Origin of the sequence: Streptomyces sp. MH60 (genome assembly GCF_002939385.1) — a bacterium.
Taxonomy (GTDB): domain Bacteria; phylum Actinomycetota; class Actinomycetes; order Streptomycetales; family Streptomycetaceae; genus Streptomyces.
In genome coordinates this window covers 1-49265 of sequence record NZ_MULI01000054.1, presented here as the reverse complement: position 1 = coordinate 49265, position 49265 = coordinate 1, and the positions used below count along the sequence as shown (strand labels likewise).

Annotated in this window: 48 protein-coding genes, 1 tRNA gene and 1 pseudogene; 21 read left to right on the top strand and 29 right to left on the bottom strand. The window is 70.8% G+C overall.

Annotated features, from left to right (window positions below; translation table 11 throughout):
• Positions 1–325, bottom strand: a pseudogene (locus BZZ08_RS27170) (SPFH domain-containing protein); the annotation flags it as partial.
• 56 nt (positions 326–381) lie between these two features.
• Entirely contained in the window at positions 382–1434 is a 1053-nt protein-coding gene (locus BZZ08_RS27165) for a peptidoglycan-binding protein (RefSeq protein WP_104634859.1), read from the bottom strand.
• A gap of 197 nt (positions 1435–1631) precedes the next feature.
• On the opposite strand from BZZ08_RS27165, the gene BZZ08_RS27160 reads away from it, so the two are divergent.
• The 3 genes from BZZ08_RS27160 (at position 1632) to BZZ08_RS27150 (ending at position 5898) form a co-directional block, all read left to right on the top strand.
• A tRNA-Lys gene (locus BZZ08_RS27160) sits at positions 1632–1705 on the top strand.
• Between the two features lie 291 nt (positions 1706–1996).
• Positions 1997–3964 carry a glycosyltransferase family 2 protein gene (locus BZZ08_RS27155; protein ID WP_104634858.1) on the top strand — a complete coding sequence of 656 codons (1968 nt, stop codon included), beginning with the start codon at positions 1997–1999 and terminating at the stop codon, positions 3962–3964.
• Positions 3961–5898 (top strand): kelch motif-containing protein, encoded by a 1938-nt coding sequence (locus tag BZZ08_RS27150; RefSeq protein WP_104634857.1) that lies wholly within the window; start codon positions 3961–3963, stop codon positions 5896–5898. The genes BZZ08_RS27155 and BZZ08_RS27150 overlap by 4 nt, the downstream gene beginning before the upstream one ends.
• A gap of 121 nt (positions 5899–6019) precedes the next feature.
• Here BZZ08_RS27150 and BZZ08_RS27145 read toward each other — a convergent pair whose 3' ends face one another.
• Positions 6020–7045, bottom strand: coding sequence for a glycoside hydrolase family 6 protein (locus BZZ08_RS27145; protein WP_104634856.1), 1026 nt, complete (start codon positions 7043–7045; stop codon positions 6020–6022).
• A gap of 112 nt (positions 7046–7157) precedes the next feature.
• Positions 7158–7745, bottom strand: coding sequence for a hypothetical protein (locus BZZ08_RS27140; RefSeq protein WP_104634855.1), 588 nt, complete (start codon positions 7743–7745; stop codon positions 7158–7160).
• Between the two features lie 114 nt (positions 7746–7859).
• Here BZZ08_RS27140 and BZZ08_RS27135 point away from each other — a divergent pair, with 114 nt between their 5' ends.
• Entirely contained in the window at positions 7860–8753 is an 894-nt protein-coding gene (locus BZZ08_RS27135) for a LysR family transcriptional regulator (RefSeq protein ID WP_104634854.1), read from the top strand.
• Here BZZ08_RS27135 and BZZ08_RS27130 read toward each other — a convergent pair.
• The 11 genes from BZZ08_RS27130 to BZZ08_RS27080 all read right to left on the bottom strand — a co-directional run bounded on the left by BZZ08_RS27130 (position 8743) and on the right by BZZ08_RS27080 (position 18898).
• A complete protein-coding gene (locus BZZ08_RS27130) occupies positions 8743–9444 on the bottom strand; it encodes a class F sortase (protein ID WP_104634853.1) in 702 nt (233 codons plus the stop codon). The genes BZZ08_RS27135 and BZZ08_RS27130 overlap by 11 nt on opposite strands.
• A gap of 2 nt (positions 9445–9446) precedes the next feature.
• Positions 9447–10010 (bottom strand): hypothetical protein, encoded by a 564-nt coding sequence (locus BZZ08_RS27125; RefSeq protein WP_104634852.1) that lies wholly within the window; start codon positions 10008–10010, stop codon positions 9447–9449.
• A 102-nt stretch (positions 10011–10112) separates the two neighbouring features.
• A complete protein-coding gene (locus BZZ08_RS27120; RefSeq protein ID WP_104634851.1) occupies positions 10113–10892 on the bottom strand; it encodes an HAD-IIA family hydrolase in 780 nt (259 codons plus the stop codon).
• A gap of 108 nt (positions 10893–11000) precedes the next feature.
• Positions 11001–12059 (bottom strand): 2-aminoethylphosphonate ABC transporter substrate-binding protein, encoded by a 1059-nt coding sequence (locus BZZ08_RS27115; RefSeq protein WP_104634850.1) that lies wholly within the window; start codon positions 12057–12059, stop codon positions 11001–11003.
• A gap of 70 nt (positions 12060–12129) precedes the next feature.
• A complete protein-coding gene (locus BZZ08_RS27110) occupies positions 12130–12927 on the bottom strand; it encodes an ABC transporter permease (RefSeq protein ID WP_198601717.1) in 798 nt (265 codons plus the stop codon).
• Positions 12914–13783: a 2-aminoethylphosphonate ABC transporter permease subunit gene (locus BZZ08_RS27105; protein ID WP_104634848.1), complete on the bottom strand. Its 870-nt coding sequence runs from the start codon at positions 13781–13783 to the stop codon at positions 12914–12916. Before BZZ08_RS27105 ends, BZZ08_RS27110 begins: the two co-directional genes overlap by 14 nt.
• A 31-nt stretch (positions 13784–13814) precedes the next feature.
• On the bottom strand, positions 13815–14876 hold the full coding sequence (locus BZZ08_RS27100) for an ABC transporter ATP-binding protein (protein WP_104634847.1): 1062 nt from the start codon (positions 14874–14876) through the stop codon (positions 13815–13817).
• Complete coding sequence (locus BZZ08_RS27095) at positions 14876–15577, bottom strand: phosphonatase-like hydrolase (RefSeq protein ID WP_104634864.1); 702 nt, start codon at positions 15575–15577, stop codon at positions 14876–14878. The genes BZZ08_RS27100 and BZZ08_RS27095 overlap by 1 nt, the downstream gene beginning before the upstream one ends.
• A gap of 8 nt (positions 15578–15585) precedes the next feature.
• On the bottom strand, positions 15586–16731 hold the full coding sequence (locus BZZ08_RS27090) for a TIGR03364 family FAD-dependent oxidoreductase (protein ID WP_198601716.1): 1146 nt from the start codon (positions 16729–16731) through the stop codon (positions 15586–15588).
• A gap of 110 nt (positions 16732–16841) precedes the next feature.
• Positions 16842–17597, bottom strand: coding sequence for a GntR family transcriptional regulator (locus tag BZZ08_RS27085; RefSeq protein ID WP_104634862.1), 756 nt, complete (start codon positions 17595–17597; stop codon positions 16842–16844).
• A 56-nt stretch (positions 17598–17653) separates the two neighbouring features.
• On the bottom strand, positions 17654–18898 hold the full coding sequence (locus BZZ08_RS27080) for an ROK family transcriptional regulator (RefSeq protein ID WP_104634846.1): 1245 nt from the start codon (positions 18896–18898) through the stop codon (positions 17654–17656).
• A 56-nt stretch (positions 18899–18954) separates the two neighbouring features.
• Here BZZ08_RS27080 and BZZ08_RS27075 point away from each other — a divergent pair, with 56 nt between their 5' ends.
• From BZZ08_RS27075 to BZZ08_RS27065, 3 genes are all read left to right on the top strand, one after another.
• Entirely contained in the window at positions 18955–20037 is a 1083-nt protein-coding gene (locus BZZ08_RS27075) for a Gfo/Idh/MocA family oxidoreductase (protein WP_104634845.1), read from the top strand.
• Positions 20034–20510, top strand: a complete 477-nt coding sequence (locus tag BZZ08_RS27070) for a heme-degrading domain-containing protein (RefSeq protein ID WP_104634844.1) — start codon at positions 20034–20036, stop codon at positions 20508–20510. The genes BZZ08_RS27075 and BZZ08_RS27070 overlap by 4 nt, the downstream gene beginning before the upstream one ends.
• Positions 20511–20615: 105 nt before the next feature.
• Positions 20616–21488 carry an LLM class F420-dependent oxidoreductase gene (locus BZZ08_RS27065; protein ID WP_104634843.1) on the top strand — a complete coding sequence of 291 codons (873 nt, stop codon included), beginning with the start codon at positions 20616–20618 and terminating at the stop codon, positions 21486–21488.
• A 133-nt stretch (positions 21489–21621) separates the two neighbouring features.
• On the opposite strand, the gene BZZ08_RS27060 is transcribed toward BZZ08_RS27065, so the two are convergent.
• The 4 genes from BZZ08_RS27060 to BZZ08_RS27040 form a co-directional block, all read right to left on the bottom strand.
• Positions 21622–22479: a fumarylacetoacetate hydrolase family protein gene (locus BZZ08_RS27060; RefSeq protein WP_104634842.1), complete on the bottom strand. Its 858-nt coding sequence runs from the start codon at positions 22477–22479 to the stop codon at positions 21622–21624.
• Positions 22480–22647: 168 nt separating this feature from the next.
• Positions 22648–23361 carry a YidC/Oxa1 family membrane protein insertase gene (locus BZZ08_RS27055; RefSeq protein ID WP_104634841.1) on the bottom strand — a complete coding sequence of 238 codons (714 nt, stop codon included), beginning with the start codon at positions 23359–23361 and terminating at the stop codon, positions 22648–22650.
• 119 nt (positions 23362–23480) lie between these two features.
• Positions 23481–23849: a DUF6412 domain-containing protein gene (locus BZZ08_RS27050; RefSeq protein ID WP_241965578.1), complete on the bottom strand. Its 369-nt coding sequence runs from the start codon at positions 23847–23849 to the stop codon at positions 23481–23483.
• Between the two features lie 36 nt (positions 23850–23885).
• Positions 23886–24434 carry a winged helix-turn-helix transcriptional regulator gene (locus BZZ08_RS27040; RefSeq protein ID WP_198601715.1) on the bottom strand — a complete coding sequence of 183 codons (549 nt, stop codon included), beginning with the start codon at positions 24432–24434 and terminating at the stop codon, positions 23886–23888.
• A gap of 144 nt (positions 24435–24578) precedes the next feature.
• Between BZZ08_RS27040 and BZZ08_RS27035 the strand changes: the two genes are divergently transcribed.
• From BZZ08_RS27035 to BZZ08_RS27020, 4 genes are all read left to right on the top strand, one after another.
• Positions 24579–25985, top strand: coding sequence for an MFS transporter (locus BZZ08_RS27035; RefSeq protein WP_104634839.1), 1407 nt, complete (start codon positions 24579–24581; stop codon positions 25983–25985).
• 110 nt (positions 25986–26095) lie between these two features.
• On the top strand, positions 26096–27130 hold the full coding sequence (locus BZZ08_RS27030; protein WP_104634838.1) for an SEC-C domain-containing protein: 1035 nt from the start codon (positions 26096–26098) through the stop codon (positions 27128–27130).
• A gap of 98 nt (positions 27131–27228) precedes the next feature.
• Positions 27229–27687 (top strand): SRPBCC family protein, encoded by a 459-nt coding sequence (locus BZZ08_RS27025; RefSeq protein WP_104634837.1) that lies wholly within the window; start codon positions 27229–27231, stop codon positions 27685–27687.
• Positions 27688–27841: 154 nt separating this feature from the next.
• A complete protein-coding gene (locus BZZ08_RS27020) occupies positions 27842–29191 on the top strand; it encodes a DNA cytosine methyltransferase (RefSeq protein WP_104634836.1) in 1350 nt (449 codons plus the stop codon).
• Here the strand turns inward: BZZ08_RS27020 and BZZ08_RS27015 are convergent.
• Genes BZZ08_RS27015 through BZZ08_RS27000 form a run of 4 tightly spaced genes read right to left on the bottom strand, consistent with a single transcriptional unit; the run spans position 29117 to position 33585 of the window.
• The gene (locus BZZ08_RS27015; RefSeq protein WP_104634835.1) at positions 29117–29584 is read right to left on the bottom strand and encodes a very short patch repair endonuclease; all 468 of its coding nucleotides are present in this window, start codon (positions 29582–29584) and stop codon (positions 29117–29119) included. The two genes, BZZ08_RS27020 and BZZ08_RS27015, sit on opposite strands and share 75 nt — an antisense overlap.
• Before the next feature lie 43 nt (positions 29585–29627).
• Positions 29628–31445: a DEAD/DEAH box helicase gene (locus BZZ08_RS27010; protein WP_104634834.1), complete on the bottom strand. Its 1818-nt coding sequence runs from the start codon at positions 31443–31445 to the stop codon at positions 29628–29630.
• Positions 31442–32860: a hypothetical protein gene (locus BZZ08_RS27005; protein WP_104634833.1), complete on the bottom strand. Its 1419-nt coding sequence runs from the start codon at positions 32858–32860 to the stop codon at positions 31442–31444. The genes BZZ08_RS27010 and BZZ08_RS27005 overlap by 4 nt, the downstream gene beginning before the upstream one ends.
• Before the next feature lie 20 nt (positions 32861–32880).
• On the bottom strand, positions 32881–33585 hold the full coding sequence (locus BZZ08_RS27000; RefSeq protein WP_104634832.1) for a hypothetical protein: 705 nt from the start codon (positions 33583–33585) through the stop codon (positions 32881–32883).
• A 311-nt stretch (positions 33586–33896) separates the two neighbouring features.
• On the opposite strand from BZZ08_RS27000, the gene BZZ08_RS26995 reads away from it, so the two are divergent.
• A complete protein-coding gene (locus tag BZZ08_RS26995) occupies positions 33897–34883 on the top strand; it encodes a hypothetical protein (protein ID WP_104634831.1) in 987 nt (328 codons plus the stop codon).
• A 135-nt stretch (positions 34884–35018) separates the two neighbouring features.
• Here the strand turns inward: BZZ08_RS26995 and BZZ08_RS26990 are convergent, their stop codons facing one another.
• Positions 35019–35651 carry an ATP-binding protein gene (locus tag BZZ08_RS26990; RefSeq protein ID WP_104634830.1) on the bottom strand — a complete coding sequence of 211 codons (633 nt, stop codon included), beginning with the start codon at positions 35649–35651 and terminating at the stop codon, positions 35019–35021.
• 218 nt (positions 35652–35869) lie between these two features.
• On the opposite strand from BZZ08_RS26990, the gene BZZ08_RS26985 reads away from it, so the two are divergent.
• On the top strand, positions 35870–36715 hold the full coding sequence (locus tag BZZ08_RS26985) for a helix-turn-helix domain-containing protein (RefSeq protein ID WP_104634829.1): 846 nt from the start codon (positions 35870–35872) through the stop codon (positions 36713–36715).
• On the top strand, positions 36716–36916 hold the full coding sequence (locus BZZ08_RS26980) for a DUF397 domain-containing protein (RefSeq protein ID WP_104634828.1): 201 nt from the start codon (positions 36716–36718) through the stop codon (positions 36914–36916).
• A gap of 197 nt (positions 36917–37113) precedes the next feature.
• Here BZZ08_RS26980 and BZZ08_RS26975 read toward each other — a convergent pair whose 3' ends face one another.
• Together BZZ08_RS26975 and BZZ08_RS26965 are read right to left on the bottom strand one after the other, a co-directional pair.
• Positions 37114–38394, bottom strand: coding sequence for a hypothetical protein (locus tag BZZ08_RS26975; protein WP_104634827.1), 1281 nt, complete (start codon positions 38392–38394; stop codon positions 37114–37116).
• 286 nt (positions 38395–38680) lie between these two features.
• Entirely contained in the window at positions 38681–39508 is an 828-nt protein-coding gene (locus BZZ08_RS26965; protein WP_104634826.1) for a helix-turn-helix transcriptional regulator, read from the bottom strand.
• Between the two features lie 163 nt (positions 39509–39671).
• Between BZZ08_RS26965 and BZZ08_RS26960 the strand changes: the two genes are divergently transcribed.
• A complete protein-coding gene (locus BZZ08_RS26960) occupies positions 39672–40079 on the top strand; it encodes a nuclear transport factor 2 family protein (protein WP_198601714.1) in 408 nt (135 codons plus the stop codon).
• Positions 40079–40978, top strand: a complete 900-nt coding sequence (locus BZZ08_RS26955; protein WP_104634824.1) for an NAD(P)H-binding protein — start codon at positions 40079–40081, stop codon at positions 40976–40978. Before BZZ08_RS26960 ends, BZZ08_RS26955 begins: the two co-directional genes overlap by 1 nt.
• Here BZZ08_RS26955 and BZZ08_RS26950 read toward each other — a convergent pair.
• On the bottom strand, positions 40968–41186 hold the full coding sequence (locus BZZ08_RS26950) for a hypothetical protein (protein WP_241965576.1): 219 nt from the start codon (positions 41184–41186) through the stop codon (positions 40968–40970). The genes BZZ08_RS26955 and BZZ08_RS26950 overlap by 11 nt on opposite strands.
• Before the next feature lie 96 nt (positions 41187–41282).
• On the opposite strand from BZZ08_RS26950, the gene BZZ08_RS26945 reads away from it, so the two are divergent.
• Complete coding sequence (locus BZZ08_RS26945; protein WP_446750273.1) at positions 41283–41870, top strand: GNAT family N-acetyltransferase; 588 nt, start codon at positions 41283–41285, stop codon at positions 41868–41870.
• A gap of 31 nt (positions 41871–41901) precedes the next feature.
• On the opposite strand, the gene BZZ08_RS26940 is transcribed toward BZZ08_RS26945, so the two are convergent.
• Positions 41902–42708, bottom strand: coding sequence for an enoyl-CoA hydratase/isomerase family protein (locus tag BZZ08_RS26940; protein ID WP_342211018.1), 807 nt, complete (start codon positions 42706–42708; stop codon positions 41902–41904).
• A gap of 136 nt (positions 42709–42844) precedes the next feature.
• On the opposite strand from BZZ08_RS26940, the gene BZZ08_RS26935 reads away from it, so the two are divergent.
• Complete coding sequence (locus tag BZZ08_RS26935; RefSeq protein ID WP_104634821.1) at positions 42845–43237, top strand: winged helix-turn-helix transcriptional regulator; 393 nt, start codon at positions 42845–42847, stop codon at positions 43235–43237.
• Between the two features lie 150 nt (positions 43238–43387).
• Positions 43388–45820 (top strand): hypothetical protein, encoded by a 2433-nt coding sequence (locus BZZ08_RS26930; protein WP_241965575.1) that lies wholly within the window; start codon positions 43388–43390, stop codon positions 45818–45820.
• Between the two features lie 74 nt (positions 45821–45894).
• Here the strand turns inward: BZZ08_RS26930 and BZZ08_RS26925 are convergent, their stop codons facing one another.
• Complete coding sequence (locus BZZ08_RS26925; RefSeq protein ID WP_104634819.1) at positions 45895–46788, bottom strand: SDR family oxidoreductase; 894 nt, start codon at positions 46786–46788, stop codon at positions 45895–45897.
• Positions 46789–46900: 112 nt separating this feature from the next.
• Here BZZ08_RS26925 and BZZ08_RS26920 point away from each other — a divergent pair, with 112 nt between their 5' ends.
• A complete protein-coding gene (locus BZZ08_RS26920; protein ID WP_198601713.1) occupies positions 46901–47593 on the top strand; it encodes a TetR/AcrR family transcriptional regulator in 693 nt (230 codons plus the stop codon).
• A 511-nt stretch (positions 47594–48104) separates the two neighbouring features.
• Positions 48105–49265, top strand: a 1161-nt coding sequence (locus BZZ08_RS26915; protein ID WP_104634860.1) for an ATP-binding protein, incomplete at its 3' end; no start/stop codon positions are given.

Genomic DNA, 49265 nt, shown 5'->3' with positions numbered 1-49265 from the left:
CCGGACGTTCCGTCAGCTCCGGGTCGATCCGGGGCGCCGGACGCGGTCGCGCGGCGACGGGGCGCCGGGTGCCCGGCCGTTCGCCCGACCGCTCCCCGAGCCCCTGGCGCCGCGCGACGACCGCGGGCCGCACCGGCACCGGCACCGGGTCGGGGTCGTCGCGGAACAGCAGGTGGACCGGGATCTCGGTGGTGGCCTCGTTGTGGATGAGCCGGGCGGGCCGCTGACCGGTCGCCGCCGCGGCGTCGGGCCCCTCCGGCACCGGGGCCGGAACGGTGCTCTGCGGCTCCGGGGACGATGTCGTGGATGTCGTGTTCGTACTCATGCGTGCTCCAGCCTCCGCGCCAGACGCGTCATGAACGGGTGATCACCCCGGTGCGGTCAGGAGAAGAGCCGCCGCCAGGTCTCCGGGCCCGGGAGGCCGTCCGCCGCTCCGCCGCGCCAGCCCTGGGCGCGCTGGAAGTCCCGGACACCCCGCCGGTCCGCCTCGCCCCAGCGCGGACCCGGCCCCTTCGTGTAGTGCGTGCCGAACCCCTTCTTCACCAGCTGCCTGCCGAGCCGGGTGACGTACGGGTTGTCCGCGCCCGGCCCGAACATCGCCCGGCCGGGGTATCCGGCCACCCCGTGGGAGGCGGGGCCCGCGGCCCCGGGCGGCGCCTCCTCGGCGCCCGCCGTGCCCGCCTTGCCCGCCGTGACCCCCTTGTAGCGGTACGGCAGGTACTTGGCGGAGTTGCTCCAGTAGGCGTAGGGCGTGTCGAGCTTGCGGGTGTGCGGCGGGGTCTGTTCGTAGGCCGTGTAGGCGGTGTGCGTGCCGTCCGTCCAGCCGCCGAAGATCACCACGTGGGAGCCCTCCTGGGGATCGGACGCGTTGTGGAAGAGCAGGATGTCGCCGGGCTGGAGCTCCTCCTTGGTGATGCGGTCGGCGACGGTGGCGAGGCTTCCGGTCCATTCGTTGGCGGGCAGCTTCCAGGCCATCGACACGAAGCCCGAGCAGTCCTGCCGGTAACCGTCGGACCAGTAGGCGGTCATGCTGTACGGGACCTTCGCGTCCACCCAGGTTCTGGCCCGGTCGATGATCTCGGTACGGGTGATGCCGGCCAGTTCCGCACCGGCCGGGGGCGCCGCGGGCCGGCCCGTCGCGCCGTGCAGCGGAGCCCGGGGTCCCTGCGGGGTACCGGGCTCGTCACCTGCGGGAACGCCCGGCCGATGGGGGGCATGGGCGGCCGCGGGGAGCGCCGCCGCCGACCCCGCGCCGAGGGCGGACACGGCGGTGGCGGAAGCGGCGGCGGCGGCCACGACCAGCGCGCGGTACGCCGCCGGATGGGCGAGCGCCCGGCCTGCCGGGGCGTGCGGCAGAACGCGCCGCCGGTGACGGCAGCCGGCGCAGTCGCAGTCGCTCGCGGGCTCGATCTCCTCGAATACGGGAGTCTCCATGCGATTCCCCTCACACTCCCGGTACGGATGTCCGCGGCGGTGCACTTCGGTACATGTCGGTCAGTTTCTCAACTGTCCACACCACTCGCATGTTGACGGTCCGAATGATGTACCCGGCCGCCGCGAGCGGTGGGCGGGGCCGCGGACGGTGGTCCGGAGCACCGGTCGGCATCCGGTAGAGTTGTGCAGGTCAGCAGGCGCCGCTAGCTCAGTTGGTTAGAGCAGCTGACTCTTAATCAGCGGGTCCGGGGTTCGAGTCCCTGGCGGCGCACCGACGGTCGAAGGCCCTCCGTATCACACGGGGGGCCTTCGGCGTGTCCGGCGCCGGGACGTCTTGCGATCATGGCGAACGCCGTAGAACCCTGGTCCGGTTGCGGGGCCGGGCGCCGAGGGGACGCCGAGGGCCCCCTGCAACCGGGGGTCGCCATTCCATGTCTATATAAGGTGTGCATGCCGTGGTGACAGTGACCCACCACTGACACGTCCGTGACGGTCGAGGGGGACCGGAGCAGGCGAAAAAAGCGACGAAACACGCATGACCCGCGTGTGGGGGGAATGACTCATGACGTCGACGCCGTCCGGCGCCGGGCCAGACCACGACCCGTCCCAGACCACCCAGCTCAGGGTGCCCGGGCACCGGAACTGGAACACCGGTTCGTTCCGCCGGATAAAGAAGACGCTGCCGAAGTACGACTACGAGCACTACAGCCGCCTCGCGGGCCCCCTCACCCAGCCCGACCCGGACAAGCCGTACCGGGTGCAGTACCGCTCGCTGATCTCGCAGGAGCCGCACCGCATCCGGGTCGCCCTGATGCTGGCCGCCGCGCCGCTGCTGTCGGTGGTGCTGCTGGTCTGGCTGCTCCAGCCGGAGCACTGGACGGAGCGCGACTACGTGGCCTTCGACTGGCTGCCCGCGCTCGACATCGTGATGCTCGTCGCGATCGGGCTGATCGAGCTGTTCCGCTGCCTGAACGTGCTGTCGAACGCGCACGCCACCCTGGTCGCCCGCGACCCGGTCCCGGTGGTGCCCGAGACCGGCACCAGGGTCGCCTTCCTCACCTCCTTCGTGCCCGGCAAGGAGCCGCTGGAGATGGTGACGAAGACCCTGGAGGCGGCCGTGAAGATCCGCCACCGCGGTCTGATGCACGTCTGGCTCCTCGACGAGGGCGACGACCCGGAGGTGAAGGAGGTGTGCGCGCGCCTGGGCGTGCACCACTTCTCCCGCAAGGGCGTCGCCAAGTGGAACCGGAAGAAGGGCCCGCACCGCGCCAAGACCAAGCACGGCAACTACAACGCCTGGCTGGAGGCGCACGGCGACGACTACGACTTCTTCGCCTCCGTCGACACCGACCACGTGCCGCTGCCCAACTACCTGGAGCGAATGCTCGGCTTCTTCCGCGACCCGGACGTCGGCTTCGTCATCGGCCCGCAGGTCTACGGCAACTACGACAACCCGATCACCAAGGCCGCCGAGTCGCAGCAGTTCCTCTTCCACGCGCTGATCCAGCGCGCCGGCAACCGCTACGGCGGGCCGATGTTCGTGGGCACCTCCAACGCGGTGCGCATCAGGGCGCTCAAGCAGATCGGCGGCCTGTACGACTCGATCACCGAGGACATGGCGACCGGCTTCGAGATGCACCGCCACAGGAACCCGGCCACCGGCCGCAAGTGGCGCTCGGTCTACACCCCGGACGTGCTCGCGGTCGGCGAGGGCCCGAACGCCTGGACGGACTTCTTCACCCAGCAGATGCGCTGGTCGCGGGGGACGTACGAGACGATCCTCAAGCAGTACTGGAAGGGCTGGTACTCGCTGCCGCCGAGCAAGCTCTTCAACTACACGATGATGATCATCTTCTATCCGATGTCGGCCTTGAACTGGATCCTGGCGGCGCTGAGCTGCTGCCTGTTCCTGGGCCTGGGCGCGTCCGGCGTCAACATCGACCCGGCGGTCTGGCTGATGCTCTACGGCAACGCCTCCGCGCTCCAGATCGGCCTCTACGTCTGGAACCGCCGCCACAACGTCTCGCCGCACGAGCCGGAGGGCTCCGGCGGTGTGGCCGGTATGATCATGTCCGCGCTGTCGGCGCCGCTGTACGCGAAGGCGCTCATCGACTCCGTGCTGCGCCGCAAGAGCAAGTTCGTGGTGACCCCGAAGGGCGACTCGGCCAGCCCGGACACCCTGTTCGGCACCTTCCGGTACCACTGGTACTTCATCGTGATCTTCGCCGGCTCGATCGCCGCCGGCGTCGCCCTCGGCCACTCGCACCCCGCGATGATCATCTGGGCGACCTTCGCGCTGCTGATCACCGCGTCGCCGATGTTCGCCTGGCGCCACGAGCTGAGGAAGGCGAAGAAGCGACCGCCGGTCGCGGCGGCGGAGCCCGCACCGCGGATCCCGCCGCAGCAGCCGCACGGACGACACGCGGCACACGCACCGCAGCAGAGGCCCAACTGGGCCGCCTCCGCCGACGGGGGCGACGACCAGACCATGCAGATCGCCCTTGGTGGACTTGGGGGACGTAAGGAATGAAAGACCGTGCCGGCCGCCGCCGCGCCCGTCGCTTCGCGATAGGTACGGCGGTGGTGGTAGCGCTGGCCGGGATGAACGGGCCGTGGCTCTACCGCTTCGGGACCGAGAAATACCACCAGTACAAGATCAACAAGCCGGAGTACAAGGCCGCCAACGGCAAGTGGGAGATCATCGAGTTTCCCGAGAAGTACCGGCAGAACACCATCCACGCGGCACTGCTGCGCACCGGCAAGGTGCTGATGGTCGCCGGGTCCGGCAACAACCAGGACAACTCCGACGACAAGCAGTACGACACCCGGATCTGGGACCCCGTCAAGGGCACCATCAAGAAGGTGCCGACGCCCACCGACCTGTTCTGCACCGGGCACACGCAGCTCGCCAACGGCAACCTGCTGATCGCGGGCGGCACCAGGCGGTACGAGAAGCTCAAGGGCGACGTCACCAAGGCCGGCGGCCTGATGGTCGTCCACAACGAGAACCCGGACAAGCCGATCACCCTCCCGGCGGGCACCCGGTTCACCGGCAGGGAGAACGGCAAGACCTTCGTCTCCAAGGACCCCGTGCTGGTGCCGCGCGCGAAGAAGGTCTTCGACCCGGCGACCGGCGCGTTCGTGCGCAACGACCCGGGCCTCGGCCGGATCTACGTCGAGGCGCAGCAGAGCGGCAGCAAGTACGAGACGGGCACGGAGGACAACTACCGCATCCAGGGCCTGTCGGGTGCCGACGCCCGCAACACGTACGGCATCGCGCAGAAGCTCGCCCTCGACAAGAAGGACTTCCAGGGCATCCGGGACGCCTTCGAGTTCGACCCGGTCGCCGAGAAGTACATCAAGGTCGACCCGATGCACGAGGCCCGCTGGTACCCGACGCTCACCACCCTGGGCGACGGCAAGGTCCTCAGCGTCTCCGGCCTCGACGACATAGGCCAGCTGGTCCCGGGCAAGAACGAGGTCTACGACCCGGAGACCAAGAAGTGGACCTACACCGACAAGGTCCGCCAGTTCCCGACCTACCCGGCGCTGTTCCTGATGCAGAACGGCAAGGTCTTCTACTCGGGCGCGAACGCCGGCTACGGCCCCGACGACGTGGGCCGCACCCCGGGCGTCTGGGACGTGGAGACCAACAAGTTCACCAAGGTCCCCGGCATGAGCGACGCGAACATGCTGGAGACGGCGAACACGGTGCTGCTGCCGCCGGCGCAGGACGAGAAGTACATGGTGATCGGCGGCGGCGGGGTCGGCGAGTCCAAGCTCTCCAGCGAGAAGACCCGGATCGCCGACCTCAAGGCGGACGACCCGAAGTTCGTGGACGGGCCGTCACTGGAGAAGGGCACGCGCTATCCGCAGGCCTCGATCCTGCCCGACGACAGCGTGCTGGTCTCCGGCGGCTCGGCGGACTACCGGGGCCGCGGCGACTCCAACATCCTCCAGGCGCGGCTGTACCACCCGGACACGAACTCGTTCGAACGGGTCGCCGATCCGCTGGTGGGCCGCAACTACCACTCCGGGTCGATCCTGCTGCCCGACGGGCGCCTGATGTTCTTCGGCTCGGACTCGCTCTACGCCGACAAGGCCAACACCAAGCCGGGCAAGTTCGAGCAGCGCGTGGAGATCTACACGCCGCCGTACCTGTACCGGGACTCGCGGCCGGACCTGTCCGGTGGCCCGCAGACCATCGCGCGCGGTGAGTCGGGGACGTTCACCTCGCGTGCGGCGTCGACGGTCAAGAAGGTGCGGTTGATCCGGCCGAGTGCGTCCACGCATGTCACGGATGTGGATCAGCGGTCGATCGCGTTGGACTTCAAGGCGGACGGGGACAAGCTGACGGTGACGGTGCCCACGGGTAAGAACCTGGTGCAGTCGGGGTGGTACATGATGTTCGTGACGGACGGGGAGGGGACGCCGAGCAAGGCGGAGTGGGTGCGGGTGCCGTAGCGCTCCCGCGGGTTGCCGTAGCGCTCCCGCAGGTGGTGACCAGGGGTGCGGGAGCGTCGTGGTTGATCGCGCGCACGCGGCGGTAGTCGCACATGTCACAGCCCCGCGCCCCTGAGCGCGTTTACCCTTGCGCCAGTTTCAAGGCGTACTCGGCGTACCACTCCCCCGCCTTCGGGCCGCCCTTGCATTCGCCGTCCGACTCTCCCGGGCGCTTGACCCAGAGGTAGGCGTCGACCAGGGGGTCGGCGGTCTTCGTCGTCGGGGTTTCGCCGAGGGCCCGGCCCGGGGGGTTGCACCAGCGTTCGTCGGGGGCGCCCTCGGCGTAGGGGCCGTTGCCGTTGCGGCTGGTGTCGATGACGAAGTGCTTGCCGCCCACCTTGGCGGAGAGCTGCTTGCCGTAGGCGATGGAGTCCTCGGTGGTGTAGAAGTTCGACACGTTGACCGAGAAGCCGTCGGCCTGGTCGATGCCGGCCCGCTTCAGGGGGTCGAAGATCTGGTCGGGGTGGCCCCAGCCGGCGTTGCCCGCGTCCAGGTACACCTTGGTGTTCTTCAGGGCGCCGAGCTTGGCGACCGCGCCCTTGAGGAGGTCGTAGCGCTCCTCGTGGAACTCCTGCGGGGTGCAGCCGTCGACGAGGTGGAGCACCGCGTCCGGTTCCAGGACGACGGTGGCGGCACGGTCGCCGATGCCCTTGGCCACGCCGTCGACGAAGGAGCGGTAGGCGTTGCCGTCGGCGGCGCCGCCGCCCGAGTACTGGCCGCAGTCGCGGTGCGGGATGTTGTAGAGGACGAGCAGCGCGGTGCGGCCGGCCTCGTCGGCGGCCTCGGTGAAGCCGCGGGCCTGCTCCTCGGGGCTCTCCGGGCTGATCCACTCGCCGGTCGGCTGCTGGGCGATCTTGCGGATCTGTTCGGCCTGGTCCTTCTTGCCGTCCTCGGCGAGGGACGCGACCTGCTGGGCCGCGGTGCCGTCGGGGTTGACCCAGAACGGGTCGGCCTCCTTGGGCTGTTGCGTGATCCCGGCGCCCGCGCCCTTGTCGTCCCCGTCGCCGGACGAGGAGCAGCCCGCGAGCAGCAGGGCCGCCGCTCCGAGTGCCGCCGCCGACGCAGCCCGCCTCCTGGACGTGATTCCGGCCGGCTTGCTGCCGTACATCCAACCCCCCTGGGTGCACTGTTCCGAGGCTCAATCCTGACATACGCGGCCTGGACCCATGCGGTTCCCGGGCGAGGGGAGCGGCCGGCTGTCCAGCCGCACACGCCCGGCGTCAGGAGATGAAATCGGTCAGGGTGCAGCCGTCCACGAGGCCCTTCTCCTTCGTGTAGCCGCTCGGGATCCGGGTCTCCGGGTCACAGACGAGGGCGAGGAGCCCCGACCCCCTGAGGTCGGCCCGCGTCGTGGGGCCACCCGTGACGACGAAGTCCTCCCCGACGAGGTACCCGGCGGGGCCCCGCTTCCGCGCCTGGGTCTGGAAGCTCTTCATGTCGTCGACGGACATGAGCGTGATCCCGTTCCGCTTCGCGTCCCAGCACACGGCACGCTCCCTGATGCCCCACAGCGTGCCGGTCGACTCCGCCTCCGGGTCATCCTCGTCGTCGTAGTCCTTGTCCTTCATGTGCAGATCGGTGCACGTGGTGCGTGCGCTGACGAACGCCTCGATGTCCGCCATGGTGGCGGCGCTCGGACGGCCTTCCGTCTCGGTGTCCATGAGCCGCCCCCCGCTGCCCGCGGACTGCCCGTAGCCCCCGCCGCCGGCCGCCGTGCCCTCGCCGCCGCCCTCGTCACCGCCGCAGCCGCTGACCGCCGTCAGCGCCAGGACCGCCGCACCGGCCGTGACCACGCTCCGCATCCGCATCTCTTCTCCCTGCCTCCCCGTATCCGGCCCAGGATGCAGGGCGGGAAGGGCGCGAACAATCGCTCGTTTCACATGGTCTGATAACCCAGGAGTTATCGCTGAGGGCGGGGGCAAGTGGTGGAACTGCGGGACATCGAGATCTTCTTGACGCTGGCCGAGGAGCTGCACTTCGGCCGGACGGCGGACCGGCTGCACGTGTCGCAGGCGCGCGTGAGCCAGTCGATCGCCAAGCAGGAGCGAAGGATCGGAGCGCGCCTCTTCGCCCGGAGCAGCCGCAAGGTCGAGCTGACCGCGATCGGCGCACAACTGCGGCGCGACCTCGGCGCGGGCTACCAGCAGATACTCGACGGCACCCGCGCGGCCACCGCCGCCGCCCGTGGCACGACGAGCACGCTGACCCTCGGGTTGCACGGTCCGCAGGCACACGACCAGGTACGCGTACTCGACCTGTTCCGCAGCCGGCACCCCGAGGTCGTCCTCCGCATCCAGGAGGTCGTCTTCACAGACCCCTTCGGCCCCCTCCGGAACGGCTCGGTGGACGTGGCGACCGCCTGGCTGCCGGTCCGCGAACCGGATCTCACCGTCGGCCCGATCGTCGTGACCGAACCCTTGCTGCTCATGGTCGCCACCGACCACCCCCTCGCCGGCCGCGACGCCGTCAGCATGGAGGACCTGGCCGACTGGCCCCTGCCGCACTCGGCCACACCCATCCCCGAGTACTGGCAGCAGACGCTCGTCCCCACCCACACCCCCGGCGGCCGGCCCGTCCGGCGCGGCCCGAAGGTCTCCTCGTTCCAGGAACTGGCCGCCGTGGTCGCGGCGGGCGAGGCGATCAGCCTCGTCCACGGCGATGCCGCACGCTATTACCAGTGGCACGGCCTCCGCTATCTCCGCCCCTACGACGCTCCGACGGCGAGCTGGGCCCTGATCTGGCCGACGGCCGGCGAGACGGGACCGGTCCGTGCCCTCGCGCAGGCGGCCCGGGACACGGGACCGCTCACGGGATGACGTCGCGGGCGGAGGCGGTTCCGGTCAGGTAGGCGGAGACGACGACGTTGGCCGTGTAGCTGTCGGTGGTGTGGTCGAAGGTGCCGCCGCAGGTGATGAGGCGGAGTTCGGCGCGTTCCGTCTCGCGCGGTCCGTAGGCCTGCTGGGCGTCGAAGCCGTCGCGGGTGAGGACCTGGACGTCGTCGACGGTGAACTCGGCGACCTCGTCGTCGGCGCGGGTCACCCGGATCGTCTCGCCGGGTTCCAGGGTGCTCAGCTCGTAGAAGACGGCGGGCCGGGTCTCGGTGTCGACGTGGCCGACCATCAGGGCGGTGCCGGCCGCTCCGGGGGTGACGCCGGTCGCGTACCAGCCGACGGTGCCGGGCTGGTCGAAGGGCGGGGGCTCGATGGCGCCCTCGGTGTCGAGGCCGCGGGCCACGACGGGGGCGTCGATGCCGAGTTCGGGGACGTCGAGCCGCTGCGGACGGGCGTCGCCGAGCGGTGCGCGGGCCGGGGGCAGGGGGACGTCGGGGGGACGCCCGGCCGCCGCCATGTCGCCGGTGGCCGGCCGGGATATGCCCTCGCGCACGTCGGTGGCCTCGCGGCCCCACAGCCACAGCCCGAGGAGCAGCACCGCCCAGGCGATGCCGGTCACCAGGCGGCCGCCGGGGGCGGCGGTCGGCGCGGTGTCCCGCGCGTGTTGTTCGGACATGGTCAGTCCGTCCCGCGGCTCCGGCTGCGGACGCTGCGCAGCGCCACGGCGACGGCGGCGATGCCCGCGAGCACCAGGCCGGTCACGGTGTGCGCCGTGCCGGGAGGCGCGGAGCGGGCCTGCTCCGCGCTGTCGGCGGCCAGCCGCGCGGTGCCGCCGCCGCCCGCGTCCACCGGGGCGACGGGCGAGGCGGGTGCGGACGGCCGGGTGTCCGGGCGCCGGTTCTCCTCGACGGTGAGGGTGCCCTTGCGGGCGCGGTCGCCGCACTTGACCTGTACGGCGTACGCACCGGCCCGCACGGTGGTGCGCACCCGGCTGGAGCCGACGAGGACGCCGTCGCCCGCGGCCAGGCTGAGCCGTACGTCCGTCTCGAACGCCGCGGACACGGCGACGGCCGTCTTCTCGGTGCAGTCGGGCACGCGGAGTGTGACGTCGGTGCCGGGGGCGGGCGAGGACGGTGTCACGGAGACACCCCCGCCGTCCGCCGCGTAGGCGTGGGCCGCCGGTGCGCACAGCACGGTGGCCAGCGCGGCTCCGGCACAGAGCGTGACTTTCAGTGAGCCCATCGTGTACCTCCAGTTACCTGGAGGCTGCCCCGCGGGACGCGTCACCGCATCCTGCGCGGGGGTGCGCTACTCCGATCGGGTCATGCGGGGAACATCCGCGTTTCAGACCCGTTCCACGAGGTCCGCGATGGAGTCGACCACCTGGGACGGGCGGTACGGGAAGTTCTCGACCTGCTCGGGCCGGGTGAGGCCGGTGAGGACGAGGAAGGTCTGCATCCCGGCCTCCATCCCGGCCAGCACGTCGGTGTCCATGCGGTCGCCGATCATCGCGCTGGTCTCGGAGTGGGCGCCGATCGCGTTGAGCCCGGTGCGCATCATCAGCGGGTTGGGCTTGCCGGCGAAGTACGGCTGCTTGCCGGTCGCCTTGGTGATCAGGGCGGCCACCGCGCCGGTCGCCGGGAGCGGCCCCTCGGCGGAGGGGCCGGTCTCGTCGGGGTTGGTGCAGATGAAGCGGGCGCCCGCGTTGATCAGGCGTACCGCCTTCGTCATGGCCTCGAAGGAGTAGGTGCGGGTCTCGCCGAGGACCACGTAGTCGGGGTCGTGGTCGGTGAGGATGTAGCCGATGTCGTGCAGGGCCGTGGTCAGGCCGGCCTCGCCGATGACGTACGCCGAGCCGCCGGGCCGCTGGTCGTCCAGGAACTTGGCGGTGGCCAGCGCCGAGGTCCAGATGGACTCGATCGGCACCTCCAGGCCCATGCGGCGCAGCCGGGCGTGCAGGTCGCGCGGGGTGTAGATCGAGTTGTTGGTGAGGACCAGGAAGGGCTTGCCGGATTCGCGGAGCCTCTTGATGAAGGCGTCGGCGCCGGGGATCGGCACGCCTTCGTGGATGAGGACCCCGTCCATGTCGGTGAGCCACGACTCGATGGGCTTGCGGTCTGCCATGTGCTCGGTCTCCTGCCTGGGCGGTCCTGCGTGCGCCCCAGCCTAAACAGTGCCGGATCTTGAGGGAACGCTCGTCTCAGTTCCCGGTCGGCTCGGCTCCCGGTCTCCTCAGCTGCCCGTCGCCTCCTTCCAGGCGTCGATGTAGGAGGTGAGGTTCTTCTCGATGTCGTTCCAGTCGGGGTCGAAGACCTCCACGCCGTCCATCAGGCCGGTGAGGGCGATGGCGTTGGCGTCCGTGGCCTTGACGTCCTGGCGGGCCGCGAAACCGCCGCCGATCTCGCTGACCTGCCGCTGCGCCTTCTGGCTCAGCAGGTAGTCGAGGAGCTTCCTGCCGTTCTCGGTGTGCGGGGCGTCGGTGACCAGGCCGGCCGCGTAGGGCAGGGCGAAGGTCGTGGGCTTTCCGCCCTCGCGGGCCGGGAACCAGATGCCGAGGTTCGGCATGGACTTGGACTGGGCGTAGTTCATCTGCACGTCCCCGTTGGCGACGAGCAGTTCGCCCTTGTCGACCTTGGGGGCGAGCTTGCCGGTGGAGGCGGACGGGCCGACGTTGTTGGCCTGGAGCTTCTTCAGGTACTCCATGGCGGGCTTCTCGCCGCCGAAGTCGTGCATGGCCTTGACGATGACGGCGGTGCCGTCGCCGGCGACGCCGGGGGTGGAGTACTGGAGCTTGTTCTCGTACCTGCCGTCGAGCAGGTCCTCCCAGGTGGTGGGGGCCTGCTTCAGCTCCTTGGTGTTGTGGACGAAGCCGAAGTAGTTGTTGACGACGGCGGTCCAGGTGCCGGTCGCGGACTTGTCGGCGCCGCTGACGTGGTCGGCGCCCTCGGGGGCGTACTTCTGGAGCAGGCCCTTGGTGTCGGCCTGCTGGATGAAGGGCGGGAGGGTGACGAGGACGTCGGCCTGCGGGTTGCGCTTCTCGCGGACGGTGCGCTGCACCATCTCGCCGGAGCCGCCCTCGACGTACTCGACCTTGATGCCGGTCTCCTTCTCGAAGTCGGCGAAGACCCGGTCGTACCAGCCGTCGCCGTTCTCGCCCTTGAGGCCGTCGGCGCTGTAGACGGTGACGACGTTCTCGTCGGAGGCGGCGGAGGTGCCGGAGCAGGCGGTGAGCGGGACGGCGAGGACGGCGAGAGCGGCGGCGGCGAGCGGCTTGCGGGCGTTCCTGGGCATGGCGAGGTGAACTCCTTGCGGGGTCGGGGCGGGGGTCGGGTTCGGCGGTACCGGTTCGGCGGGTGCCGGTTCAGCGGTACGAGGCTCTGGTGCGGATCCGGGAGACGGCGAGCAGCACCAGGAGGGTGGCCGTCATGAGGACCACGGCCACGGCGGAGCCGGTGAACAGGGCGCCGCGGTCGGTGGCCGCGTAGATCAGGACGGGCAGCGGGGTCCAGTCGGGCGGGTAGAGCATCATCGTGGCGCTCAGCTCGCCCATGGACAGGGCGAAGCAGAGGCCGGCGGCGGCGGTCAGGGACGGCAGCAGCAGCGGGAGCCGCACCCGCCACAGCACGTACGCCGGTGAGGCGCCGAGGGAGGCGGCGGCCTGTTCGTAGGCCGGGTCGAGGCGGGTGAGGGCGGCGGACACGGACTGGTGGGCGAAGGCGGTGACCAGCACGGTGTGGGCGATGATCACGATCCAGCGGGTGCCGTTGAGCAGCATCGGCGGCTGGGAGAAGGCGACCAGGGTGGCGAGGCCGACGACGACGGAGGGCACGGCGAGGGGCAGCACGAACAGGGCGTCGAGCGCCTTGCGGTAGCGCTGTCCCAGCGCCGCCGCGGCGAGGGCGGCCCAGGTGCCGGCCACGAGGGCGAGGAGGCTGGCGGCGGTGGCGGTGACCAGGCTGGTGGTGAGCGCCTGGAGGGCCTCGCCGCGGGTGGCGGCCTCGTAGTGGGCGGTGGTGAAGCCGGAGGGCAGGACGCTGGACCAGCGGGTGGCGAAGGAGGCGCCGAGGACCACCAGGAGCGGGAGGGCGAACAGGGGCAGGAAGAGGACGAGGAAGACCGTCCACACGGCCCACCTCGCTCCGCGGCTATGCACCAGCACGGCGGCTCACCACCCGGTAGAGGCCGTAGAGGCCCACGGAGATCAGGACGTTGACGACGGCGACCACGCAGGCGCCCGGGTAGTCGGACTCCAGGATCGCCTTGCCGTAGACGAGGGTCGGCAGGGTCGTGACGCCCTTGGCGCCGGTGAACAGGACGATGCCGAACTCGTTCAGGCACAGGACGAGAACCAGGCTGCCGCCGGCCGCGAGGGCGGGCAGCGCCTCGGGCAGGATGATCCGCCGGACGATGCGCGGCGCGCGGGCGCCCAGCGAACCGGCGGCCTCCAGCTGGGCGGTGTCGAGCTGCGAGAAGGCGGCGAGCAGCGGGCGCATCACGAAGGGCGTGAAGTACGTGATCTCCGCGAGCAGCACCCCCCAGGGCGTGGTGAGGAACCGGAACGGCCCCTCGGCCGCGCCCGTCACGTCGGTCCACGCGCCGTTGGCCATGCCGACCGTGCCGTAGACGAACAGCAGGGCGAGCGTGATCAGGAAGGACGGGAAGGACAGGAAGACGTCGATGAAGCGGGCCACCGCCTTCGACCCGGGGAAGGGCACGAAGGCGATGACCAGCGCCAGGACGAACCCGAGCACCAGGCAGCCGGCGGTGGCCGCCACCGCCAGCCACACGGTGGTCCACAGCGCCTCGCGGAAGGCGGCGGAGGCGAAGACGTCGGCGTACGGCTGGAGCGAGGTGCCGCCGGTGTCCGGCTGGAAGGACTGCTGGACGACGAGGGCGAGCGGATAGAGGAAGAAGAGGGCGAGCAGGGCCGCCGGCGGGAGGGCCCACAGGAGCGCTGCGTAGGGGCGGCGCGGGGCTGTGCTCGATTTCCGGCTACCGCGCGGCGGGCGCGACAAGCCCCCACCGGCCCCCGGCCCGGGTGCGACCTCAGTCACGGCCCACCCCCGCGGGCAGCAGCACCGCGTCGTCCGCGGCGAAGTGCACCGTCACGGCCTCGCCGAGAACCGGCGGCTCCCGCAACTCCCGCACGTCGGCCATGACCTGGTGTCCGGCGACGTCGACGTACAGCCGGTGCGTGGCGCCCCGCCACTGGATCTCCCGCACCGTGCCGGTGATCCGGTTGGGGCCGTCGCCGAGTCCGACCAGGTGCGGGCGTACGCACAGGGTGGCCGAGGCGCCTGCCGCGGCTCCTCCCGTGTCCACCTTGATCTCGGCTTCCCCGAAGGACACTCCCCCGGCGCCGACGGTCACCGGCAGCAGGTTCGCGTTGCCGACGAAGGACGCGGTGAACGCGTTGGCCGGCGCCCGGTACAGCTCGCGCGGGGTGCCGCAGGCCTGGAGGCGGGCCTTGTCCATCACCGCGATCCGGTCGGCCAGGGTGAGGGCCTCGACCTGGTCGTGGGTGACGTAGAGGATCGACACGTCGGGCAGTTCGCGGTGCAGGCGGGCCAGTTCGGCGAGCATGCCGGAGCGCAGCTGGGCGTCGAGGGCGGACAGCGGTTCGTCGAGGAGCAGGACGTCCGGCCGGACGGCGAGCGCGCGGGCGATGGCGACGCGCTGCTGCTGGCCGCCGGACAGCTCGCGGGGGTGGCGGCGGGCGTAGGCGCCCATGCCGGTCATCTCCAGCGCCTCGGACACCCGGGTCCGGATCTCGGCCTTGGCGGCCTTGCGGGCCTTCAGCCCGAAGGCGACGTTGTCCTCCACCCGCATGTGCGGGAACAGGGCGTACTGCTGGACGACCATGCCGATGCCGCGCCGGTGCGGGGGCAGTGCCGTGACGTCGCGGTCGCCGAGGAACACCCGCCCGGAGGCGGGCCGTACGAACCCGGCGACCGCCCGCAGCGCGGTGGTCTTGCCGGATCCGGACGGCCCGAGCAGCGCCATGACCTCGCCCGGTCCGACGGTGAGGTCGAGGGCGTCCAGGACGACGTTGCCGTCGTAGGCGACGGTGACCGAGTCGAAGCGGATGCCGCTGCTGGTGGTGCTCATCAGCCGGCTGCTCCCCGCAGGAGGGCGGGCAGAGCGGCGACGGAGTCCAGCACGTGGGTCGCGCCCGCCTCGCGGAAGGCGTCGTCGCCGTGGGCCCCGGTGCGCACCCCGGCGACCAGTCCGGCACCGGCGCGTACGCCGCTGAGCACGTCGTAGGAGGTGTCGCCGACGACGGCGACCTGCCGTACGTCGTCGGCGGCCTTGGTGCGCAGGAACGCCTCCAGCACCATGTCCGGGTACGGCCGGCCGCGGCCGCCGGCGTCGGCGGGGCACAGGGTGAGCGGCACCAGGTCGCGCCAGCCGAGCGCGTCGAGGATGGCGTCCTGGGTGACGCGGGCGAAGCCGGTGGTGAGGACGACGGTGCGGCCGTCGGCGGTGAGTTCCTCGACGGCCTCGCGGGCGCCGGGGACGGGGGCGATCAGGCCGTCGTCGACGAGTTCGCCGTACGCCTTCTCGAAGGCCGCGTTGGCGCGCCGGGCGCGGTCCTCGTCGCCGAACAGGTGCCGGAAGACGGAGATCTTGGACTCGCCCATGGTGGCGCGGACGTAGTCGAGCTTCTCGGCGTGGTCCGGGGTGCCGGGCGCGACGCCGAGTGCGCGGGCGGCGCTGTCGAAGGCGCGCTCGACGAGGCCGCCGTCGGCGACGGTGGTGCCGGCCATGTCGAGGACGACGAGGCGGTTGTCGGGGGAGGTCGTGTTCATCAGGGGGTTCACCAGCCCAGTTCGTTCGCGGTGGTCTCGGCTATCGCGGGTGAGCAGGTCATGCCGCGCCCGCCGGGCCCGGTGACCAGCCACACGCCGTCGCGCACCTGCTGCCGGTGCACGACGCGGCTCTTGTCGGTGCACTGCGCGTACACGCCGGCCCAGCGGCGGCGGACCCGGGGCAGCGGGCGGCCGAGGAGGGACTCGACGACGCCGGTGAGGTGCTCGTAGGGGTCCTCGACGGTGTCGAAGGCGAAGGGGTGCTCGTACTCGTGGGTGTCGCCGATGGTCAGGCCGCCGTCGGCGCGCTGGACCATCAGCAGCTGCATCCGGTGCTCGGCCGCGGTGGCCGGCTGCGGCTGCCGGGCGTTCAGCTCGTCCAGGGCGGGCGAGCCGTACGCGGGGTAGTAGCGGAAGCTGTCGGCGTCGGCGACCGAGGTGGTGAGCGGTTCGCCGAGGGGGTCGGTCTGCATCATCTGGAGGCGGACCCGGCGCACGGGCAGGTCGGGTCCGGCCAGTTCACGCACCAGGCCGCCGAGCCAGGCGCCGGTGGCGAGGACGACGACGTCGCCGGTGTGCGTGTCGCCGTGGTCGTCGCGGACGGCGCTCTCGCCGACGACGTCGCGGACCTCGCGGCCGGGCAGGAAGGTGTAGCGCGGGGACTTGCGGAGTTCCGCGCGCAGGGCGAGCTGGGCGGTGCGCGGTTCCACGGCGGCGTCGCGCTCGCAGTACAGCGCGGCGTCGAACTCGCCGCGAAGGGCCGGGTTCAGGGCGCGGGCCTCGCCGGGGGTGAGCAGCTTGTGGCCGCGGGCGGCGGCGTCCGGGCGGGCGACGGCCGCCTCGGCGACGGCGCGCTCCAGGTCGCCGCGGAGCGGGGTCAGGGAGCCGTTGGGGCGGAAGCCCAGCGCCGGGACCCGGCCGCCGATCTCCTCCCACAGCTCCCGGGCCCGCAGCGCGGTCTCCAGCTCCTCACCGCCCGCTCGGCCACTGACCCAGATCTGGCCGAAATTGCGCAGTGAGGCGCCCCGGGCCTCGGTCTCGCGCTCGATCTGTACGACCTCATGGCCGCGGTTCACTGCGTGCCACGCGTGCATGGTGCCCACCACGCCGGCTCCGACGACTATCACTTTCACGACCGCCACGCTCCTTGGCATCGGGGAACCGGAGGAATCCGGCTGACAACGAGAGCGTGAACTGGTCATCACGTTTGGGCTAGACCCGTTACCTTTTCGTTATTCTACCGGGCATCCGGCAAGGGTGTTTTTCAGCCGCTCAGGTGGGCCGTGAACGAGAACCGGTCACCCCGGTAGAGCGTGCGCACCCGCTCCAGCGGGCGGCCCTCGGTGTCCCGGGAGACCCGGTGGATGAGCAGCATCGGCAGGGCCGGCGGGGTGCCGATGAGCAGGGCCTCGCGCGGGGTGGCGAGCACGGTCTCGATGCGTTCGTCGGCGTCTCCGAAGGCGATGCCCTGCGCGGCGAGGTGGGCGTAGAAGGACGAGTCCGGGTCGAAGGCGGTGTCCAGGTCGGGGATGCGGGCCACGGCGACGTAGGTGCTCTCCAGCCCGACCCGCTCGTCGTCGGCGAGCAGCACCCGCTCCAGGTGCCAGACGGGCTCCCCGCGCGTGAGGCCGGTCTCGGCGGCGAGCGCGTCGGGGCAGGGGAAGCGATCGAGGGTGACGAGGGCACGGCCGGGGGTGCGCCCCTGGCGCCGGACGCCCTCGGTGTAGCTGGCCAGGGACAGCGGCTGCGCCAGCTTCGGCCCCGCGACCACGGTGCCGCGCCCCTGCCGGCGCAGCTTGCCCTCCAGCACGAGTTCGCGCAGGGCCTGCCGCACGGTCTCGCGGGCGACGCCGTAGCGCTCGGACAGGTCCCGCTCGGTGGGGATGGTGCCGCCCTCCCCCAGCTCGTCGACGAGTCGGTCGATCCGCGCCTTGACGGCGTAGTACTTCGGCACGCGCCCGTGCTCGGGAATCCCGGAGCGGACGGGGGCGCCCGGGGCCTGGTCGTTCGGATAGTCCACGCAGGGATGGTCGCAGACGCGGGTGACGGGCCGGGGGCCCACCGTGTTGCCCCGCCTCAGCCGCCCTCGCCCCGGCCGAACAGCGGGGCCAGCAGCAGTTGGGCCGCGCCCTCCGCGACCCCGCGCGTTCCGCCCGGCGCGAGCCGCACCGGTACGGCTCCGTCGTGACCGCCCTCGCGCCGGGCGCGGGCGCCGAGGACCGCGCCGACGCCCTGGACGAATGCCTCGGGCGCGGCGGCGACGGTACGGCCGCCCAGCAGCACCAGGTCGATGTCCAGCAGCCCGGCGAGGTTCGCGGCGCCCGTGCCGAGCACCCTCGCCGCCTCCGCGAGGTCTCCGCGGGCGACGGCGGCGAGGCACAGGGCCTCTATGCAGCCCCGGGCGCCGCAGGTGCAGGGCGGCCCGTCGAGCTGGACGACCTGGTGCCCGAACTCCCCGGCGCCGGTCCGGGCACCCCGGTGCACGCCGCCGCCGAAGACGAGACCGGCGCCGAGCCCGGTACCGAGGTGGAGGTAGGCGAAGGACCCGCTCCCGGTCCCGTCCTCCCCGCCTCCCGCGCCGCCGACCGCCAGGCCGAGCGCCGCCGCGTTGGTGTCCTTGTCGACGACGACCGGCACGCCCAGCCGCCGCTCCAGCGCGTCCCGCAGCGGGTAGCCGTCCCACTCCGGGAAGCCGGTGACCCGGTGCAGCACCCCACGGACGTGGTCCAACGGCCCCGGAAGGGCGACGCCGAGCCCGAGGAGGGTGGGAACGGCGCCGAGAGGACCACCGGGCGACCGAACGCCCTCCACGACGGCAGGCGCCGGGCCCCGCTCCCCCGGGACCGACGACTCCAGCCCCTCCGCCGCCCGCGCCACCTCCTCCAGTACGGTCTCCGCCCCCGCGCCCAGGTCCAGTGGGGCGCACCGCTCCCCCAGCACGGTGCCGTCGAGGTCGACCAGCACCGCGCGCAGCTCGTCGCGGTCCAGGTGGACGCCGAGGGCGTGGCCCGCCCCGGGCACCAGGCGCAGTACCGTGCGCGGCTTGCCGCCGGTGGACGCGCGGCGTCCGGCCTCGACGGCCAGGCCCTCGCCCCGGAGCCGGGCGGTGATCTTGCTGACCGCCTGCGGGGTGAGCCCGGTGCGCTCGGCGAGTTCCAGCCGGCTGATGCCCTCGCCGCCGGCGGTGCGCAGCAGGTCGAGCACCAGGGCGGTGTTGTGGCTGCGCGGGGCGAGCAGGTTCGCGCCACCGCCCGTACCCGCACCCGCACCGGTGCCTACGCCCGCGCCGATCCCCGTACCTCCGCCGTTGCTCCTGTTCACGCCCCCATTGTCCCCGGCGCTTGCACTTTGGCAACACCGTTGCGAAAGTAGGACGCATGACTGGTACTCCTCCCGGCAATCCCCCTCTGCGCGTCGGCCTCGTCGGCTACGGCCTCGCGGGTTCCGTCTTCCACGCCCCGCTGATCGCCGCCACCGAGGGCCTGGCCCTGGACACGGTCGTCACCTCGAACCCGGAGCGGCAGCAGCAGGCCCGCGCCGAGTTCCCGGACGTGCGTACCGTCGCGGGCCCCGACGAGCTGTTCGACCGGGCCGGCGAGCTGGACCTGGTCGTCGTCGCCTCCCCGAACAAGACGCACGTACCGCTCGCGACGCGGGCCCTGGAGGCCGGTCTGCCGGTCGTGGTGGACAAGCCGGTGGCGGGCACGGCCGCCGAGGCGCGTGCGCTGGCGACGCTGGCCGAGGAGCGCGGCCTGCTGCTCTCCGTCTTCCAGAACCGCCGCTGGGACAACGACTTCCTGACCCTGCGCAAGTTGCTCGCCGAGGACGCGCTGGGCGAGGTGTGGCGCTTCGAGTCCCGCTTCGAGCGCTGGCGGCCGAAGCCGAAGGGCGGCTGGCGCGAGTCCGGCGACCCGGCGGAGATCGGCGGCCTCCTGTACGACCTCGGCAGCCACGTCGTCGACCAGGCCCTGGTCCTGTTCGGCCCGGTCACCCAGGTGTACGCCGAGTCCGTGGTCCGGCGGGCGGGCGCGGCGGCGGACGACGACACGTTCCTCGCGCTCACGCACGCGAACGGCGTCCGCTCCCACCTCTACGTCTCCTCCACCGCCGCCCAGCTCGGCCCCCGTTTCCGGGTGCTCGGCGCGAAGGCGGGTTACGTCAAGCACGGCCTCGACCCGCAGGAGGCGGCGCTGCGCGAGGGCAAGCGGCCGGGCCCCGGCTGGGGCGAGGAGGACGAGTCGCTGTGGGGCCGCGTCGGCGCCGGGGACTCCCCGCTGACCGGCGGCGGGCAGGTGGCGGCGACCGTCGCGGGCGACTACCCCGCGTACTACGCCGCCGTGGCCAAGGCCCTGCGCGAGGGCGGCCCGAACCCGGTGGACGCGCTGGAGGCGGCCGCCGCCCTGGACGTACTGGAGGCGGCCCGCAGGTCGGCCCGCGACGGAGTGGTGGTGTCCCTGTGAGCACGGCACCGACGACACCCACCGTGGCGGAGCTGGAGGAGCAGGAACGCCGCCTGGTCTTCCGCCGCTTCACCCACGACGACGCGTGGGCGCTGGGCTCCCTGCTCGTCGAGCTGGCCCGGGAGCGCGAGGCGCCGGTCGCCATCGACATCCACCGCGCCGGACAGCAGCTCTTCCACGCCGCGCTGCCCGGCTCGACCCCCGACAACGACGCCTGGATCGCCCGCAAACGCCGCGTCGTGGAGCGGTACGGCTCGGCGTCGTACCTGGTCGGCTCGCGTTTCCGGGCCAAGGGCACGACCTTCGAGGAGTCCTCGCGGCTCGACCCCGACACCTACGCGGCGCACGGCGGCTCCTTCCCCCTCACCGTCGCGGACGTCGGCGTCGTCGGTGCGGTGACGGTCTCCGGGCTGCCGCAGGTGGAGGACCACCGGCTGGTCGTCGAGGCGCTGGAGCGGTTCCTGGGCGAGTAGCCCGGCCGGCCGGGACGGCGTGGTCGGGGAATCAGCGGTGGGTACCCGTGGTTGTCTGGCAGACACGCAGGATGATCACGGTGCCCACCGGAGGGATCGCAAGCGATGAACGAGGCGACGGCTTCCCTGAAGGAATCGGTCGGACGGTACGGCGTCTGGAGTGGCCGGTTGCGCTCCGAGGACCCGGAGGGCGCGGCGGAACGAGCCGAGACCGCCGCCGAGTTGGAGCAGCTCGGCTACGGCGCCCTGTGGCTCGGCGGCAACAGCGCCGCCCGGCACGCCGCGCCGCTGATCGGGGCGACCGAGCGGATCGTGGTCGGCACCAGCATCCAGAGCATCTGGGAGCACAAGGCGTCCGAGGCGGCGGCGAGCTTCGCCGAGCTGGAGGTGTCCCACCCGGGCCGCTTCGTGCTGGGCCTCGGTGTGAGCCACGGCCCGCGCGTGGAGGGGTACCGCCGCCCGTACTCGACGATGGTCGGCTACCTGGACGAGCTGGACCGGGCCGGGATGCGCTCCGGCCACCGGGTGCTGGCCGCGCTCGGCCCGAAGATGCTGGACCTGTCCCGGGACCGGGCGGCGGGTGCCATCCCGTACCTGGTCACGCCCGAGCACACCGCGCAGGCCCGCGAGCGGCTCGGCGGGGGTGCGCTGCTGGCCCCGGAGTTCAAGGTCGTTCTCGACTCGGACCCGTCCCGCGCCCGCGCGACGGCCCGCGCCTATCTGGCCATGTACCTGAAGCTGCCGAACTACACGAAGAACTTCCTCAGCCTCGGCTTCACCGACGCCGACGTCAGCGGCGGCGGCAGCGACCGGCTCATCGACGCCGTCTTCGCCTGGGGCGACGAGGCCACGGTCCGCGCCCGCATCGACGCCTTCCACGACGCGGGCGCCGACCATGTCGCCCTCCAGCTGGTGGAGGACGACATGACCCGCCTGCCGAGGGAAGGCTGGCGCCGGCTGGCTTCACTCCTTACCTGAGAAGACGTGCCCCGAGGGGCGCGGGACTGTGACCTGAGCGGCTCCGCCGCGTGGGCGCGACCAGCCACAGTCACCCCGCGGCCGACACCGAACCGCACTCCCCGGCGCCCCTCCCCTTCCCCCGGCGGAGCGCCTACGCGTTCTTCAACTCCTGCCGCTGCCGCCCCAGCCCCTCGACCTCCAGCTCGACCACGTCCCCGGCCCGCAGGTACGGCTTCGGCTCGGGCTGCCCCATCGCCACCCCCGCCGGCGTCCCGGTGTTGATGACGTCACCGGGCCGCAGCACCATGAACTGGCTGACGTACCGCACGACCTCCCCGACGGGGAAGATCTGCTCGGCGGTCGTGCCGTTCTGCCTCAGCTCGCCGTTCACCCACAGCCGCAGCGGCAGCCGCTGCGGATCGGGCACCTCGTCGGCGGTCACCAGCCACGGGCCCAGCGGGTTGAACGTCTCGCAGTTCTTGCCCTTGTCCCAGGTCCCGCCGCGCTCGATCTGGAACTCCCGCTCGGACACGTCGTGCGCGACCGCGTACCCGGCGACACACGCGAGCCCCTCCTCCGCCGACTCCAGGTAGCGGGCGCTGCGCCCGATGACGACCGCCAGCTCCACCTCCCAGTCGGTCTTGACGGACCCGCGCGGCACGAGCACCGTGTCGTGCGGCCCGACCACCGTGTCCGGCGCCTTGAAGAAGACGACGGGCTCGGCGGGCGGCTCGGCCCCGGTCTCGCGGGCGTGGTCGTGGTAGTTCAGCCCGATGCACACGATCTTGCCGATGCGTCCCACCGGCGGTCCGACGCGCAGCCCCGTGCCGTCCAGGGCGGGCAGCTCACCGGCCGCGGCGGCGGCCCGTATGCGGTCGAGCGCGCCCTCGTCGGCGAGCAGGTCGCCGTCGATGTCCGCCACGACGCCCGACAGGTCTCGCAGGGTTCCGTCGGCGTCGAGCAGCGCGGGCCGCTCCGACCCCGCCGTACCGACTCGCAACAGCTTCATGATCCCCAACTCCTCGATCGCGGGCAGCCCGCCCGACGATGCGCGACCTGGGTGCGGCAGCGACGCGACAGCCATCGGAGGACTGGTCGATCCTCCAAGGCCCGGTTCCACTCCGCAATACCCCGTTCACGTACTGGACCGTAGCCACGCGGCCGCCCCACCCGGCGTTCAGCGGTAGAGCACGGCCCGCTCGACCGCGCTCCACGTCGTGCTGGTGACCACGTACAGCGCGGCGGCCAGCGGCACCACGGCCACGGTGACGAGGGTGAAGAAGGACATGAACGGCATGACCCGGGTGATCGCGCCGACGCCCGGCACCGCCTCCCCGCCGCCGGCGGGCAGCACCGGCCGGTCGGCCGTCGTCCGCCTGGTGAGCCGGTAGCTGAAGGTGGCGACCCCGGCGACGACCGCGAACAGCGCCACGTACACGAGCCCGGCGCCGCCGGTGAGCCCGCCGTCCCCGAACGCGTCGGCCCACCGCCCGCCGAGCGGGGCGGCCAGGAGCCGGTGGGAGAGGAGTGCGTTGGCCCGGCCGCCGATCGAGGAGCTGGAGAAGAGGTGGTAGAGCAGGAAGAACGCGGGGATCTGGCAGAGGCTGGGCAGGCAGCCCGACAGCGGGGAGACCTTCTCCTCGGTGTGCAGTTCGAGCACGGCCCGCTGGAGCTGCTCCGGGTTCTTCGCGTGCTTGCGGCGCAGTTCGGCGATCCGCGGCTGGAGTGCGGTGCGCGCCTTCTGACCGCGGGCGGCGGCCCGGGAGAGCGGGTGGACCAGGAGCCGTACGAGGGCGGTGAACAGGACGATGGCGGCGGCCGCGGCGGAGGCGCCGAACAGGGGCTGGAGCAGGTCGGCGAGGTGCTCGACCAGGCTGGCGAAAACGGACATGGGCGGGTGAACCCTCCGGGGGTCTCGTCGTGCCGGTGACGGTGACGCCGGCGAGGCCGGCGAATGGCGGCATGACGACACGGCCCGCGCGGGGATGTGCCCTGGTGGAAGGGGGTGCCCTACGCGGCGGTCGCCGGGAGGGCGTGTCCGGGCGCTCGGGGCCGGCGGCGGCCGGGCGCGTCGGGATCGCGTTGGGGCAGGAAGGCCGTGCGCAGGTCACGGTCCCTGATGGCCGTACGCACCCGGGTGGGGGGCACGGCGGGCGCGCAGCGTGCGGCGATGACGGCGCACGCGGCGAGCGCGGAGCCGACCGCGGTGGTCGCGGCGAGCGCGACGGTGGCGGAGAGGCTGCCGACGTCGACGAGCGCGACGGGCAGCAGGACCAGCAGCAGGCCGAGGAGGAGCCGGAGGTGGCGGAGGGGGCGGAGGTGGCGGAGGGGGCGGAGCACCGGGACGACGGTCCGGCGGTTCCGGTTCGTCGGCCGCATCGGCAACTCCTCCTCTCGCGCGCGTGTTTGTCCCAGTTATACAGGACGGCGTGGAGCGGGACCCTGCTCGGTCTCGATCGGCCGGAGCAGCCTCCGGGGACCGAGCAGCGCCCGGCTGACCGGGTCCGCCGGGTCGGGGTCGAGCCCGGGCCCCGGCCGCATGTCGATGTCGCGCACGGCGACGAGGGTCCCGCAGGCGGGGCAGGATCCGTGGGGGCTGAGTTCGGTGCCGCAGTCGGCGTGCCAGAAGGTGCGCATCGGCTCGCCGCCGAGCTGCTCGCGCCCCCAGATGCCGAGCGCCCGCAGGGCGGGCCACAGGGCGGTGCCGCGGTCGGTGAGGACGTACTCGTCCCGGGGCGGCGACTCCTGGTACCTGCGCTTCTCCAGGATGCCCTCGGCGGTGAGCGCCTGGAGGCGGTTGGCCAGGACGGCGCGCGGGATGCCGAGGTGGACGAGGAAGTCGTTGTACCGCCGGACGCCGTAGAGCGCGTCGCGGATCACCAGCAGGGTCCAGCGCTCGCCGACGACCTCCAGCGCGCGGGCGATCGAGCACTCCTGCGTCGCGTAGTCCTTGCCCAGTGCCATGCCGTCCACTGTAGCCACTTTCCGCCATGAGGTTCAGTCATCGAACCGACAGTGCTAGGTTGGGCTCACCTCACGTCAGTTCGTTGACCGAACTCACTAGGTGAACCCCTCCTCCGTCGAGCCATCGAGAGCGGACCGCCCCTCATGAGCGACACCGGCACGGACTCCCCCACCGCCCCGGCACCCGCGGCAGCCGCGCCGCCCGCGGAACGGGCCTCGCCGCCCCCGCACCCCGGCCGCACCCTCGCGCTGACCAGCGCCGCGACCGCCGTGGCCCTGATGGCGTTCACCGCGCCGATGGTCACGCTCCCCGAGACCGCCGCCGACCTGCACACCCCGCTGTCCGCCCAGGCCTGGCTGCTGAACGGCACCCCGCTCGGCCTGGCCGCCCTGCTCCTGGTGGCCGGCAGCCTGGCCGACGACTACGGGCGCCGCCGGCTCTTCGTCTCCGGCACGCTGGCCCTCGGCGTCACCACCGTCCTCGGGGCCTTCGCGTCCACGACCTGGCTGTTCACGCTGGCCCGCATCGCGCAGGGCGCGGCGAGCGCGGCGCTGCTGGCCAGCAGCCTCGGCCTGCTCGTCCACGCCTTCCCGACCCCGGCCGGGCGGCTGCGCGCGACCGGCGTGTGGGGCGCCTTCGTGAGTGGCGGGATAGCCGTGGGCCCCGTCCTCGTCGGGGCGATTCCCGACTGGCGGGTGGCGCACGGCATCCTCGGTGCCGCCGCGCTGGTGGTGGCGGGACTCGGCGCGCGGGCCCTGTCGGAGTCGCGCTCACCGCGGCCCGGCCGGCCGGACCTCCCCGGGGCGCTGACGTTCGGACCGGCGCTGGTCGCGCTCGTGGCGGCGCTGACGCTGGGCCGGGACGGGTGGCTGCGGGCGCCGGTGGGCCTGTTGCTGGCGGCCGCCGTACTCCTCGGCGCCCTGTTCGTCGTACGCGAGCGCCGCGCGGCCGCCCCGATGATCGACCTGGCGCTGCTGCGCCGCCCGCTCTTCCTGGCGTCCTCCGCGGGCGGGCTGTTCACGGGCCTGTCGGTGATCGGATTCTTCAGCTTCCTGCCGACGGTGCTGCAGCGGGCGCTCGGTCTGTCCCCGATGGACACGGCGCTGCTCTCCCTGCTCTGGGCCGGTCTCGCCTTCGCGGTGGCCCTCCAGGCCCGCCGCATCGCCCACCGCGTCTCCGCGCGCCACCAGTTGGCCGTCGGTTTCGCCCTGCACGCGGTCGGCGTCCTGACCATGCTCGGCGCGGTCGGCGCGGGCTCCTGGGCGCGGCTGCTGCCCGGTCTGGCACTGGCGGGCATCGGCAGCGGCCTGCTGAACGCCGCGCTGCCGCTGCTCGCGGTGGAGTCGGTACCGGCGGCCCGCGCGGCGATGGGCTCGGGCGCGCAGCAGACGTTCCGCTACATCGGTTCGTGCGCCGGGGTCGCCCTCACGGTCGCGATCGCGACGTCGGCGGGGAGCCCGGGGGCGGGCACGGACGTGGCGCTGTGGGTGTCGGCGGGGCTGGCCGTGGTGGCGGCGGTGCTGGTGGGAACGCTGCGGGAACGGCGCTGAGCGGCCCGACGCCACCCGGGTCCTCTCCGGCAACGCTCCCCGGCCTCCGGCCGGACGGCGTCCCCCGGGGTGGCTGACCCTTGTCACCTCTCGGCAGTACGGTGTCCCCCATGCGCCCCGACACGCCCGCCGAAAACGTCGACCACGCCGCCGAGGCGGCCCGCCTGGAACGGACCGCCGGCCTCTACCCGGAGGACGCCGAGGCCCTGCTGCTGCGCGCCGCGGCCCACCTGGAACTGTCCGGCGACCGCCCGGCCGCGACCAAGCTCTACGACCGCCTGCTGTCCTCCGGGACGTCCGTGCCTTTGGACAACCCGCCCCTGGTCCGCGCCCTGAAGGCGTCGAACCTCTGGGAGTACGACCACGAGGCGGAGGCCAGGGCGATCATCGACGGCGTGCGTGCGGCGTCGCCGCGCGACCCGGCCCCCTGGGTGATCGTGGCCGAGGCCCTGGAGTCCCACGACGAGCTGGAGGCGGCGCACGAGACGTTCACGGAGGGCGCCCGCCTGCTCCTGACGGACGTGCCGGAGCCCCCGTACTCGACCCACCCGCTCCTCTACGGCCGCCACCGCGTCCGCAGGATGCTGGGCCTGGCCCACGACGAGTGGGACACCCTGGCCGACACCCTGCACTCGATGCCCATCTCCCTGGACGAGCTGCACGACCCGAAGCGCGTCTGGTCCCTGGGCTCGGACAACCCGGCGGACCTGGAGGCGGAGATCTCCCGCCTGCGCGCCGAGCTGGGCGCCTACCGCGAGGCCCTGTCCCGCCCCTTCCCGGTCGCCATGCTCCACTGGCCGGCCGACGAACTGGCGGAACTGATCGAGGCGTACCCCTCCCTCTCCTCCGAGTACCCCTCTTACGACGACCACCTGGCGTCGATAGAGGCGGCCCTGCGCGAACTGGCCTCGTCGGGCACCGCCAACCTGGGCGTGGTCCCGGGCACGGTCCCGTCCTACGAGGCCTTCGCGGCGTCGGAGGGCGCGTCCCCGGCCGACCCCATCCTGCTCCCGCAGTACGCGACGACCCTGGCGGCCCGGGGCCTCGCGGTGGCGTGGCCGCCGCAGCGCGGGGCGTCGTGCTGGTGCGGCTCGGGCCGGACGTACGGGGAGTGCCACGGGGAGGACGTCGCCGGGGGCCGATGAGATCGGGCGCCCCCGGGCGTCTACAGGTGCGAGAGCCTGACGCGGAACGCGCCGCGTCAGTGGAGTCGACCCGATCCCCACCGAGGAGACACGACGACATGAGCACCGACCAGACGCCCACCGCGGCCGGCGACGGCTTCTCCTACACCCTGACCCGCACCCTGGAGGCCCCCGCGGTCCAGGTCTGGCAGGCCTGGACCACCCCCGACCAGTACGCCCAGTGGGCCTACGCCGTCCCGGGCTCCGTGGAGATGGACGTCCGTCCCGGCGGCACCTGGAAGGCCACGATGCGCACTCCGGACGGCATGGAGTTCCCGTTGACCGGCTCCTACATCGAGGTCGCCGAGCACCGGGCCCTGACCATCGGCATGGACGTCCCGGGCCGCCCGGACCCGGCGACGATGACCGTCGAACTCACGGAACAGGGCCCCCGCAACACGGTGATCACCCTCCGCCAGACCTGCGACACGGCAGAGGAACGGGACGGCGCGGAGCAGGGCAGCAACATGCTGCTGGACGGGCTGACGGGGTTCCTGGCGGGCGGGGCGCGGGGCTGAAGTGTGGCCGGCCAACGAGTCGCTGGCTCCGCACTTCCTCACCCTGCCTCACTCGTGATGCCTCAGTGACTCGACAAAAGTGCGAGACTCTTGATGTCGAGAGGCTGGGACATGATCATCGCCTCTCCCCGAACGACCACCTAGGAGGAGCGGCATGCCCCGCAGCGGCCAGACGCGACCGCGGTTCGCCTCGCCATTGACCTCGATCGAGATCTGCGCGGGCGCTGGGGGGCAAGCCGTCGGACTCCACAACGCTGGTTTTGATCACCGCGCCCTCGTTGAGTGGGACTCACACGCGGTGGAGACCTTGCGGGCCAACGTGGGTGGATGGCCTGGCTGGGATCAGCGCAAGGCTGACGAAATCCGGCCTATGGACGTCAAGGATTTCCTAGGCTCCGATGTCAGGAAGAACCTCGGCCTCAAGCCAGGCGAACTGGACTTGCTCGCCGGTGGAGTGCCATGCCCGCCCTTTTCCCTGGCCGGACACCGGCTTGGCCCAGACGATGAGCGTGACCTTTTTCCTGCAGCGCTTGATATCATCTCGGCTCTCCTGCCGAAAGCAGTGATGATTGAGAACGTCAGAGGGATCCTTGAACCTCCGGAGACTTTCATTGAGTACAGGAACTCAATTCTTGACACCCTGCGCGATCTCGGTTACCTAGTTCCCAACATTAACCAGAATCAGTCAGCAAGCGCCCAAGACGTAGCGATGCGAAAAGTTTGGCGGCGGCTTGACGCGAAGCACTTCGGAGTGCCGCAGCTTCGTCCGCGTGCGATTCTGGTGGCAATTCACCGCTCCGCGGTTAAGCCGGGAAGTGCGGGTTTCCGATGGCCGACTGGGATAAAAGGCGACGAAGTCACGGCTTTTGAAAAGCTTGAGAAGAGCATGCTTACGCGCTGCAAGGCGTTTTGGGACAAGAATGCCGAAGGCAAGCCTCCCCGTCCCGGTGAGCCGACCGGGAAAAGCGTGTTCGAGGCTTGGAAGAAGCAGATCACCCGGGCCTCAGCGGCGGGGAAGACTGTCGCCCCCACCCTCGTAGGCGGCTCCAGGAAGCACGGCGGGGCCGACCTGGGTCCCACTCGCGCCAAGCGCGCATGGGCGGAACTCGGAATCGACGGGATGGGTATCGCCAACGACCCAGAAGGCTGCGATCCGGAGCGCGACCTCTTCCGTCCTGCCGGTCCTATGCTCACCGTCGCCCAGGCAGCGGCCATCCAGGGCTTCCCAGAAGACTGGGCATTCCAAGGCCGTAAGACTGCCCGTTACCGCCAGGTGGGTAATGCCTTCCCGCCCCCGGTGGCCGAGGCCGTAGGACGCGCCATCGCCGCCGTTCTGCTTCCTGAATACGGCGACGCTCTCACCCGGGACTACGAGATGGAGCCAGCAGGATCGAGTCCGGTCGAGGACGTTCCGCAGCAACTGGAGATTTCAGTCGCCACAGGTCGTTCCTCCCGGACGCCGAGCCAAAACCGTCACGGCGATTTTATCGGCACAGGCGTCTGACGGCTCGTGCTCCCAGAAGCGGAGTACGAGCCAGCCAGCTTCCCGCAGCCTCTCGTCGGTATCCCGGTCCCTATTGACGTTACGAACGACCTTTTCCGACCAGTAACCGGAGTTGGTCTTCGGGGGGACGTAATGCTCAGGACAGCCATGCCAGTAGCAGCCGTCGATGAACACCGCGACCTTCACCGAACGGAAGACCATGTCCGCGGTCCGGCGAAGGTCAGGGAGCGGACGGGCAGCTACCCGGTACCTCAGCCCTGTGGCATGCACGAGCCGTCTGATCAGGATCTCCGGCTTCGTGTCACGGCTGCGGATCGCCTGCATGTTGCGGCGGCGGGCTGCTGAGGAAGCCCAGGAACCTTCCGGGGCCTCCCACTCGGCTTCGGGGGACACACCGCAGAGGGTAGTCCCGCCGGTCCCTCAGCACGCAGTCGCCTTAGCGACCTCCCATGTGGCTCAGCAGCGCCTCGATGTCGCTCGACGCAAGACCAGCCGCCACTGAAGGCTCCTCCTCAAGATCGGCGAGCTGCTGCACGGTGGGGTCGTCCAGGATGCGCCCCATGAATTCCAGCTTTCGTTCCAGGCTCGCTGCCACAACCTCGTCGACGGAGTTCCGCACCGCCAAGACTGTCACCCGGGTCTCCGTGCCGGGGGCGAGTCCGAGACGGTGGATCCGGTCCAGACTCTGCAGGAACCTCCCCGCCATGAAATCGCGGTCCACGTAGACCGCGTCATGGCAGACGTGGTGAAGGCTGATTCCCTCCCCCAGAGTGGCCGGGTTCGAGATGAGCACCATGCACGCGGGGTCCTCCCGGAACCGGCGAATCTGCTCCTCACGGTCAGGCGTACCGCCGTAAACGACAGCCGGGCTGTACTTCTCCAGCATGCGCTCCAGCGTCGTGAGACTTCTGACGAATGTCGTCCAGACCAGCGTCTTCCGGCCCTGGGCAGCGTTCTCCGCGATGATCGCCACGGCTTCCTTGTACTTGGGCGAAAGCTCGTAGTCGGGAAGGTTCTGCATGAGCGAGTACAGCGAACCTCCTTCGGGAATCTCCATGGGCGGCAGCTGATACGCCAGCGGTTCGTAGCGGCTGCCTCCTTCCAGAAGAAGGGCAGGGCTCGTGGCGGCCATGAGGAGGCGGAGCGCCGTCTTCCCGAGGGAACTCAAGTCCTCGCGCGCGGCGCCGTTCCGCTCGCCGCCCACGATGGCCGTGTAGATCTCGTCATGCAGCGGCGGCATGTCAACGAAGCGCAGCCCCAGTTGCACGGGTGGCAAGCCGAGTTCATGCTTCGTCGTGCGGGTGAACAGCGGACGGAGCACTGTGCTGGCGTGCGCGAGATCACCTCCGGCAACCGCCTGGACCACCGTGCGCTGGCCGTGGCCGGGCCAGACAAAACCCAGAAGGTTCTCAAGGTCTCGTGAACCGTTCGGAGCCGGCGTACCGGTGAGAATCAACCGCCGTGCTGCCAACGGCCCCAGCGCCATGCAGGCCGCCCCATACGTGCCTCGGGCACCGAGCTTCATCCGATGCGCCTCATCCAAGATAATCATGGAGGGTGCCGACTTGAGCCATCCAGCCAGCATGGGCAGTGACCGGTCAAGACGCTCGTAGTTCACCACGAGCACTTCAGCCCACTGATCCAGCGACCCGTCCAGAACATTGATGCGCAGCGGATGGATAAGACACGCTGCTGTCTCATAACGCCACGACTCGTAGGCCGACTTAGGGCACACGACCAGGAGACGTCTCACCCGGCCGGCTGCCTTCTGGGCGGCGTACACCGCGAGCGCGACCCGTGTCTTCCCGGCGCCGGGCACACTGAAGTTGGCACCGTGCTGGAGCGACAGGAGCTTCGCGATGTCCCGGCGCTGGAACTCGCTGAGTTCGCCCTTCCAGGTATCGCCGAGAAGTACGGACACGTCATCGGACGCGACCTCGCCGACCGTTTGCTGCCCTGCGAGCCGCTGCTGCACGGTGTGGGCATCTTGGACCACTCCGGATACCAGGTCGCGGAGGTCGTCCGCCCACTCCACACCGGCGGGATCTGACCAAGTGCCGAGCAAGCCGAGGTCCGCGAGCAGCTCGTCGAGAGAGACCGAGGCGCTCAGCGGGCCAAGCTGGCCGCCGGTACGAAAGCGGGCGGCCAGCTGTACGAGTTCCTGCTGGAACGATTCCGTGGTTCGCAGGACCACCCGGGTCCGAGTCTCATCGAAGCCGAGACGCAGCGACTTCTCGCTGACGGAATCCGTCACCGCGAACCCTCCGTCGTGACCGCTTCCAGTAGCCAGGCCACGCCGTCGCCCGGCTGGGGCAGTCCGCGACCAGCCTGCTGCGCGAGCTTGAGCAGGCTTCCCCGCAGCTTCACCACAGCGTCATCGAACGCCTCCTCGTCCAGGCTGCGGGACGTCCTTGCCTGCACCAGGTCGTTCACACACTGGTCGATGCTCGCGCAGGCTTCCGCCAGCCGGGCCGGGGCAAGCTGCTTGCGCTTGCGCAGCCGGGCGCTGCGGCCCGCCGCCTCGATCGCCTCGTCGAACGCCTTCTTCGTACTGTCCCAGGCGTCCTGCGCGGCGGCCTTCCGCTCGTCGCCGAGGTCCGAGGCTTCGTTCCTCACCACGGCGGCGGTGCGGAGGATCTCGTCGTTCATCGCCCGGGCCTCGGCGACGGCGGAGGAGGCGGCAGGCACCTCCAGGCCGAGACCAGGAATGGACACCGACTGCGGCTGCGCGGCCGTCGTACCGCCCATGGGCAACTGCTGCTCAAGCCCGGCCTTCAGGAAGTCCTCGTTGATGTGACGGACGTCCGTCTTGGAGAAGTCGAGCAGGATCGCGGCCAGGCGCAGCTCCTTCAGGACCTCGGCCTGGTCACGGTCCACCGTTTCCAGCTTCACGTACAGCCGGTGGAGCTCCTTGAGCCGCTCCTGCGCACCCTCCCAGTCCACCAGGCGCAACCCGTTGCCGCCGCCGGTGCGGCTACGCTCGTTCAGCTCCCGGATCGTGCTGAGGATCCACCGCTCCTGGTGGTAGGTGCGCACCTGGATCCGGAAGTCCTTAGCGATCTGCTCCGGCGTCCGGCCCAGTGCTGCCTGCTCCTCCATGGCGATGAGGCGGTTGATGTAGGAGTAGTCACGCCGATGGTCCTTGCGAAGCTGCAAGGACAGCTCTACGGCGTTGATGTCGGCCCACGTGAACGATGCCGGCAGTACGCCGACGCGCATCGACTGCGCGCCGAGTTCTCGAAGCGCGGCGGCCCGGGTGTTGCCATTGACCAGCACCCCGTGCCGGGTGACCAGCCCGGGGTCGTTCTGCCCGAACTGGTCAAGGCTGTCCTTCAGGCCATCGAAGTCCTTGTCCCGCACATTCGTGTTCTCAGGGTCCGCCTTGAGCAAGAACCCGAGGTAGTCCTGACTTTCCGCGGACCATGGGTCCTTGTCCAACGCCGCGTCCCGCTCGGCGTCGTGGCTACGCTGAGCCCGGATCCGGTGGGTGCTGGGGTTGTAGAAGAGGCTGCTGAGCGGCAAGTCGATCACTTCGACATGGGCCTGCTGCCCGTTCCAGTCGACGGTCACCGTCTCCCGGGTGCTGCCAGACGCCTTGACCTCCTCGACCTTCTTGCTGATCAGCTCGCTGAACTCGGCCGCCCGCGGCGGGGCCGGAAACTCGCGCATCGTCGTTATCCCGTCCTGTCTCAGTCGTCCGTACCGTCAAGAGCGTCTGCCACAGCCTTGCGGGAGTCCTCCGGCAGGGTCCGGTACATGCCCCACAACGCCTCCAGCGAGCTGTATGTGCGCTGGTCGTTCGTCACCCAGCCGCTCAGCACGCTCCGCTCGAGTGGAGCCAGCGACTCGATCCGGGAGAGCACGTCCGCCAGGTGCACGGCACGGTCCACCGTGCCCCGCCCGCACCGCTGACACTCGGTGACCAGCTGGTGGGTGACGCTGCCATCCACCAGCGTTACCTGCCGTCGAGCGACATTGAGCACCGCCTGCGTGACACCGTCCTCATACGCCTCGCCGGCCGCGATGCCACACGTGCGACACAGGTACCCGTCGGCCTGCATCACCTTCGCCCGCTGGGCGTTGGTGATGCTCGCCTTGTGAGTCGGGCCTTTCGCCTGGCCCGGTACCCACACGTCCTTACCTCGCCTCTTGAACCGGCGCTCCTGCGGAAGCAGTTCCGGATCTTCGCGGGCCGTCAAGATCTCCCACTCATAGTCGCGCAGATCGCGCATACGCCGGTCGATCTGCGCGACGTCCGGGAAATCCTCGCGCAGCTTGGCCACGGTGAACCTTTTACCCTCGCCGACGACCTGGATCAGCCAGAGAGCGGCGCGCGCCATACTCCCCAGCTTGTGGTTTCCGACACTGGTGTCCTGCCAAGACGGCAACGTCATGACTGTGGGTCCCCTCCCATAGAACACGCGAAAATTAGGCGGTCTGCCACATAGGGCACGAAATGACATGAACGCGCCATTCACGAAGCGCCGCTCGTGCCACCCCCCGTACCGCTGGCGGCTGACTCCTAAAGCGTGGCACATCGAAACTGCTTTGAACCCTCCCGGCGCAACTTGCGCACCAACTGGCAAGAGAAGAAACAGAAACCGCCAAGCGGTGAAGCGTTCCCCTCCGGCAGAATGACGAGCAGAGCCGCCGACTGGCGGCACTAAATGGCCGTTTCCGCCAAATATGCGGAGGTTCCTCACTCATGGCAGCACGACGCAACAGTCGCCGCCCGTTCGCGTGGACGGAGAAGGAACTCGACGAGGACGTCCTGCCGGACAGGCGGAAACTGGCAGAGGCATTGCAAACGGTCTGCCGACATCTGGTCGTCACGACTCAGGAGGGGCAGACGCCGACCCATCCCACACAGGCCCAGGCCGCCAAGTACCTGCACGTCAGCGAAACCACACTGACGCGATACCTTCAGGGCCAACGCGTCCCGCCGGAGAAGGGGGCCGCCGCCATCTTCGACACCGCCTGCAAGGATGCGGGGGGCAGCGAGAATGTCGGCATCACGAAGAGAACGTTCCTGGAGTTGCGCACGAAAGCCGAGCAGGAACGATGCGCCAACTGCTCACGGCAGAGGGACGCGGTACGTGCCGCTGGCCAGGAACTCCGGGCACTACAGGACAGCAATGAGCGGCTCGAACGGTCAGCGGCGGAACAGGCCCGGGAACTCGGGGAACTCCGCCAGCGCGCCGCCACACTGAAACAGGAAGCCCAGCGGGTGAAGGCCGCCCCGGTGATACCGGTGAGTGAAGCCGGCCCGCGAAAGGTCCGGGGTGCGGCACGTCCCGCAACTCTGTTGCCGGTCCCCCGCCGACAGGGGGACCGGCAACAGAGCAAGAACGGGGCTTCGGCAGCCCGCAAGGTCGGCCGCCGCGCTGAAGAGCTGCTCCGCGGCGGCCGGCCGGACAGCACTCTCGCGCTGCTGCGGCATACGGCAGAGGCCTGCACGCCCCTGGAAGTGGCCTTGCTCGTAGCGCTGCTACGGACCCAGGGGCAGAACGAACTGACCGACAACCTCGTGCACATCTATGCGCGCGACCGCAACGACCAGGACGTGGTGCGAGCCGCGCTAGTACTGCACGAGCAACGAGCCGTCGCTGACGCGGAAGCGCTGCTGCGTACGGCTGTCGCTCACCCGGGACCAGCAGCCTTCGGCGCGGAATGGGCCAGGCCGCCCAGGTGACCGCGGTCGGCCCCCGCCAGACCGCGCCAGGCCACAAGTAGGCGTTGGATTGACATGCGGTACGGACGAGCTACCAACGCGGGGGCGCCCATCACACGCCCGCCACCCATGCAGGGAAGCGGCCCAGCGAGGCCCTCAGGCCGCGAGACCCCCCTCAGCTTCGTAGTGCATCTGTGCCCGGTCCAGAACATCCTCCGGATCGAGACCACATGCGGCCGTCCAGTGCAGCAGGTCGGCGATCAACTCGACCGCGGATGCCTTCAGAGCGGCGTCGCGCAGCCGGCCCTCCTGAGCCATGCCGCTCAGAGCGCGGTAGTTCTCCAGCGCCGCCGTGGCCCGTACCAGCCGCCGGCACGTCCGTTCGGGTCCGAGTGCGACCTCGCACCATACTGATTTGCCGATCGACGTCAGAACCGTCCCCCAGCCCACCGTCACGGCGGCGAGCAAATGCAGGCCGCGCCCGCATTCGTCGTCGCGGTCGGCTGCTGACAGCGACGGCACCGAGTGGCTCTTGTCGTGGACTTCCACACGCAGCCGCTCGCCTGCCCACTCCAGCACCAAAGTGGCGGCCGTGCCCTCACCCACGTGCTTGATGACGTTCGTCGCCAGCTCCGTGACCACCAGCCCGGTCTCCTCCACGGCATGAGGCATGCCCCACCGCCCCAACTGCGCCGCAGTGGCTTGCCGCAGTAGCCGCACCTCGGCCGGCACCGCCCTGAAGGGCAGAACGGATCGATGTCGGTGTTCCCTGACTCTGTTGACTGGCATGCGACTCCTCCCTCTCAAGCCACGCACATGCTGCGCCCACCGTGTCCGTCCGGCTGCGTTGCGTAGCGCTCCGTAAAGGGAGAATGACACAGAGAAGTCTCTCTATGTAACTTCTCATCAGAATCCATCGGGTGAATCTGATGGTGGCAGGCCCCCTCGCTGCCTAGCCTGATCACGCCCGGAGCGAACGCCCGGCGCACGCGCAGAAGGAAGTCCGCATGACCGTGAGGGCCACCACTCGCCGCCGCCAACTGGGCGCGATGCTCAGAAAATTGCGCGCCAACAAGGGCCTTACCCTAGAGGAGGCCGGCCGACTTGTCGGGGTGTCCAAGGCCACGGTGAGCCGCTACGAGACGCAGGCAGGTCCAGTGAAGTGGATCGTGGTCGATGCGCTGTGCCGTGAGTACGGGGCTGCCGACCCCGAGCGCGAAGCTGTCCTACGGCTGGCCAAGGACGCCAAGCAGCAGGGCTGGTGGAGCTCGTTCGCCGACTCCATCCCGGAGAGCATGAACCTGCTGCTTACCCTTGAGGACGAGGCGGTACGCGAGAATCACTTCTCCTGCGTCTACGTCCCCGGCCTCCTTCAGACACGTGCCTACAGCACCGCCCTTCAGCGGGCCAACGAAGTTCCCTTGTCACCGGATGAGATCGAACGGCTCGTGGACATCCGCATGAAGCGGCAGGAGATCCTCACTCGTCCGAAGCCGCTGCGCCTGTGGGCGATCATCGACGAGTCCGTCATCCGTCGTGTCGTCGGGTCACCTCAAACGATGAAGGAGCAGCTGGACCGGCTGCTCGCGGCGAACGACTCGCCTCACACCACGCTCCAGGTACTCCCTTTCTCGAAGGGCGCCCATGCCGCGGCCCTCGGAAGCTTCGTCATGATTGGCGGGGCTGAGCCGGCGCTCGATGTCGTATACGTCGACTTCCACACCGGTTCCCTCTTCCTGGAGAAGGACGAGGAACTGGAGCGCTACCGGCTTGCGTTCGAGTACCTGCGCGCACAAGCGTTGGACATGGAAGCTTCGTCCGCCCTGATCCATCGCGTCCGCAAGGAGCTGTGAATGTCCCTCGCTCGCCAGGTTGCCTCCGACCTTGCGTGGTTCAAGTCGTCGTACAGCGGTGGCAACGCCACCGAGTGCGTCGAGTGCGCCTACGCCCCTTCGAGGACTCTGATACGCGATTCGAAGCGCGCGGATGGTCTTGTCCTATCCGTCGACACCGAGGCTTGGCGTCGCTTCATCGACGCGTTGCATCAGAGGTAACGAGCCTTGAGAGGTCAGACTCGTAGAAGTTCGTGCAAGTAACTGGCGCGCGGTGCTACGGCCGCGCAAGCCTGGTCGCCCGACGGACATCAATGCCACTGGAAGGGCCATCATGGCGATGCACCGCCTGGGCAAGGACCCTGAGACTAACAACCGCCGGGCGGCCCCGTGCGGAGCCGCCCGCGGGGCGCGGGCCGTCAGACTCCGGTCAGGGCGAACGTGCCCGTGCCGTCCTGCCTGCCGGTGGAGTACTGGCGTATGAACTCACCGTCGGCGTACCGGTCGTAGCCCATCATGGAACCGGTGTACTTGTTCTGCACGCCGATCTTCGAGCTGCCGGGTACGTCGCGGTAGATGTAGAACCGCTGGAGGTCGTCCTCCGCGCAGGAGGCCGTCATCAGGACCGCTCGGTCGGTGGCAGCGTTCTCCGGGGCGATGGTCGCGCATCCGCCGTTGCCCCAGTTCCACAGGGATGCCTCAAGGACCCCGTCCTGCTCCGTCACGTCGCACAGGCGCCAGTTGTCCAGGTGGGCGCTGAAGATCGTCGAGGGCCGCAGCCGGACACCGTCGTCCGCCAGCAGCGGCGCACCCCAGGACAGGGGCTTGCCGGGTACGGCGATCTTGTAGGCCGCGGTCGAGCAGTCGAGGGCGGCGCGCGCACTGTGCTCGGTGGTCCTGGGCTGTGCGGCGACGGAGGGGCCGCCGGTGGGAGCCGGGCCGGGGGCGGGGCGGGCCTGCTTCTGCTGCGCCGTCGGCGCCACCGCACCCGCCCGGTGGTCTGTCGACGCGGCGGCGGAGCCGCAGTCGAGGAGGGCTTGTGCCTTGGCCATGATGCTGTCGGCGGGCACGCTGTCCTGGCAGCGCACCGCGCCTTCCTCAAGGGTGGTGAAGGTGGTGAAGCTGCCGCTGCCGGGCCCCTCGGTCCACTTCAGCGCCCAGCTTCCGTCGTCCTGTTGGGCGCGGTTGCAGTTGAGGCTTCCGTATGTGCCGGTGACCTTCTTGGTGCCCTTGTAGAAGCCGTAGTAGCCCGGCTGGGTCAAGTTCCAGGTGACCGAGTTCGACTCCTTGCTGGTGGAGGTGTACTCGAGCTTCACGTCCAGACCGACGGCCGCCTTGACGTTGCTGAGCGCCTCGACCGCGAAACTGGTCTCGATCGTGTCGTTGAGGCCGACGGAGACCGCGATGACCGTCGTGGTGTCGGTGCTGACGGTCTGCTGGCCGGTGGTGCCCTCGGTGACGTACCAGCCCTTGAAGTGGGTGATCGTCGGCGACACTTCCGTGGTCTTGATGTACGGGTGCCGGGTGCCGAGGTCGGCCGCCGTGCAGGCGTCGCCGGGCCGGGGCGCCGTCGTTTCAGTGGGTGCCGCGGCGGCCGGTGAGGCGGCGAGGCTCAGGGCGGTGACCGCCCCGGCGGCCGCGGTGGCGGTCGTCGCCATGAGTAATCCGCCGACGCGACGGACGGGTCCTGTGGAGCGCATCGTTGTCGGTTCCCCCCTGGTCGTGTGGGTCATGTCGGGGGTGAATGTAACGGCCACACGGAGGGGTGGCGTGAGGGCCGAACTGGCCACAGATCACCACGGAGGGGCCTATTCCGCCCCTGGTGACCAGGGAGCGGACCGCACGTGCGGGACGCTGCGCCGGTCACGGCCCTCTGGCGGCCCGCCGGCCGCCTTGCCCACGACCACGCCCACGCCACGTCACGCCACGACGCCACGACGCCACGACGCCACGACGCCACGACGGGGACGATCGCCCATGCAGAGGTCAAAGGCTCTTCAACGCAGTGGCGCTGGGGCTGCCGGCTTCTGCCGTGTACATCACGAGGGAGAAACCCGAGCCGGGCAGACCGAGAGTGTGCCGGTCGATTTCCAGCTCGCCCAGTGTGGGGTGATGGAGGTTCTTTCGCACGCTGGGTATGGGGCGCACAGCGTGATTTCGCCAGCTGCTCGCGAAATCCGGGTCGTGGGTCGCGAACTCGTTGATCAGCTCTGCGAGCACGTTGTCCGAGGGGTGCAGAACGCTGGCCGCGCGCAATTGAGCGGCTATCTGCTGGGAGAACCCGGGCTCCGAACCGGCGGCGGCGTTGCAGAGGGTGTCACGGAACCTCGTTGAGATGCGCGTGAGGTTGCGCTCGTCGGGTGTGAGCCGAGAGAAGTCCGTGATCAGAGCTGCGGCTGCCGCGTTCCAGGCGACGATGTCCTGCCGGTCGTTGACGACGTAGGCAGGGATGCCGTCGAGTCGGACGAGCAACTGTCGGGCGTCCACGGGTACGTCCTCCGGTGCGCCGTCGTTCTCCGTCGGCAGTACTTGTCCGGCCAGGCGGGCCAGATGGTCGCGCTCTGCTTCCGTGAGCTGGAGAGCCGTCGCCAGCGCGGACAGCACCTGGGGCGAGGGCCGGGGTGCCCGCGCCCGTTCCAGTCGTTCGTAGTAGCTCACCGACACCTGCGCCAGGGCGGCCACCTCTTCGCGTCGCAGGCCGGGTGTGCGACGGGCGCGTCGGCCGGGTGGAAGTGCCGCTTCGGCCCGCACGTCTTCTGGTCGCAGGCTCTCGCGGCGCCGGCGGAGAAAATCTGCGAGTTCCTGGCTGCTCACTGTTCCATGCTGCCACGGGAGGCGATGGCCGAGCCTCGCACTGCCGGTCCGGGGCTTGGCCGGCCGTTCCACGCCCACGAGTCTGCTGTGCATGGTGGCGTGGTCGATTTGCTGACCACGAGGAGAAACGGTGACCAGAACCCCTGAGGAGATCTTTCGCCGCATGATCGATCTGATGCTGGCCAAGGACATGAATGCCGTGGCAGAGCTGTGGGCACCTGACGGAATTGCCGAATTCCCGTTTGTGGCCGGGAGCTCCCCCCGTGTGCTGCGCGGACGTGAGGAGGTACGTGCCTACCTTGCCCACTATCCGGATCTGATGGACATGAAGGAGGTGGCCGCGCTGACCGTGCGGCCAACGGATCAAGCGGACACCGTCGTGGTGGAGTGGACGGCGACCGGCCTCACCGTGGCCACTTCCCAGCCCTACCGCCTCGACTACGTCGTGGTTCTCACGGTCCGCGACGGGCTGATAGCTCTGTACCGGGATTACTGGAGCCCGCTGTCGGCGGCCGCCGCTGCCAGCGGTCTCGCCGGACTGATCGACTCGTTCGAACGGAAGAACTCCTGATGTCCGGAGTGCTCGTGACCGGAGGGACCGGCAAGACGGGCAAGGCGCTGGTTCGGGTGCTCCGCAGCGCCGGTGTGCGGACACGGGCCGCCAGCCGGAACCCGGCCGCGGCTGATCCCGACGCAGTCCGCTTCGACTGGAACGACCCGACCACATTCGGTCCCGCGCTCGACGGGACGGACCGGGTCTTCCTGCTTCCGCCGGTGGAGAGTGTGGACCCGCTGCCGCTGGTCGAGCCCTTCCTGCAACAGGCGCAGCGGGCCGGTATCCAGCGCCTCGTGATGCTCGGCTCCGCCATTGTGCTGCCGAACGCACCCGGCGCTGCGGAGATGGCCGCTCGGGTTCGGGCTAGGCCCGGAGGTGTCGTACTGCGCGCATCCGGCTTCATGCAGAACTTTCTGCGCCCGCACCCACTGGCCGAGCACATCCATGGGCACGGTGAGATCCGCACCGCTGCCGGTGACGGCAGACTGGGGTGGGTCGACGCGCGGGACATCGCGGCCGGCGCTGCCGCGCTGCTGGCCGACCTCAGGGTGGACGCTCGAAACGACTACCTGATCACCGGGCCGCACGGGATGAGCTATCCACAGGCCGCGCAGATCATCACCGCGCGGACCGGCCGACGGGTTCGGGTGGAGCCCATTACGGAGGAGGAACAGGCTGCCGCCTACCGTGCCTCCGGAATGCCGGCCGAGTTCGCTGCCGCCCTTGCCGCCGTCGAGCGCGGAATCAAGGAGGGACGCGAAGACCAGGTCAGCACCGCGGTGCTCGAACTGACCGGCCGTCCGCCGCGTACCTTCGCCGAATTCGTCGCTGACCACGCGTACGAGTGGACTCATCGACCGCGTGCCTGTGCCGCCTCCTCTTTGCCGAACCGAAGCGGGGCAGCTACCACTTGACCTGACGGAACTCCATGGTGCGGAAGGTCGTGATGTCCATCGCGCAACTCCACAAGGCGTGCCGCCGCTGCTCGGTACGGCGACAGGTCTTGCCGAAACCGTTGTCGAGGACCTCGGTCCAGCCGTCGTCCTGTCCGTAGGGTGCGGACAGCCGTTCCTTGCACCGCGACGCGTTTTCTTCGGACTCAGCCGGGGTCTGGTAGATCACCTCGTGCAGCCGGCCGGGCCTCGGGCGAGGACCTGGGAAGTGCCGGGGCGGAAATTCGGTGTCCCGTCCGCCCCGTAGGGACACAGGATGACGGCCATGACTCTGACCACCCCCGCTCTGACCACCCCCGCCCTGGACACCGGTCGCCTGCGACTGCGGCCCTTCACGGAAGCCGATGCGAACTTCCTCCACGCCATGCACAGCAGCGCGCACGTGATGCGCTACTGGGACTCCCCGCCGTGGACCGACCGGGCCCGCGCCGACCGCTTCCTCTCGGTGTGCCGGACGATGGCGGAGGAGGGCACCGGCGTGCGGGTGGCCGTCGAGCGGGCTTCCGACGGGGCGTTCGTCGGCTGGGTCTGCCTGGTCGAGTGGAACCCGGTCTACCGCAGCGCGTCGCTGGGTTACTGCCTCGACGAGGCGATGTGGGGCCGCGGTTACGCGACGGAGGCCGCGCACGCCCTGCTGCGGTGGGCGTTCGACACGCTGGACCTGAACCGGGTGCAGGCCGAGGCCGACACGCGCAATGCGGCGTCCGCCCGGGTGCTGGAGAAGGTCGGGTTCGTGCGCGAGGGGACGCTGCGGGAGGACTGCGTCGTCAACGGCGAGGTGTCCGACTCCTGGGTGTTCGGGCTGCTCAGGCGGGAGTGGCGGCCGTCGGCCGGGCCCGCCCCGGCCCGCTGAGCGGACCTCCGGTTCCCCCGCGGCGGCCTCCTCACGGGCGCAGTGCTCTGCGCATGAGTCCCTCCAGGTCGCGTTCACCGTCGGGGGTCTGCGCCCCGTCGCGCAGTCCTCGGCCGATCAGTTGCCGTACGGCGGGCAGGGCGATCCGGGCGGCCCAGGCCTCGTTCTCGCGGGAGAGTCCGTCCGTGCGGTGTTCGGCGGGCAACGCCCTCTTGGCCGCTTCGACCACGCCCTCGGGCAGGGCGGCGATGTCGCGGGCGACGCGGTCGACGTACGCGTCGAGCCGGTCGGCCGGCAGCGCCCGGTTGATCCAGCCGTAGGACGCCGCGGTCTCGGCGTCGAAGAGGTCCGCGGTGAGTACCGCCTCCAGCGCCCGGTTGCGGCCCACGCGCTCACGGAGGTACTGCGTCCCTCCGCCGCCGGGGACGATGCCCATGAGCGCCTCGATCTGGCCGATGCCGGCGGTCTCGACGGCGGCGAAGGCCATGTCCGCCGCGGCGACGAACTCCGCCCCGCCTCCGCGGGCCTTCCCGGCGAGCTTGACGATGGTCACCTGGGGCTGCCGGCGCAGGAGCTCGCCCAGCGCCTGGAAGACGTTGACGTCCGGCGGCGCCGACGCGGCCAGCTCCTCCAGTACGTCCATGTGCTCCGCGATGCGCATGTCCACGTGGGCGAGGAAGAACTCCGGGTCGGCGCTGGAGAAGACGACGGCCCGGATCGACGCATCGTCCCTGAAGTCGTCCAGCACCGTGCGCAGTTCGCGCATCATCGTCGCGTCGAGCACGTTGACCGGCGGGTTGTCGAGGACGATCCGGGCGACGCCGCCTTCGACGTCCACACGCAGGGTCGTATGTCCAGGGGTGTTCAAGAGGCTCTCCATCGGTTACCGAGAGATGTGTAGGTTTGCGATGCATACCTACCGTCGGCGAGGCCTTCGGGACCGTCAAGAACGCACTTCGGGAGAACCAAGGATCATGAGGGATACCGATCCGTACGGCGTCGGCGCGGGCACATCCGTCGTTTTCCGGGCGGACTGCCCCAGCCGGCCGATCCTCGACCAGATCGCGGACAAGTGGTCGATGATGGTGATGGCGCTGCTGGAGCGGCCGATGCGGTTCAACGAGCTGAAACGCCGCCTGGAAGGCGTGACGCAGCGCGTCCTCACCCAGACACTGCGCCGGCTGGAGCGGAACGGAATGATCCGGCGCAAGGTGCTGCCGACCTCGCCGGTCGGTGTCGAGTACTCGCTCACGGCGCTGGGCGAATCCCTGCGCGAGCCGTTCGGGCAGCTGTACCGCTGGACCGTCGAGCACGGCGAGGAGATCCAGAACTGCCGACGGGCGTACGACGGCAGGACCGGCGCGTAGGAAGGGGCCCGTCGAAGCCGCCGACCGGGGACGCCTCTCGGTGTACGCGTTCCGCACGTGTCCCTGAAGTGTTTCCCCGCCACACCCCTTCTGTTCGCCGTGCCTGGCTACCTTCGCGTGGCCCGGTCCGGCAGCAGGAGAGGTATGTCCATGAGCGCCCCTGTCCAGCGCACCTCCGAACGGCCTTCCGCGGCCGCCCTGGCAGCGGCCCGGCAGCGGCGGGAGGAAGGGCGGACAGGCGGCGGCTCGTCCGGGTCCGGGACCTCGGCGGAACAGGCGTTACTCGGGCTCCAGTCCAGCATCGGGAACCAGGCGGCGGCCGCCACGGTGCAGCGCGCCAGGGGCAGGACGCTGGAACGGGCCCCGGGAACCGGCGCCGCCCGCCCCGGCTCGGCGCCCGGCGCCCGGCGCGACCCCGCCGGTCCCGCCCGGCGCGGCTCCGAGTCCGGCGCCCACGGCATGGAAGCCGACCCCGCCCTCCGGGAACAGGCCACCGCCGCCAGGCGCGCCGCCGAGGAGAAGGCGGCAGCCGAAGAAGCAGCAGAAGTACGACGCCGGGTGCGCGCGGGGGGAGAAGCGGCGGCGGCCACTGCGCGGAACCGCAACACGGCGAAAAGGGCGGCGCGCGAAGCAGCGGCGAAGGGGGCACGTCTCCTCGAAGAGGCGGAAGCAGCCGCAGCGCAGGCGGCGGAGACAGAGCGACGGCGTCGCGCGGGGGCGGAAGCGGCGGCGGCCAAGGCGCGGGAGCGCATCGCGGCAGCCGCGGCGGCAGCGGCGGAAGAAGACCGGCTGCGCCGTGAAGCGGAAGCAGCCGCCGAAGCGGATCGGCGGCGCCGCCTCGAAGAAGAAGCACGTCCGGCCGTCGTGGCGGAACCACACACCGCCGTCGAAGAGGAAGAGGCGGCAGCGGCACGTACCCCTGTCGAAGAGGAGGAAGAGGCACGCACCGCCGTCGAGGAGGTCACGCTCACGCCCGAGGAACGCGCGGCCAGGGACGCACGCCTCGCCGACCTCGCGGCCCGCTTCACCTCGTCGGGCCGCACGCGACGCGGCTCGGACCTCGACCTTCGGCCCGCCCCCGCCGACCTCACCCGACGTGGCTCCGACTCCGGCATCCGGTACACGGACGTCGGCACCGCTCCCTCGGAACACACCGACCCGGCCACGGACGACGCACGCGCCGCCGCCGATGCCAGGGCGGAGGCCAGGAGTGATCGCCTGAAGGCGGTCGCCGAGAACGCGGATCAAGGGAAGAAGCTCCTCGAACCCGGGGACACCCTGGGCAAGGGCGTCCAGGCTCCCACCGCCGCCGGTCTCGGCCAGGAGGCCACCGAAGCGGCGGCCGCCGCCCCGAAGAACGACACCGCCGCCGCCGCGAACGCTTCCGCCCTGAAGCACGACGCCTCCGCCACGGGGGTCTCCGGCGCCTCGCTGAGCGCCGTCACGGAACTCCTCTCCTTCGGGGCCAGCGTCGCGGATTCGTTCAGGAACCTGAGGACGGCCCTGGACAAGGGGAGCGGGGCCGGCTACCACAACGCTCACAAAAAGGGCAAGACCAAGGCGACCGACGCGGGCGTCAGCGTCGCCAGTACGGGCGCCAACGCCGGCACCATCGCGAAGGAGGCGGTCAAGCTCCAGGGCGTGGCCAGCACCGCGGCCTCCGCCGAGGCGAGCGGCGTGCTCAGCGGTGTCGCCGGTGTGGCCAAGAGCGTCCGGGCCGCTTTCAAGTCCAAGGGTGCGATCGAGAAGATCCGCGGTCTGAGCCAGCTCCAGAAGGCCAACACCGCCCACTCCAAACGGCTGCTCCGGCTGGAAGCCGAGGCCAATACCGCCGAGCTCAACGCCCGTTTCGCCCGCGAAGCCGTAGAGCGGGCGAGGAACGACCGCGAAGGCCGTACGGAGGAGGAGTGGGCGGCGGGCATCAGGGCCGCCGGGGCCGCATACGAGGAGGTGGCGCTGATCGAGGCCCGGGCCAAGGCCGACTTCCTCAGTAACGCGCGGGACCTGGAGGACCTGAACTTCGCCACGAATCTCGCGAAGAGCAGGAAGGTCAGCCAGGCGGCCAAGGAAATGGGGGGCGGCGTCATGGGCGAGGGCCTCAAGGGAGCGGGCGGCATCGCCACCGTGGCCATCGTCGCCACCGGGGCGCTGGCGTCCAACCCGGCGGGCTGGATCACTGCCGCGGTAGGGGCGGGCCTCGTCCTCACTACCGCCGCCTACAAGGGAGGCAGTGCGGCCTACGGACGATTCCAAGAGGCCCACCACCCCGAGCTGTACACGCCGGAGGGCGAGCCGATACCGACGGCCAAGGGCTCCGGGGATTCGCTGCTGCACGCCATGAAGTTCTGGAAGAAGATCACGAGGTACAAGCGCCAGCTGGCGGCGCACAAGATCTACAACATGGTCTCGCGTGAGGGCACCGATCCCGCTCTGCGCGCCTCCGCCCTGCAATTGCTGACCTTGATCAAGGCCGGTCACACGGACCACAAGATGGAACGGGACGAGTGGGAGGAAAGCCTCAGGCAACCGGCGAAGAAGGCTGACTGGATCAAGGAGATCACAGACCAGCTCGCCTCCAGTTGATGACGCGGCGGGGCGGGAGCAGGGGGAAGCAGGCGATACAGGCCCCCTGCGTCCGCCCTGCGGAACCGGCCCGCTCAGCCGTCGGACGGATGCTCGCCCGGCGCCTCCCGCAGCGTCTCCCCCAGCACCTCCCGCATCCCGACCGGCTCCCGGCCCAGCAGCGCGGCCAGCGTCGGGTCGGCCGTGGCGAACTCACCGGCGCGGGCGGCGGTGAAGATGCCCAGGACCTGGTCGGCGTTGTGCGCGGGGACGCCCTGGGCCACCAACTGCTCGCGGAAGACGGCCTCGGGTGCGGTGCTCCGCGTGAACTTCCGGCCCGTCACCTCGGACGCCAGGGCCGCGACGGCGTCGAAGGTCAGCGCCCGCGATGCGGTGAGGGGCGGGGTGGGGCCCTCGAAGCGGCCCTCGTCGGCGAGTACGGCGGCGGTGGCCTCGGCGAGGTCGGCGTGCGTGGTCCAGGCGACCGGGCCGTCCGCGGGGAGCAGGATCTCGCCGGTCTCCCGTGCGTGGTCGAGGAAGCGCGTCGCGCTGGCGGCGTAGAAGCCGTTGCGCAGTGAGGTGAAGGGGACTCCGCAGCCGCGCAGGATCTCCTCGGTGGCGGCGTGGTCGCGGCAGGCCTGGAAGTGGGACGCCGCACCGGCACCCATCTGGCTGGTGTAGAGGACGCGGCGGGTGCCCGCCGTGACGGCCGCCTCGATCGCGGTGCGGTGCTGCTTGACGCACTCCTCGCCCATTTTGTCCACGGAGACGACGAGGACCTGGGAGGCGCCCTCGAAGGCGTGGGCGAGGCTCTCGGCGTCCGCGAAGTCGCCCCTCCGTACCCGCACCCCCTGGTCGGCGAAGGCCCGCGCCCGGGGATGGTCCGGGTCGCGGACGCTGACGCCGATCTGTTCCGCCGGCCCGCGGGTGAGCAGGTGCTCGACGATCCGACGGCCCAGCTGTCCGGTGGCTCCGGTCACGATGATCATGGTTCGCTCCTGCGGTCGCGGCCACTGGCATGTTTCCAGTGAAACCATTTCTACAGTAACAGCGATATTCACGATGGCAACACGACTTCGATATCCGCGGTATCGTCGTTGCATGTCCTCTCGTTCCGACCAGACCCGGCAGCGGGTCATCGAGGCCGCCATCGGCCTGCTGACGCGCGGCGGCCGCGACGCCGTCACCACGCGGGCGGTCGCCGAGGCGGCGGGACTGCAACCGCCGGCCATCTACCGGCTGTTCGGCGACAAGGACGGGCTGCTGGACGCGGTCGCCGAGTACGGCTTCGCGAGCTTCCTCGCCACCAAGCACGTCGACCCCGACCCGCAGGACCCCATCGAGGACCTGCGGGACGGCTGGAACCTCGGGGTCGAGTTCGGTCTGGCCAATCCCGCGCTGTACACGCTGATGTACACCGAACCCGCGCGGACGGATTCGGCCGCCTTCAAGGCCGGCATGGAGATCCTCATGGGCCGCATGCGGCGGCTCGCCGCCGGCGGATGGCTCCGCGTGGACGAGGAGCTGGCGGCCCAGATCATCCACGCCACGGCGCGCGGCGCGGTGCTCACCTGGCTGTCCCTGCCCGCGGACCGGCGCGACCCGGCCCTGTTCACCACCCTGCGCGAGTCCATGGTCGCCGCCGTCACCCACGAGCGCCCGGCCGTGCGGGACGCCGGTCCGGCGGGCGCCGCCCGCGCGCTGCGCGCCACCCTCCCCGAGCAGACGGCGCTCAGCGAGGCGGAGCAGCGGCTGCTCGGCGAGTGGCTGAAGCGCCTCGCCGACGGCGACTGAGCCTCCGCCGGGGCGCCCGACCGGCCTCTACCAGCGCACCGCCCGCTGATCCAACTCCGTTTTCAGCCAAACGAGTTCGGGCGTCATCCGTGCATTTTTCGCGTCAAACCCCCGACGGTGCCGGGTCGTGCTCACGAGGCCGACACCACGCATGAGCACAACGTGAGCACAAGCGGTATGGTCCCTTTCCGTACGTCGAACGCCGGTCGCGGATACGGGAGTTCGAGGCGCCTCGGGACGCGCGGTCCCGTTCCGTCTCGAGTCCGCGTCGTCGGCGCCCCCCTGCTCGTACCGGCCCTCGCGTGTTCCTGGGAGATCCATGTCGTGCGCCTTCGCCGTCGTCCGCGTCGCTGCTGACTCCGCAGCGCGGGGTGGCCGTGGGAGACACCGGTCCGCTCCGGCCTGTTGAGAGCCCGGTCGTCATCGGGCCGGCCGGCGCCCCCGCCCCTGCGCGCCGTCCCGCCTCGGCCACCCTCGCCCACACCGACGGCTTCCGATCCGTGAGGACCTGATGACTGAACTGATAGTGACCGCCACCGCCGTGCTGGCGGTGGCCGGAGTCGGGGCCGCGTGGTACTTCCGGCGCAAGGGCGAGCAGGCCCGGCGCCGGGCCGAGCAGCTGCGCGAGCACGCCGACCGGCTCACCCTGCAACTCGTCGCGGCCGAGCAGTGCGTGGGACACCTCGCGACCACCGTGATCCCGGCGGCGGCGAAGGCCGGGCCCGGCGGCCCGGGCCCCGAGGCAGCGCTGCTCGTACCGGCGCAGCTCGACGGGACACCGCTCGCCGAGCGGCTGCGTGCCGTACCCGGCGCGGTGGCCTCGGCGGTGGGGGACGTACGGGCGCGGGAGCGGGCGGCCGTCGAACAGGCCGCGGCCCACGCCGCCGACCAGGTACGGCAGGACACCGAGCGGCAGATCGCCCAGGTACGGCGCGAGTCCGTCGGCGTGGCCCGGGCCGCCGTGCGCGGCTTCGCCAACAACATCGTGGCCCGCTCGGCGCGACTGGGCCGGGCCGTCAGCCAGGGCGTACGGCGGCACATCTCGGACGAGGCGTACGCGACGCTGGTGGAGATCGACCACCTCGCGCAGCAGATGCTGCTCACCGCGTCGGGGTACTCCGTGCTCGCCGGGGACAAGCTGTCCCGGCGCTGGCCCGCCACCACGTTGACCGACATCGTGCGCGCGGCCATGGGCCGGATCGAGGGGTACGAGCGGATCAAGCACCCCGAGATGGGCTCCGTGGTGGTCGAGGGCCGCGCCGTGGAGGCGGTCGTGCACGCCCTCGCCGTACTGCTGGACAACGCGCTGCGCTACTCGCCGCCCGCCGCCAGTGTCCACGTCTCGCTGGAGCAGGGGCACCACGCCTGCTTCCTGATCGTGGACGACGCCGGGCTGCGCATGGACGACGAGCGGCTGCTGTGGGCCAGCGACGTGATGTCGGGCGAACAGCGTGACGACATCACGCGCCTGGGCGCCCACCCCCAGACCGGGTTGCGGGTCGCGTCCCTGCTGGCCGAGAACTACGGCTTCCGCGTCGAGCTGACCGCGCCGAACATCTACCAGGGGACCCGGGCCATGGTCGTCCTGCCGAAGAACCTGATCGTCGACCCGGGGGCCGCCCAGCCGGTGCCGCAGGCCGCGTCCCGGCCCATCGCGCCCCCCGCGCCCGCC

Excerpts from the sequence above, each read along its gene's own strand:
- BZZ08_RS27165 (WP_104634859.1), bottom strand. The coding sequence starts at position 1,434 with ATGGAGACTCCCGTATTCGAGGAGATCGAGCCCGCGAGCGACTGCGAC.
- BZZ08_RS27155 (WP_104634858.1), top strand. The coding sequence starts at position 1,997 with ATGACGTCGACGCCGTCCGGCGCCGGGCCAGACCACGACCCGTCCCAG.
- BZZ08_RS27150 (WP_104634857.1), top strand. The coding sequence starts at position 3,961 with ATGAAAGACCGTGCCGGCCGCCGCCGCGCCCGTCGCTTCGCGATAGGT.
- BZZ08_RS27145 (WP_104634856.1), bottom strand. The coding sequence starts at position 7,045 with ATGTACGGCAGCAAGCCGGCCGGAATCACGTCCAGGAGGCGGGCTGCG.
- BZZ08_RS27140 (WP_104634855.1), bottom strand. The coding sequence starts at position 7,745 with ATGCGGATGCGGAGCGTGGTCACGGCCGGTGCGGCGGTCCTGGCGCTG.
- BZZ08_RS27130 (WP_104634853.1), bottom strand. The coding sequence starts at position 9,444 with ATGTCCGAACAACACGCGCGGGACACCGCGCCGACCGCCGCCCCCGGC.
- BZZ08_RS27125 (WP_104634852.1), bottom strand. The coding sequence starts at position 10,010 with ATGGGCTCACTGAAAGTCACGCTCTGTGCCGGAGCCGCGCTGGCCACC.
- BZZ08_RS27120 (WP_104634851.1), bottom strand. The coding sequence starts at position 10,892 with ATGGCAGACCGCAAGCCCATCGAGTCGTGGCTCACCGACATGGACGGG.
- BZZ08_RS27115 (WP_104634850.1), bottom strand. The coding sequence starts at position 12,059 with ATGCCCAGGAACGCCCGCAAGCCGCTCGCCGCCGCCGCTCTCGCCGTC.
- BZZ08_RS27100 (WP_104634847.1), bottom strand. The coding sequence starts at position 14,876 with ATGAGCACCACCAGCAGCGGCATCCGCTTCGACTCGGTCACCGTCGCC.
- BZZ08_RS27095 (WP_104634864.1), bottom strand. The coding sequence starts at position 15,577 with ATGAACACGACCTCCCCCGACAACCGCCTCGTCGTCCTCGACATGGCC.
- BZZ08_RS27090 (WP_198601716.1), bottom strand. The coding sequence starts at position 16,731 with ATGCCAAGGAGCGTGGCGGTCGTGAAAGTGATAGTCGTCGGAGCCGGC.
- BZZ08_RS27075 (WP_104634845.1), top strand. The coding sequence starts at position 18,955 with ATGACTGGTACTCCTCCCGGCAATCCCCCTCTGCGCGTCGGCCTCGTC.
- BZZ08_RS27065 (WP_104634843.1), top strand. The coding sequence starts at position 20,616 with ATGAACGAGGCGACGGCTTCCCTGAAGGAATCGGTCGGACGGTACGGC.
- BZZ08_RS27060 (WP_104634842.1), bottom strand. The coding sequence starts at position 22,479 with ATGAAGCTGTTGCGAGTCGGTACGGCGGGGTCGGAGCGGCCCGCGCTG.
- BZZ08_RS27055 (WP_104634841.1), bottom strand. The coding sequence starts at position 23,361 with ATGTCCGTTTTCGCCAGCCTGGTCGAGCACCTCGCCGACCTGCTCCAG.
- BZZ08_RS27050 (WP_241965578.1), bottom strand. The coding sequence starts at position 23,849 with ATGCGGCCGACGAACCGGAACCGCCGGACCGTCGTCCCGGTGCTCCGC.
- BZZ08_RS27040 (WP_198601715.1), bottom strand. The coding sequence starts at position 24,434 with ATGGCACTGGGCAAGGACTACGCGACGCAGGAGTGCTCGATCGCCCGC.
- BZZ08_RS27035 (WP_104634839.1), top strand. The coding sequence starts at position 24,579 with ATGAGCGACACCGGCACGGACTCCCCCACCGCCCCGGCACCCGCGGCA.
- BZZ08_RS27030 (WP_104634838.1), top strand. The coding sequence starts at position 26,096 with ATGCGCCCCGACACGCCCGCCGAAAACGTCGACCACGCCGCCGAGGCG.
- BZZ08_RS27025 (WP_104634837.1), top strand. The coding sequence starts at position 27,229 with ATGAGCACCGACCAGACGCCCACCGCGGCCGGCGACGGCTTCTCCTAC.
- BZZ08_RS27020 (WP_104634836.1), top strand. The coding sequence starts at position 27,842 with ATGCCCCGCAGCGGCCAGACGCGACCGCGGTTCGCCTCGCCATTGACC.
- BZZ08_RS27005 (WP_104634833.1), bottom strand. The coding sequence starts at position 32,860 with ATGCGCGAGTTTCCGGCCCCGCCGCGGGCGGCCGAGTTCAGCGAGCTG.
- BZZ08_RS27000 (WP_104634832.1), bottom strand. The coding sequence starts at position 33,585 with ATGACGTTGCCGTCTTGGCAGGACACCAGTGTCGGAAACCACAAGCTG.
- BZZ08_RS26995 (WP_104634831.1), top strand. The coding sequence starts at position 33,897 with ATGGCAGCACGACGCAACAGTCGCCGCCCGTTCGCGTGGACGGAGAAG.
- BZZ08_RS26990 (WP_104634830.1), bottom strand. The coding sequence starts at position 35,651 with ATGCCAGTCAACAGAGTCAGGGAACACCGACATCGATCCGTTCTGCCC.
- BZZ08_RS26985 (WP_104634829.1), top strand. The coding sequence starts at position 35,870 with ATGACCGTGAGGGCCACCACTCGCCGCCGCCAACTGGGCGCGATGCTC.
- BZZ08_RS26980 (WP_104634828.1), top strand. The coding sequence starts at position 36,716 with ATGTCCCTCGCTCGCCAGGTTGCCTCCGACCTTGCGTGGTTCAAGTCG.
- BZZ08_RS26975 (WP_104634827.1), bottom strand. The coding sequence starts at position 38,394 with ATGCGCTCCACAGGACCCGTCCGTCGCGTCGGCGGATTACTCATGGCG.
- BZZ08_RS26960 (WP_198601714.1), top strand. The coding sequence starts at position 39,672 with ATGATCGATCTGATGCTGGCCAAGGACATGAATGCCGTGGCAGAGCTG.
- BZZ08_RS26955 (WP_104634824.1), top strand. The coding sequence starts at position 40,079 with ATGTCCGGAGTGCTCGTGACCGGAGGGACCGGCAAGACGGGCAAGGCG.
- BZZ08_RS26945 (WP_446750273.1), top strand. The coding sequence starts at position 41,283 with ATGACTCTGACCACCCCCGCTCTGACCACCCCCGCCCTGGACACCGGT.
- BZZ08_RS26935 (WP_104634821.1), top strand. The coding sequence starts at position 42,845 with ATGAGGGATACCGATCCGTACGGCGTCGGCGCGGGCACATCCGTCGTT.
- BZZ08_RS26930 (WP_241965575.1), top strand. The coding sequence starts at position 43,388 with ATGAGCGCCCCTGTCCAGCGCACCTCCGAACGGCCTTCCGCGGCCGCC.
- BZZ08_RS26925 (WP_104634819.1), bottom strand. The coding sequence starts at position 46,788 with ATGATCATCGTGACCGGAGCCACCGGACAGCTGGGCCGTCGGATCGTC.
- BZZ08_RS26920 (WP_198601713.1), top strand. The coding sequence starts at position 46,901 with ATGTCCTCTCGTTCCGACCAGACCCGGCAGCGGGTCATCGAGGCCGCC.